Source organism: Pseudoalteromonas sp. K222D (assembly GCF_017653575.1).
GTDB classification, from domain to species: Bacteria; Pseudomonadota; Gammaproteobacteria; order Enterobacterales; family Alteromonadaceae; genus Pseudoalteromonas; species Pseudoalteromonas nigrifaciens.
In genome coordinates this window covers 1-57,671 of the sequence record NZ_JAGGDL010000010.1, presented here as the reverse complement: position 1 = coordinate 57,671, position 57,671 = coordinate 1, and the positions used below count along the sequence as shown (strand labels likewise).

The window sequence follows — 57,671 nt, the reverse complement described above, 5'->3', positions numbered from 1 at the left end:
TAGTGCATAATCTAAAATACCTGGTTTAGGAAGCCCTTCACGTGCTAGTAATGTTTTACGTACGATAACGATTGCAATGCCCGAAGGACCTATATTTTTTTGTGCGCCAGCGTAAATTAAATCAAATTGATTAACGTCAATTTCACGCGATAAAATAGTTGACGACATATCTGCAATAATTGGCGCTGTTGGATGACTCGGTACATCAAAAATCTCTAAGCCATCAACGGTTTCGTTAGGGCAATAGTGAATGTACGACGCATCTGCTGGCAACTGCCAGTCTGCCACTGCTTTAATCGAAAATTGACCATCGGTATCGTTACGAACATCGATAGCAGTAGTTTGGGTAAACTTATTTGCTTCATCCGTTGCACTTTTTGACCATACGCCGTTTTCGCAGTAAACCGCTGATTTATTTTCCTGATGTAAATTTAATGGCACAGCACTAAATTGACCGCGACCGCCACCATGCATAAACAGCACTTCAAATTCATCGCTAATATTCATTAAACGACGCAGGCTCGCTTCACATTTTTTAGTGAGCGCTAAAAACTCTTTACTACGGTGACTCATTTCCATCACCGATACACCCAAACCTTGCCAATCTATAAATTCTTGTTGTGCTTTTTTCATTACTGCTGGCGGTAACATGGCCGGCCCCGCACAAAAATTATACTTACTCATTACCTTTTCCTCATTCCAGTAATTAAAAAATTAAACACCCGATTACCATTCAATCAGGTTATACACATTAAATTAAAGCTGTGATCATTAAGTGGGCTATAGCCTCACTCATAGTATTAAAGCCTTCATTACCTATAAAGCTGCATTAATGCAGCAAACAGAGCAATATAAAACAATTACTGAGAACAACTATATATATAAATTAACGTCTTGCAATTGAGTCTTTTTGCTATTGTAAAAATTATTTTATTGCGCAGTATTATTAATATTAATTTTATTCAACACCATTAAAAAAAGCGGCCAAGGCCGCTTTTTTAATCTCAATTATTCTGAAGGAGGATTATCATCCGCTACTTCATCAATAACCGTATCAACTGTTTCGACGTCTTCGATATCAATTAAGTCACTTTCGGTAACTTCAATCTCTTCTATACGTTGTAAACCAACTACTTGCTCTTCGTCAATAGTTCTGATCAAAATAACACCTTGCGTGTTACGTCCAACCGTAGAAACTTCATTAACGCGAGTTCGTACTAAGGTACCACGATTTGAAATAATCATTATTTCATCGTTATCGTCAACTTGTACAGCACCTACAACCGCACCATTACGCTCACTTACTTTAATAGACACTACACCTTGAGTCGCACGACTCTTCGCTGGGTAGTCTTCAAGTAAAGTACGTTTACCGTAGCCGTTTTCAGTCACGGTTAAAATAGCACCATCTGTTTTAGGCACAATTAACGATACTACGCGTTGTCCTTCAGGCATTTTAATACCACGAACACCTGTAGCTGTACGGCCCATAGGACGAACACCTTTGAAGCGAATCTCAGGGTTACCTTCTTCGTCTAGTACTGGGTTACCGTTTTCATCAACAACCGTTGTTTCTTCTGCTTCTTTAAAGCGTACTACTTTACCTGCATCGGTAAACAACATAATTTCGTTGCTGCCATCGGTAACATCAACACCAATTAGGCTATCGCCTTCATTTAGGTTAACCGCAATAATACCGCTTGCACGTTGACGACTGTATGCCGTTAGTGGTGTTTTCTTCACTGTACCAAATGCGGTTGCCATAAAGATGTATTTATCTTCTGCATACTCGCGTACTGGTAATATAGCGGTAATACGTTCATCTGCCTCAAGTGGTAATAAGTTAACAATTGGTTTGCCGCGCGCTGCACGACTTGCAAGTGGTAACTGATACACTTTAAGCCAATATAAACGACCAGCCGTTGAGAAACACAATATAGTATCGTGCGTATTAGCAACTAATAAACGTTCAATGAAATCTTCATCTTTCATCTTCGTTGCCGATTTACCTTTACCACCACGACGCTGCGCTTCGTAATCAGACAGAGCCTGATACTTAACATAACCTTCGTGAGAAAGCGTTACTACTACGTTTTCTTCGGTAATTAAATCTTCAAGGCTGATATCGTGTGCTGCGGCATTTATTTCAGTACGACGCTCATCACCATATTGCGCTTTAATTTCAACTAACTCATCGCGAATAACTTCCATTAAACGCTCTGGTGTTGCCAAAATATGTAAAAGCTCAGCAATTAAATCTAATAACGATTGGTATTCAGTTAGAATCTTTTCGTGTTCTAAACCCGTTAGCTTATGTAAGCGTAAATCTAGGATTGCTTGAGCTTGTTGCTCAGAAATAAAGTATTGACCATCGCGAATACCTAACTCAGCAGCTAACCAATCTGGGCGGGCAACGTTGTCTTCGCCTGCTTTATCAAGCATGGCTTTTACGTTACCTAATTCCCACGAACGCGCTGTTAAAGCAACTTTTGCTTCAGCAGGTGTTGGTGAATTACGAATAAGCTCAATAATTGGGTCGATGTTTGCCAGTGCAATTGCTAAACCTTCTAGCATATGTGCACGGTCACGCGCTTTGCGTAAATCAAAAACAGTACGACGAGTTACTACTTCACGGCGGTGAATAATAAACTCTTCAAGCATTTCTTTTAAATTAAAGCACTTAGGCTGGTTGTTAATTAACGCAACCATATTCATACCAAACACAGTTTGTAACTGCGTTTGCGCATATAAATTATTTAAAATAACTTCGCCTACGTCACCACGTTTAATCTCAATAACGATACGCATACCGTCTTTATCTGATTCATCACGTAGTGCACTAATACCTTCAATTTTTTTATCTTTAACCAGCTCGGCAATTTTTTCAATTAGGCGCGCTTTGTTAACTTGATAAGGTATTTCATGAACAATGATAGTTTCACGATGCGTTTTTTCATCTACTTCTATTTCAGCGCGGGCACGCATGTACACTTTACCACGGCCAGTTAAATAGGCTTGCTCTATGCCTTTTTTACCGTTGATAATTGCAGCAGTTGGAAAATCTGGGCCCGGGATATAATCCATTAACTCTAAAATAGATAATTCAGGGTTTTGAATGAGTGCTAAACAGCCATTTACCACTTCAGTTAAGTTATGAGGTGGAATGTTTGTTGCCATACCTACCGCAATACCCGATGAACCGTTTACTAATAAGTTAGGAACTCTGGTTGGTAAAACGTCAGGGATTTGCTCAGTGCCGTCGTAGTTAGGAACGAAATCAACCGTTTCTTTTTCAAGATCGGCTAATAATTCATGCGACATTTTTGCCATACGTACTTCTGTATAACGCATTGCCGCTGCTGAATCACCATCAACCGAACCGAAGTTACCTTGACCATCTACTAGCATATAACGCAGTGAGAATGGCTGTGCCATACGTACTATAGTGTCGTAAACAGCACTATCGCCGTGTGGGTGGTATTTACCGATTACGTCACCGACAACACGTGCCGATTTTTTGTAAGGCTTGTTCCAATCATTACTAAGCTCGTTCATTGCAAACAAAACGCGGCGGTGAACAGGTTTTAAGCCATCACGCACGTCTGGTAATGCACGTCCTACAATTACGCTCATTGCGTAATCTAAGTAGGAGTTTTTTAACTCGTCTTCAATATTGACTGGCAGAATGCCATGGGCGAGATCAGTCATTGATATCACATTCCTTCAGTATCAGCTCTTAAACACCCACTATTAGGTATCAAGAGAATTTGTTATTATTGCTAAAGAAACATGCTACCACAATTTATTTAGATTTACAGGCGCAAAACTTTGCGATTTACCAATTTAGCCCTATATAATGCCCCCAGATTGACGAGGAAGTATTTTATGACCGAACATCAAAATGTAGATCACGCAGAAATTGCAAAATTTGAGGCCATCGCAGAGCGGTGGTGGGATTTAGACGGGGAATTTAAACCGCTTCACGAAATAAACCCCTTACGTTTAGACTTTATAGCCAATAAAACTGGCGGTCTATTTGACAAAGAAACACTAGATGTAGGTTGTGGCGGCGGTATTTTAAGCCAAAGCATGGCGCGCATGGGAGCAAGGGTAACTGGCATAGATATGGGCCAAGAGCCTTTAACTGTTGCCAAATTACACAGCCTAGAGACAGGCGTACATGTAGAGTATATTAAAGTACCTGCTGAACAATATGCATCCGAGCACCCTGCTCGCTTTGATGTAGTAACCTGTATGGAAATGCTGGAGCATGTACCCGATCCGGCTTCTATTATTCATGCTGTTGCAGAGCTTGCAAAACCCGGTGCTGATGTGTTTTTTTCAACACTTAATAAAACCCCTAAAGCCTATTTATACGCCATTATTGGTGCAGAAAAGCTATTAAAAATGGTGCCTGAAGGCACTCACGATCATAAAAAGTTTATTAAACCAGCACAGTTAATTGCCTGGGCTGAACAAGCGGGTTTAAAAGTGCGCGCCAGTGCTGGGTTATCTTATAATCCATTATCTAAGCAGTACTCGCTTAATACCGACGTAAGCGTAAATTATATTCTGCATTTTGAGAAGTTAGCGTAATGGCTAGCTCTCAATCAACGTCACCTACTATAGAGTACGATGCTTTTTTATTTGACTTAGATGGCACTTTACTCGATACCGCTGATGACTTAGGTGCAGCTTTAAATACCGTACTGCGTTCGCAGCAATTAGATACAGTAAGTAGTGAGATATATCGCGCTGCTGCATCTAATGGCGCAGCAGCCTTGTTAGAGGTCGGTTTTAAAGATAAATGGGGTGAGCAACCGCAAGCACAACTCGTTAAGCAATTAATTGATGCCTACGCGGCTAATATAGCCAAACACACCACGTGCTTTGCTGGTATTGAGCCACTACTTATCGAACTGGAGCGAAAAAACATCAAATGGGGGATCATGACTAACAAACCCGGATTTTTAACCGACCCTTTAGTGGCCGCGATCCCTGCTTTAAAAAATGCCTGCGTGGTTATCAGTGGCGATACTTTAGCTGAAGCTAAACCTTCGCCTTTACCTTTACTACATTGTGCCAAGCTAATGGGCGTTGCACCAAATCGTTGCTTGTACATTGGCGATGCTTTGCGTGACATTCAAGCAGGTAAAGCGGCAGGTATGCACACCGCAACCGCACTTTGGGGTTACGTGCCTAACTTAACCGAAGTTTTGAGCTGGCAGGCCGATTTTAATTGGCAAAGCCCTATTGAAGGTTTTAACCATATATAGTGCCATGTTAATTATTAAACACTATATATTGTGATTGTGTTAGTTTTCACACAAAGCCTGCTGATAAAAAAAGCAGTCAAAATATATTTTTAAAAAGCGTAAATTTAGTAGATCCTTAGTTGATTTTTGTAAATTTCAACTTAACCGAATGTTCGAAGGTTAATGCTTACTAACACAAATGTGTTATCCCGACGTTATCCACAATTAGGGGCAATTCTGTCCCTTGCAAAACAACGCGGACCACACTATCTTGTGATCTCTAATTTGAACAACACCAGATATTGTGGCTAAATGTTATTCAATAAAATCGCCTGAATTGGTGTAAACAATAATAAATGAATAGATACTCTGTTATTTTGGAGTATTAATCATTGGTCAAAATACTTAATTTCCAAGGAATACAGGCAAAACTATGAACCAACAGTTATCTGTAAGCAAACGTGACGGCCGTAAAGAGCCACTTGATCTTGACAAGATCCATCGCGTTATTGAATGGGCCGCCGAAGGGTTAAATAACGTTTCGGTTTCGCAAGTTGAATTAAAATCACACATTCAATTTTACGACGGTATTCGTACTAAAGATATTCACGAAACCATCATTAAAGCTGCAGCCGATCAGATTTCAAAAGAATCTCCTGATTATCAGTATTTGTCAGCACGTTTAGCTGTATTCCATTTACGTAAAAAAGCGTATGGCCAATTTGAGCCACCACGTTTATTTGATCATGTAACAAAAATGGTTGGCGACAAACGCTACGACGCTCACCTACTGGTAGATTACACCGAGCAAGAGCTTGACGAATTAGACGAATACCTAGATCACAGCCGTGACCTTAACTTTAGTTATGCTGCGGTTAAACAGCTTGAAGGTAAATACTTAGTTCAAAACCGTGTAACCGGTGAGATTTATGAAAGCGCGCAGTTTTTATATATTTTAGTCGCTGCTAGCTTATTTGCTGACTACCCTCGCGATACACGTATTGCGTATATAAAACGTTTTTACGATGCGATTTCATTGTTTAAAATTTCACTGCCTACGCCAATTATGGCAGGTGTTCGTACGCCAACACGCCAGTTTAGCTCGTGTGTATTAATAGAGTGTGGCGACAGCCTTGATTCAATTAACGCCACCTCGTCTGCAATTGTTAAATACGTATCGCAACGTGCTGGCATTGGTATTAACGCAGGTCGTATTCGTGCTTTAGGTAGCCATATTCGCAATGGCGAAGCGTACCATACGGGTTGTATTCCTTTTTATAAGCACTTTCAAACAGCGGTTAAAAGCTGTTCGCAAGGCGGTGTACGTGGCGGCGCAGCAACCTTGTTCTACCCGCTTTGGCATTTAGAAGTAGAAAACTTGTTAGTACTTAAAAATAACCGCGGGGTTGATGACAACCGCGTGCGTCATTTAGATTACGGCGTACAGTTTAATAAACTAATGTACTCGCGTTTAATTAAAGACGACTACATTACCTTGTTTAGCCCCTCTGATGTGCCAGGCCTTTACGATGCATTTTTTGAAGACCAAGACGAGTTTGACGCGCTTTATGTAAAATACGAACAAGACGAATCAATTCGTAAAAAACGCATTAAAGCTATTGAACTGTTCTCAATGTTTGCGCAAGAACGTGCAAGTACCGGTCGTATTTACTTACAAAACGTTGACCACTGTAATACGCACAGCCCGTTCATTGCTAAAGTGGCACCTATTCGCCAATCTAATTTATGTTTAGAAATTGCATTACCAACTAAGCCGTTGGATAACGTAAACGACGAAGAAGGCGAAATTGCGCTATGTACACTCTCTGCATTTAACTTAGGGGCTATTGAGTCACTAGATGAACTTGAAGAATTGGCTGAGCTTGCTGTACGCGCTTTAGATAACTTACTTGATTTTCAAGACTACCCAGTACCGGCTGCAAAAAATGCCACTATGGGTCGTCGTACTCTAGGAATAGGCGTAATTAACTACGCATACTACCTAGCTAAAAACGGTAAGCGTTATTCAGATGGCAGCGCAAATGCACTAACGCACAAAACATTTGAAGCGATTCAATACTACTTAATGAAAGCATCAAACGAGCTTGCTAAAGAGCGTGGTGCATGTCCTAAGTTTAACGAAACAACCTACTCTCAAGGTATAATGCCAACAGATACGTACAAGCGAGATCTTGACAAAATTTGTGATGAGCCACTACACCTTGATTGGGATGCATTACGTGCCAGCATTAAAGAGCACGGTATGCGTAACTCAACAGTAAGTGCGCTAATGCCATCAGAAACATCGTCGCAAATTTCTAACGCAACAAACGGTATTGAGCCACCACGTGGTCATATTAGCGTTAAAGCAAGTAAAGACGGTATTTTAAAGCAAGTTGTACCTGAATATGAACGTTTAAAAGATAACTACGAGTTACTGTGGGATATTCCTTCAAACGATGGTTACTTACAACTTGTGGGTATAATGCAAAAATTTATTGATCAGTCTATTTCGGCCAATACAAATTATGATCCTGGTAAGTTTGAAGGCGGTCGCGTACCGATGAAAGTCTTATTAAAAGATTTGCTTAGCGCCTACAAACTGGGTGTTAAAACCTTGTACTATCACAATACCCGCGATGGTGCATCTGATGCACAAGAAGATACACCGGATCTTGAAGATGATGATTGCGCAGGCGGCGCGTGTAAAATTTAATTTTTGAGTTTTTATTTTAAGCGGGCACTAAGCCCGCTTTATTCTGATAGTTTTTTGAGTGATAAACATGTCTTATACTACCTTTAGTCGTAAACATAATAACCAAATGGAAGAGCCAATGTTTTTTGGCCAAACCGTTAACGTATCTCGTTATGATCAACAAAAATACCCTATTTTTGAAAAACTAATTGAAAAGCAGCTTTCGTTTTTTTGGCGCCCAGAAGAAGTAGACGTAAGCAAAGACCGCTTAGACTTTCAAGCATTACCTGATCATGAAAAGCATATATTTTTAAGTAACTTAAAATATCAAACATTGCTTGATAGCGTACAAGGGCGTTCACCAAACGTGGCCCTACTACCTATTGTATCGCTACCAGAGTTAGAAACATGGATAGAAACGTGGGCGTTTAGTGAAACGATTCATAGCCGCTCGTACACGCATATTATTCGTAATGTTACCCAAGCACCTGAACTTATTTTTGATGACATAGTTAGCAATGATAAAATTAGTGAACGTGCCGATGCGGTAACAAAATACTACGATGATTTAATTAACTCAGTGTCGCTTTATAATTTATACGGTGAAGGCAAACACGAGATTAACGGTAAATCTGTTGTTGTTAATTTATTTGAGCTGAAAAAGAAACTTTACCTGGCAATGATGTCGGTAAATATTTTAGAAGCGATTCGTTTTTATGTCAGCTTTGCCTGCTCGTTTGCGTTTGCTGAGCGTGAATTGATGGAAGGTAACGCTAAAATAATCAAGCTTATTGCCCGCGATGAAGCGCTACATTTATCTGGCACTCAGCATATTTTAAATATTATGCAAGACGGTAAAGACGATCCAGAAATGGCGATTGTTGCCGCGCAGTGCCGCGACGAAGCAATTAAAATGTTTGTGGACGCTGCAGAGCAAGAAAAAGAATGGGCCGAGTACTTATTCAAAGATGGCTCAATGATTGGCTTAAATAAACACATTTTATGTCAGTACGTTGAATACATTACCAACGCTCGAATGACAGCCATTGGTTTTCCTGCACAGTTTAAAAACAACAGTAATCCCATCCCATGGATAAACTCTTGGTTGGTGTCAGATAACGTGCAAGTAGCACCACAAGAAGCTGAAATTAGCTCCTACCTTGTTGGTCAAATAGACTCGCAAGTTGATGCCTCTGAATTTGGTGACTTTGATTTATAATGACTGATCGACCTACTGCAAGCATTACGCTTGCAGATAACAGCCAGTGTATAGAATTTAGCACTGGCTGTCCTTCTGTTTTACACTGCCTAGAATCTCAACAGATAGAAGTGGCCTTTCAATGCCGCGAAGGCTATTGCGGTGCCTGCAGAGCGACTTTAGTGTCAGGTAAAGTTGATTATAATGAAGAGCCTCTAGCGTTTGTACGCGACGGCGAAATACTGTTGTGCTGCTGCAAACCTAATGGCGACATACATATTAAACTTTAACTTCAACTTCATTTAAACCAAACAGTCTAAAAATCACTCTCTAATCAGTTTTAAGTACTTTTAAACCACTTAGTTTAAAGTACTTTTTAGCCCTTTATAAAAAGCATATTCATAAACTAAATTAATTAACCTTTATAAATTGTTAACAATCAGAGCCTTGCAGATTTCCCTGCTAATTAATTACTAAAACCGATAAAGTTATACTATAACATCATTGAACCGTCGCTTTTGTAGTGTTATATTATATCACAACATAACAACCACGAACTCAAAGACTCATGACTAAGCTAACATTAATCTCCTCTGCAATTTTTTCTGTTTTATGCTCTCACTCTGCACTTGCTGCCACTGTTAATGGCAAAGTAACAGATGAAAAAAATCAACCTATTGAAAACGCTACTATTCATGTACACGGTAAATCTCAAAGCGTTAAAACTAACAAGCTTGGCGAGTTTGCCATTGAGCTTGATGCGAGCGGCCAGCTGCATATTAGCAAAGATAACTATAGCGATTCACGCATTACGGTAACCGAGTCATCAAACAATATTGCAATTGCTTTAAAGCCAACCTCTATTGAAACTGTAGTTGTGTTTGCATCGGCCTTGCACAAAAGTAGCTTAGAAATGATTTCTCCGGTAAATGTACTCTCTGGTGATGAGCTAAGAAACAAGTCAAAGCCAACGCTTGGCGAAACCCTAAAAGGCTTACCGGGAGTTAACGCGAGTTATTTTGGCCCTGTTTCATCAAGCCCAATTATTCGTGGCTTAGATGGCCCTCGGGTTAAAATTATGCAAAATGGCTTAGACAGCAGTGATGCATCGCGTATTGGCCCTGATCATGCTACCTCTAGCGACAGCTTAGCTGCTGAACAAATAGAAGTACTACGTGGCCCAAGTACCCTACTGTATGGCTCTGGTGCTATTGGTGGTGTGGTAAACGTAGTTGATAACCGCATTCCTACGAGTAATATAGATGAATTAACCGGTGCAGTAGAATACAGTCACGATTCGGTATCCAACGCGAATACCTACGCTGCAAAGTTAGAGACGGGTTATAATAATTTTAACTTTCATTTTGATGGCACTAAACGCAGCGGCGATGACTATCAAACACCACGATTTAACCAGCTTCACGAAGATGGTGATGTTGAAAGTAAAGATTCTGTAGAAAACACCTTTATCGACAGTGAAACCGTTAACTTTGGTACTAGCTACGTAGGTGAGCATTTAACGGTTGGGTTTTCTTACGGTAAAATAAAAACGGATTATGGTATTCCAGGTCATGAGCATGATCACGGACATGAACACGATCATGCAGCCGACGGCGATGCCCATAGTGATGAAGCACATGAAGAAACACCTGTTTTTGCCCAGTTAGAGCAAGATCGCTGGCAAGGTCTATTAAGCTATGCGCTACATAATAATTGGATTGAAACCATTAATTTGCGCTTAGGCTATACAGATTACTTACACAGTGAAATTGAAAATGGTGAAATAGGCACTACATTTAAAAACAAAACCACTGAAGCACGCTTAAACATAGAACATAAATTAGCTGATTGGCACGGCATGGTGGGTTATCACTACAGTGATTCTGATTATGATGCCAACGGCGAAGAAGCATTTACGCCAGCCAGTGTAACGACCACTAATGCTTTATATTTATTAGAAGAACGTGAGTTTGGTGATGTAACTATTGAGTTAGGTGCGCGAGTTGAAGACTATAAAATAAAAAGCCAAATAGCAACGCATCAGCATAGCCATGATGACACGCAAACAAGCAATGCTGAAGTACTTGACTACACTAAAAGCTTTACTAACCTTAGCGCTTCAATGGGTGCTATTTGGCAATATACCCCTGGATATAGTATGGCAATGAGTCTTTCACACTCAGAACGTGCCCCGCTCTCTGCAGAGCTATTATCTAATGGCTTACACATTGCAACTGGTACCTATGAGCTTGGCCTAGGCTATCATATTGAAGACGGTGAAGCGCATTTTGAACCCGAGAATATCAAACAAGAAACCTCAACCAATATTGATTTAGGTTTTAGACGCTTTAGCGGTGACTTTGGTTACTCTGTAAACTTTTTTTATAATGATATTAAAAACTTTTACTTTCAAGAAAATACTGGCTTAGTATTTGATGAAGAACATGGTTTAGAAGCGGCTGATAACGGCCACGACCATGGTGTGGCGGTGTATCAGTTTACCAGTAAAGACGCCGAGCTGTATGGCTTAGAGCTTGATGCGCATTATAAAGTTAACGCAAGCACCTTGGTTAAAGTATTTGGTGACTCTACGCGAGCAAAACTCAAGCAAGACGATGAAAACTTACCTCGTATCCCTGCTAATAAATTAGGCTCTGAGTTGCAATACAACTTAGGTAATTGGCAATTCGCATTAACCGGTACCCATTATTTTTCACAAAGCGATATTACCGCCTATGAGACTAAAACCGATGGTTATACTTTATTTGATGCACAAGCTAACTATCAGCTAGATTTAGGTAACCTTGATACACAACTATATATCAACGTTGATAATATTACTGATGAGCTTGGCTTTGTACATAGCTCATTTATTAAAGACACCGCCCCATTACCAGGTAGAAACTTACGTTTTGGTATTCGCGGCTACTTTTAACAATATACTTTAATTACCGCTAATCATTAATAAGCCCCTTGCTATGCTGGGGCGTATTTATTGCTTGCTAAAGTGCAATGTTTTTCATCCTCTTTATACATATTTTACTTTAAATACTTTTCACAAAAAGAAATAAATGAGCAATAGAAAAAGTTAAATATACCGGTAAGACACAAAAAAACCGCATTCAATTTAATGAATGCGGTTTTTTATTTATTGCTTAAGAATACTTAAGCAATAATTTCGTGTAACTCAACATCAAATACTAGTGTTGAGTAAGGTGCGATTGCAGCACCGGCACCACGTTCACCATAAGCAAGGTCATGAGGAACGTAAAGACGCCATTTAGTACCCGCTGGCATCATTTGTAATGCTTCAGTCCAGCCTTTGATCACGCCACCTACTGGGAATTCAGCAGGTTGACCGCGCTCGTATGAGCTATCAAAAACAGTACCGTTAATTAATGTACCGTGGTAATCAACACGTACTGTAGACTCAGCTGTTGGCTTGTCGCCTTCACCTGTAGTAATTACTTCGTATTGAAGACCTGATTCAGTTACTGTGATTTCAGGACGTTTTGCATTTTCTTCTAGAAATGCAATGCCTTCAGCAGCAAGTACTTGTGATTCTTGCTCGCGACGAGCTTGAATTTCTTCATTGATTTTTTCAAAAGCAGCTTGGATCTCAGGGATCTCAACTTGAAAAGCGCTACCTGCGTACGCATCTTTCATGCCTTCAAACACTGAATTTAGGTTTAAGCCTTCAAAAGGATTAGACTTAAGTTGCTCACCCATTTGTAAGCCAATACCGTAACTTGCTTTTTCAGCATCTGTAGTAAAATTATCTGACATAATGTGTTTTTCACGTTTTGTTAGTTAAAAGACGCGACTATGCTATCACAAAATAAACCCGCTTTGGGGCTAGTTTTTGCTGTGTTTTACTTTAATTAGGCCAACAATATAGGTACTCACTGGTAAACTGCATAAAATTCCAGCAAGTAGCGCTAAAGTGAGTAATCCACTAGCACCAAATAATAAAAATGGAATTACCACAAGCCCAACTAAACCTATAAATACTGAGCCAATAACTGGCCAAAATTTATCGTATTTAGTAATTAAATGAGCCACTAAAATATTAAAACCGAGGGCATAAACAAAGGCGGTAATAACAGGGTTATTTGGTTGCGCATCAAGTGCCATTTTGACTAATAAACTTATTGCACTTTGATAACAATAAGCAAACACAATCCATAATAAAACGTGTTTAATTAATTGCTGTGAGGTTGAAAGGTTAGTTGATTTTGACATACAAGTTCCACAAAGCAAAAAACCGCCAATAAGGCGGTTTTTTTAAATAATGGTGGAGAGATAGGGATTTGAACCCTAGATGGGCTATAAACCCATGCCGGTTTTCAAGACCGGTGCATTCGACCACTCTGCCATCTCTCCGCACAGCGCGAATAATAGGGGTAAATGACAAACTTGTAAAGGCCTAAAAGCATAAAATCGTTAAAAATAATTTTATGCTTAAAATTAAAGCAATCTATTAAAATACCAACGGTTATTAATTTAGCGACTGCTAAATTTAACAAAGGAGTTTATTTTAGTAATATTGCTTTGGTCTGCGTGCAATCCAAGAACAAAGCAAACACACAAATAAACTTAAAGTTAAAAATGTTGCACTTTGAAATATTAAATCAAATCGATTTAAATCATCACTAGGTACTACTACAACCAAAAATGCAGGCAATACGGTGAGTAATAACACATAACAACATATTTTAAATGCACGACCAAAGTCATAGCGTTTAGATTGTTGCATCCACCAGGTTAAAACAACTAACACACCCATTGATGAGGCAACAATAAAATGTGCTTTACTGGTACTCATTGCAACATAAAGGGTTATAAAAGCACCTATGGCGCCCCAAAAAGACCAGGCCAGCCAACTTTCTTTTTCACGTAAAAATAAATTTCCCATTAATTTCGTCTTCTTTATCTTTGTTTTTATTAAGACTTTCCATACTTTATCAAAAAACAATCGATTAAAAAACAAACTGCAGAAGGAGTTTTATAGATTACGCATCCTAGCACTTCTCACAGCTAAACTACTTAACCTGAACTCTGGTTAAGGCATTTACTAACACATTTAATAATAATGATATTTAAACTTATTTTCTCTAGCGTTGAAAATAGCTGCTAGAGATAGATTTATTATCAAGAGTTCTGGTTACTTACACATCCACTCTAACATACAAGCGTTAATGGTGTATGAGTATAAGTAGGGCAAAAAGTTCATCTTATTTTATAAGTAGCTGAAAAAATCAATAGCTTTATGACGAGGCGACTTTTTACAATCAACAGCCGGTGTGCCTAAATACAAATAGCCCACTATTTCGTCTTGCTCATTTAATTTTAATGCCTGTTTAACTGCAGGGCTTTGCGCAAAAAAACCAGTTCGCCAAATACCACTAAGCCCTTGTGCAAAAGCCGCTTGTTGCATAGCAAATACGCTACACCCTGCGCTTTGTATTTGCTCAATTCGCGGAACTTTTGGATGTTCTTGATACTTTGCTATAGCAATAATAATCATAGGCGCGCGCAACGGGTGCTCTTTTGTGCGCTCAATCATTTTTTCGGCTTGTTGCTCTGCAATTGCACTTTGCTGAAAAATGTCGCCTAATTTATGGCGCGCATCACCCTCTACAACAATAAATTGCCAAGGTGCAATACAACCATGGTCGGGAACACGTAGCGCAGCTTGCTGGATCACCGCGAGTTGTTCTTCATTTGGGCCTGGCTCTGTTAATTTGGCGTCAGATTGACGGGTCAATAATAATTCAATCGCGTTCATAACCATCTCTCAAAATAAAAGCTAGCATAGCATTGATTTAACATAGAAAAATAAAGGCTGTAATATCAGTGCTTATTTTAGCGAGAATAATAGATAAACAGCCTAAGCTGTATATTAACAGGCGGGATAAACTTATACCCCGCCTAAATAGCGGGGTATAGTATGCAGTAGCCAATTGGTTATAACAAGTTAGACTAGCCTATTGGCTAAGCCAAAATGTTATATTTCTCTGGCAATTTGCAGCGCTTCATAAATAGCACGTTTAGCATCAATTGCAGTGGCAAGCTTAGCGCCCCCAATAACATGCACTTTGGCGTTGTCGCTTTGCTTTGCCAATACTTCATTATTAGAAACCTGACCAATACAGGCAATCACAGTATCTACAGCTAATACTTGCTTATCTCCTGCTACTGTAATGGTTAAACCATTTTTATCAAAACTATGATACTGACAATCAGCAATTTGTTTAACGCTATGTTGTTTAGCTACTTGGCGATGGATCCAGCCTGTTGTTTTACCCAAATCACTACCAAAGCGACCTGCACTGCGTTTTAACATATACAGTTGGCGATCATCTTTATGGGGTTTAGGTTCGCACTCAATACCCCACTGGCTTTTAAAGTCACTAATACTTTGCGACTTTTGCTCGCTTAAAAAAGCCACCATATCAAACCCGATTCCACCGGCGCCTAATATAGCAATTGACTTACCTAACTCTACTTCACCACGAATAACTTCATCGTAGGCAAATACGCGTTTACCATCACTGCATTCAATACTTGCCTCACGCGGCCTTACCCCTGTGGCAAATACAATGTCATCATAGTGTGCAAGCATGCTGTCGTCGTATTCTTTACCTAACTCAACCGTTACGTTTAAACGTTCAAGCTCATTAGTGTAATACGCTAAGGTATGATTAAAGTCTTCTTTACCAGGTATTTGCATGGCTAAATTGAATTGCCCACCCATTTGCATTTTTTGATCTATCAGCGTTACCATATGGCCTTTTTCTGCCAAATAACAACTTGATGATAAACCCGCAGGCCCTGCACCAACTACTAATACCTTTTTAGCTTTAGTCGTTTTTTCTAGTGGGTAGTCGAGCTCAAAAGCCGCTTGTGGGTTAACTAAACAAGTAGCACGCTTGCCTTTAAATACGTGATCCAAACACCCTTGGTTACACCCTATACAAATATTAATATGCTTTGATAACTGATTATTATATTTATTAAAAAACTCCGGATCAGCCAGTAATGGCCGCGCCATCGAAATTAAGTCGGCATCGCCTGCGTTTAGTATTTCGTTAGCTATTTCTGGGGTGTTAATGCGGTTTACCGCGATAACAGGTACTTTAATTACATCTTTTAAGCGTTTTGATGCTTCTTTAAACGCCCCAGGCGGAACCATACTTGCAATTGTAGGAATGCGCGCTTCGTGCCACCCTATTCCTGTATTAAAAATATCAACACCCGCTTTTTCAAGTTCAAGCGCTTGAATAGTTACTTCGTCAGGGGTAGAACCATTAGGAATTAAATCCATTACCGACAGTCTAAAAATAATTAAAAACTGCTCCGATACCTTAGCCCTAACCGCTTTAACTATTTCAACGGCTAAACGCATTCTATTTTCTAAACTGCCACCAAACTCATCATTTCGTTTATTCGTATGCGGTGCCATAAACTCATTAATTAAATACCCTTCAGAGCCCATTACTTCTACGCCATCGTAGCCTGCTTTTTCAGCCATGTAGGCTGAATGTGCAAAGTCTTTAATAGTTTTTTTAATTGAGCTTAACGACATTGCCTTTGGCTTATAAGGACTTATAGGTGCTTTAATTGCGCTCGGAGCTTGATTAAAAGGGTGATACGCATAACGCCCGGCATGAAGTAGTTGCAAACATATTTTACCACCATGCTTGTGTACTGCATTGGTGTAAGCACGATGTTTAAAAACATCGTAATAGCTATTAAAGGATGACGAAATAGGCGTTAATTTACCGCGCAAATTTGGGCTATAGCCCCCGGTAATTAACATGGCAGTACCACCTTTAGCACGTGCTTCGTAAAAAGCACGTAGGCGTTTGCGGTTATGCCAACCTTCTTCAAGACCGGTGTGCATTGAGCCCATTACTAAGCGGTTACGTAATTGTGTGTGTTTTAATTGTAATTGTTGTTCTAACATCCTGTGCCCCATTAACTGGTCTAACCTGTGTGCATTAATCAATTCTGCTTTAATACCGACCAATAAGCAATATCTGAACTTAGTATTTTAATAAACTGTTGCACATTAGGCTAACAATACCCATTTTTCGGCTATTACAAGCCTACTTTTTTAATTTCAAAAAGTGCAACTGAAGTTTATATTGATAAAAATGTGAATAGCAACAGTGGCATAATTAGCTTTATAAATACTTCGTTACGATTTAGCAGTTAAATTTATTTATATTCTGAGCTAAGATGTTTGTAATGTATTAGTTGTACCAAATTAAGGATCTATTTTGATTGCAAAAGTATTTAAAGGTATTTGGACTGGGATAAATTTTTCTCGTCGTTTAATACTCAACATTTTATTTTTATTACTGGTTATTGTTTTTATTGTGTCTCTTTCAAGTGACGGCGATAAAATAATTGTAGAAAATGGCTCAGTACTTAGACTAAACCTTAACGGCCCTATTGTTGAAGAAAAAACCTATATAGATCCTATTGAAGCAGCAATTAGTGATGCTACTTCAAACGCTGAATCACCGGGTGAAATTTTACTCGATGATATAGTTGAGGTTATTAACGAAGCCGCAAAAGACGACCGTATCAGCGTAATACTGTTAGATTTACAAGAAATGCCAAAAGCGCATTTAAATAAATTAAAACAAATTACCAAGGCACTTGAAGCATTTAAACAAACGGGTAAAAAGGTTATTGCCTCTGGTTATTACTACACTCAAGCTCAATACTACATTGCAGCACATGCAGATGAAGTCGCTATGCACCCTTATGGCAGTGTAGCAATTGAAGGCTTTGGTATGTACCCACTGTACTTTAAAGAAGCACTTGAAAAGTTAAAAGTAACGCAGCATATATTCCGTGTTGGTACGTTTAAATCGGCAGTTGAGCCGTTTATTCGCAATGACATGTCGGATGCAGCTAAAGAAGCTAATCGCGTATGGTTAACTGCACTTTGGAATGAATACAAACAAGATGTTGCTGCAGTACGTCCTTTTGATGAATCAAATTTTGACGAAACCATGGATGTATTTTTAGCAAAAATGACAGCTGCAAATGGCGACGCGGGTCAATATGCGCTAGATAATCAATGGGTCGACACATTAAAAACCAATCAACAAGTTCGCCAACAGTTAATTGATTTAGTTGGCGCTGATGAAAAAGGCAAAACTTTTAAACAAGTTTCATTTCGTCAATATTTAAGCCTAGTTAAGCCCCCTGTTGTATTTGATAACCCAATGACAGAAAAAGTCGCGGTAGTTGTTGCTAGAGGTACAATTGTAGATGGTGAGCGCAAAGCCGGCGAAATTGGCGGCGACTCTACAGCTGCACTACTGCGTAATGCACGTTTAGATGACAAAGTTAAAGCCGTAGTACTGCGCATTGATTCGGGTGGCGGCAGTATGTTTGCCTCTGAAGTTATTCGCGCTGAGGTGTTAGCACTTAAAGCAGCAGGTAAACCTGTTATTGCTTCAATGAGCTCTGTTGCGGCTTCTGGCGGTTATTGGATTGCTTCAGCAGCGAATGAAATTTGGGCTGCGCCAAGCACAATTACCGGCTCTATTGGCGTATTTGGCACCTTTATGACCTTTGAAAACACCTTATCTAACCTTGGTGTTTACTCGGATGGCGTGGCAACAACCGACATGGCTGGGTTTTCTATTACTCGCCCGCTTGATGACAAAATGGCGCAAGTAATTCAAATGAGTGTTGAGGAGGCCTACGGACGCTTTTTAGATGTGGTTGCAGATGCACGTAACATGACACCTGAGCAAGTTGATAATATTGCCCAAGGCCGTGTATGGATCGCAGCAAAAGCACAAGAGCTAGGCTTAATCGATAAACTAGGTGATAAGCAAGACGCAATTAAAGCGGCAGCAGCACTTGCTAAACTAAATCATTACGATGTTAAAACGATTAAACAAAGCTTGAGCCCGCAACAAAAAATGATTCAAGATATTTTAGGTAATGCGTCGGTTAAATCTATGCTTGGCAGTAACAACGCAACAACCTCGGTGCTTGCAACGCAAGCTAACTTACAAAGTGTGGTTAAGCGTTTAAGTAGTGAAATAGATAACCTTAAAGATTATAACGATCCACAAGGTGTTTATGCGCGCTGTTTAGCTTGCTCTGTCGCACAATAAAAGTGCATCTGCCTTTATAAGCAGTTGTATTTAAAGTTATACTAAGCCCAGTTATTTTACTGGGCTTTTTTTATGAAACGTAAACGCATTTACATCGCTTACACTGGCGGTACAATTGGGATGAAAAAATCGAGTCGCGGCTATATTCCTGCAGAAGGGTTCTTAACTCAGACTGTGGTCAATAATGCAGAATTTAACCGTGAAGAAATGCCACTTTTTGATATTCACGAGTATTGCCCTTTAATTGATTCCTCTGATATGACGCCTGCTCACTGGCAGTTAATAGCAGATGATATAAAAAACAAATATCAAGACTATGATGGCTTTGTTGTCCTCCACGGCACCGACACTATGGCGTATACCGCCGCCGCCTTATCTTTTATGTTTGAAAACTTAACTAAGCCTGTAATCGTTACCGGCTCACAAATTCCCTTGTCGCAATTGCGCTCAGACGGGCAAGTGAATTTACTCAATGCTATGTACTTAGCAGCAAACTACCCTATTGCTGAAGTAAGCTTATTTTTTAATAATCAGTTGTTTCGTGGTAATCGAGCCACTAAAGCCCATGCCGATGGATTTGATGCATTTGCCTCACCAAACCTTGAGCCTTTAGCGCTTTCAGGTATTAATATTCAACTTATAAAAGGCCAATTAAGCCCCTATGTTGAAAACGATTTACAAGTAACCCCCATTACAACGCAGCCTATTGGTGTGCTGCATTTATATCCGGGTATTAGTACCGAGGTTGTGAAAAGCTTAGTAAACGGTAGCATTAAAGCATTGGTATTATTAAGTTTTGGCGTAGGCAATGCACCACAAGATCCTGAATTTTTAACTATTTTAGAGCAAGCCAGCAAGCGCGGCGTTATTATTATAAATTTAACCCAATGCATAAAAGGTCATGTAAATATGGGCGGCTATGCAACGGGTAACGCGCTCCTTAATATAGGTGTGATCAGTGGTTACGATATGACATTAGAGGCTTGCTTAACTAAGCTGCATTACTTATTAAGTCAAAACCTTGAAGTAGAGACAATTCGCCACTTAATGCAAGACAATTTACGCGGTGAGTTAACCCGTTAATTTAGCGGACTTAAAATTAAAAAAGCACGCTAAATTTAGCGTGCTTTTTTTGTCGTTTTAATAATTAACCTGAACTCTGGTTGATTAACGTACTTTCGCGTCAATCCCAACTAAGTCTGTTAAATGACACACTTCACCTGTATGGGTTTTAACCCCATGCTCACCAAAGTAATCACGCTGGGCTTGTACTAAATGCCCATTACTTGGAGTGGTTAATGTAGCAAAGTAAGTTTGCGATGAGCTAAGCACCGGAAACGCTAAGCCTGTCATCATTGCTTGGCCTGTTATTTTACGCAGTGCAAATACTTCTTTATCAAGGGTGTCAATAAATTCAACGCCTTGTGCAACACTATCTAAATAATCAGCACGAATAATACAACCCGCACGCCATGTTTGCAGTGTTTTAGACAAATCTACTTTCCACTGATGCGTACGCGACGCGCCTTTAATTAAAGCCAAACCTTGGCGATAAGCAAGTAAACTCGCTAAGGTAAATGCATCTTTAAGCTCAACTAAGTCAATTTCAACTTTAGTGGTTGCTCTATCGGCGTAAGTCATCTCTTGTGCAGCAGTTGTGTCATAAACATTCGTTAAATGACGTGCTTGCACTGCAGCTACTAAAGACGGTACTGCAATACCAAGCTCTAATGCATTTTGCGCAGTCCATAAACCTGTGCCTTTAGCGCCCACTTTATTATCAATTAAGTCCACAAGTGGTACATTATTTTGATTTTCAAGTGACAATATGTGGCTAGAAATAGACAATAAGTAGCTGTTTAAATGCTCTTGCGACCATTCGTCAAAAATTTCTGCTACTTCTTTAGGTGAACGCCCAGTGCCATGACGCAGCAATTGATACACTTCAGCAATAAGTTGCATTAGCGCATATTCAATGCCGTTATGAACCATTTTTACAAAGTGACCACTGGCTGATTGGCCCACACGAGCGAAACACGATTCACCCTTATAACTTGCAGCAACCTTTGTAAACCATGGCTCGACACGCTCCCAACCACCTTCAGATCCGCTTGCCATCATTGCAGGACCATGACGAGCACCTTCTGCGCCGCCTGAAATCCCCATAGTGGCAAACTCAAATTTATTTTGGTATTTAAGCTTGCGGTTAATACCGTCTTTATAATTACTGTTACCACAGTCAACTATAATATCGCTGCACTGTACGCCTGCTTCTATGAGTTCACTGCATACAGCATCAACCAACTCGCCCGCAGGAACAAGCAACAAAATAGAACGCGGTGCTTCTAAACGTCTAACCATGTCTCCTAAATCAGAAACAATGTGCAGCTTATCAGCTAAACCTTCTGACTTAGCGCAGCTCAATAACTCTTCACCCGCATGGGGGTTTTTGTCATAAGCGACCAGCGTTATGCCCTTTTCAATTAAGTTTAGGGCAAGGTTTTTCCCCATAACGCCTAACCCTACTAATGCAACTTGCATTTAGTGCCCTCCTCGGTAACAACTAATTGGTTAGTTAATTTAAATAAATACTTTGGCACGTGTATTATATCATGAGCAAAAAAATATACTTTTATCACAATGTAATTATATCAAACAACAGCGGACTCAGGGGGAGAAATAGTCGCTAGATTAAAAATTTATAGATCATTGACGCCCCCTGACACCGGTGTCATAATGATCGCACATTCATTTTGTATATAATAGTGGCAATACAATAAAAATTGCTCATAACTAAAACTTTACCTGCTAATGGTAACTGCTTTATAAAACAAAATAACCGTCAATCTGCTTAAAATTAAGCATACAGGAGAATTAAATGCTAAGACGCACAAAAATAGTCGCGACACTAGGGCCTGCTACTGATAGAGATAACAACTTAGAAAAAATTATTTGCGCAGGTGCAAATGTCGTACGTTTAAACTTCTCGCACGGTGTGGCACAAGATCACAAAGACCGCGCCCAAGCGGTACGCGAAATTGCTAAACGCTTAGGTAAACATATTGCTATTCTTGCTGACTTACAAGGCCCTAAAATTCGTGTTTCTACCTTTAAAGAAGGTAAAGTAACCCTTGCTGTTGGTGCCAAATTTACCCTTGATGCAAAAATGGAGTTAGGCGAAGGCGATATTAACGCTGTTGGTATAGATTACAAAGAACTACCTAACGATGTAAGCGCTAATGATTTACTGCTGTTAAACGATGGCCTTATTCAGCTACGCGTTAACGAAGTTGTTGGCCACTTAGTACATTGTACTGTAACTGTTGGCGGTGTTTTATCTAACAATAAAGGGATTAACCGTTTAGGCGGCGGCTTAACTGCGCCGGCATTTACAGAAAAAGACAAAGAAGACCTACTTACAGCTGCAGAAATTGACGTTGACTATATAGCCGTTTCATTCCCACGCAGTGGCGATGATATGCGCTACGTACGCTCACTGGCTGAAGCCGCAGGTTCAAAAGCGCAGTTATTGGCAAAAATTGAACGTGCAGAAGCCGTTGAAACACAAGAAGCCGTTGATGATATTATTCTTGCGTCTGATGCGGTCATGGTTGCCCGCGGTGATTTAGGTGTTGAAATTGGTGATGCCGCGCTAATGGGCAAGCAAAAACTCATTATTCGCCGTGCGCGCTCATTAAACCGTACCGTTATTACTGCGACGCAAATGATGGAGTCGATGATCGACAATCCAATGCCAACACGTGCTGAAGTAATGGATGTTGCCAACGCAGTGCTTGATGGTACTGATGCCGTAATGCTTTCGGCTGAAACAGCCGCGGGGGATTATCCTGAAGAAACAGTTGCAACTATGGCGCGAGTTTGTTTAGGTGCTGAGTCGCAAAAAGAAACGCATGTTTCTAAACATCGTTTAGACAGTCGTTTTTCAAGTAATGCAGAATCTATCGCCCTTTCGGCTATGTATGCAGCAAACCACTTAGATTCAGTAAAAGCAATTGTTACCTTAACTGAATCAGGTAGTACGGCTAAATTAATGTCGCGTATTAGCTCAGGTTTACCTATTTACTCGTTATCTCGCCATGCCAGTACACTAGGACAAACTGCGCTATACCGTGGTGTTTATCCAGTATTTTTTGATTCTACTAAAACTGAAAAAGACGGCATGGTTAAAGCGGCACTTGCAACACTTGTTGAACAAGGTGCTTTAGAGTCTGGCGATACAGTTATTATTACGCACGGTGACTCTATGGAAACTGTGGGCGCAACTAACACCATGAAAATTGTTACTGTAAGCTAATATTTAATACAGTAACTTAAATACAAAAAGCGAGCTTAGCTCGCTTTTTTTGTATCTACTCTACAATCACTAACTGAAATATTAACTCGCTAATGCTGCTTTTACTTTATCGCGGTAGCTACGGCTTACTTTAAGCTCTTGACCGTTTTCAAGTACTAATAAATATTCACCACTTACTTGAGTGACCAATTTACTGATTTGTTTAGTATTTACAATTGCACTGCGATGCACGCGTACAAACAACTGCGGATCAAGCTCTTGTTCAAGCTCTTTCATGGTTTTACGTAATATATGCGTTTGCCCATCTTGGCAATGTAGGCACATATAATCACCCGCAGCATCAACCCATTGAATAGTAACAACTGGCACACGAATTATTTCGCCCTGCTCTTTTACGGCAAGCGACTCTGGGTAACGTCTATCCGTTAATGTGTCGCCTGTGGCTAATTTTTTAAGTATTTCTTCGCAATTATTACCTGTGATCCCAGCGACAAAGCTTGCTAGTTTTTTCTTATGGGCGTTGTCTTGCTGCGTTTTTAAATAAGTATGCACTTTTTCTACCGCCTGCTTAAGTCTGTTGTCATCAACGGGTTTTAAAATGTAATCTAAAGCATGTATTTCAAATGCTTTAACTGCAAACTGATCAAAAGCAGTAACAAAAACAATAGCTGGTAATACTCGTGTACTTTCGCTTAACGCGCGTGCAACTTCAAAACCGTTCATACCAGGCATTTGAATATCTAAAAAAATGAGATCTATTTTTTGATTTTTACATATTTCAATCGCATCGGCACCGGAACTACATTGTTTGATCACTTCAATGTCAGCAAACTCTTCAAGCCTTACAGCTAAGCCTCTACGTGCTAATGGCTCATCATCAACTATAAGTGTTTTTATTTTTATCATTACTTTACTGCCTTCTCAAACGGTACTCGCAGATTAACTTTTAACCCACTTGGCGTATTATGCGATAATACAAACGAATAATTATTTTCGTAGAGCGTTTTTAATCTATCCTTGGTATTTGCAACGCCTACACCTTGAGCATTTACCAACTGACCATTAATTAGTTCTGTTCCTGGTCCATTATCACCTACTTCAAGTAATAATTCATTAGCAAACACTTGCGCCTTAATATCTATTACACCGCCCTCTACTAAGTGTGCAATTGCATACTTAATCGCATTTTCTATAATAGGTTGTAAAATCAAGCTCGGCACTAATGCCTGCTTTGCTTGCTCACTAATTTCTATATTTACTTTTAAGCGTTCATCAAACCGCACTCGCTCTATTTCTAAATAAAGCATTAAGGCATGTAACTCTTGCTCTAGCGGCACTTTTTTAATTGGATCTGTATTAAGTGTATAACGTAAAAAGTCGCTTAATTTTGACACCATTAAATTAGCATCTTTGTTCTCTTTTACCAAAATTAATGTAGAAATAGCATTGAGGGTATTAAATAAAAAGTGCGGATTTAACTGATACCTAAGCATTTTTAATTGAGCTTCGTGCGCCATGGTAGTGGCTTTTAGTGCTTTTTGACGCTCACTTTGTAATAGCTGGTAATACTTAACGCCAAAGTATAAACCACTCCAACATAAAATTATGTATACCGAATCTAAGCCTTGCTGCAGGTAGTAAAACCATTCTTCTGGCCGATAGCCATGGCGGTATATTTCCCATAAATTAAATTTTTGTACCACAGCCCATAAAGTGCCCGTAATATAGGACGCGCTAAATACAACCAGCATTAATACCCAAGGTGAGGCATGCCAAATTTTTCGGTAAATATAGCGCAGCGGCACTGTCATTAAACAGCCTGCGTAGGCATTTAATAAAATAACAAATACGTAAATATCGCGCATTTCAAATACTTTAGAGCCGATATAATTTACCAAGGCGTAACCAATCCAGCCTGCTACTTGCAAGAGCCAAAAAAAACGCTGTCTGTTATCAATCAAAGATTGCCAATTCAAAATAAATTATTACCCTATGTATTTGTCACTATTATATCGAGTTATGTAAACGCTTAGCACTACCAACCATCTTGCTTTTTAAGAGCCTTGCCGCAAACAGGTATTGATCGCATCTATTGTTACGCATAAAAAAGCGAAAGGAATAAACCTTTCGCTTTTAACGTATTTATTAAATTATTGCTTAATTTAAATTAAGCAAGCTTATCTGATACCACTTTATAGGTTGGATCTTCAATTACATTAACTTGAACTAAATCGCGTGCTTTATGCAGCAGTTGCGTACAGTCTTTACTTAAGTGTCGTAGGTGTAATTTTTTGCCTGCTTTTTTATATTTATCAGCTAAGCTGTCAATTGCCTCAATGGCACTGTGATCGGCCACACGACTATATTTAAATTCAATAATAATATCGTTAGGGTCGTTCTTTACATCAAATAATTCAACAAAGTTTTTAACCGAACCAAAAAACAGAGGTCCATGTAATTCATATACTTTAGCACCTTGTTCATCAATATAGTTGGTTGTGTATATATGCTTTGCATGCTGCCAAGCAAATACCAATGCCGATACAATCACACCCACACACACTGCAATGGCTAAGTCGGTAATAACGGTAACACCCGACACTAATACAATTACAAATGCATCAGACAGTGGTACACGCTTCATCATTTTAAAGCTTGCCCATTCAAAAGTACCCAACACCACCATAAACATTACACCAACCAAAGCAGCCAGTGGGATCATTTCAATTAAACCTGAGGCAAAAATAATAAACGCGAGTAATATTAGCGCAGCACTAATGCCCGATAAACGCGAACGCCCACCTGAGTTAATATTGATCATTGACTGACCTATCATGGCACAACCGCCCATAGCACCAAACATGCCACAGGTAATATTTGCAGCGCCTTGGCCTATACATTCTTTGTTACTATGCCCACGCGTTTCTGTTATTTCGTCAATTAGGCTCAGCGTTAATAAAGACTCAATTAAACCAATTGCCGCTAAAATAAGTGCATAAGGAAAAATAATAATAAAAGTATCTAGGGTAAATGGCACCATAGGAATATGAAATTCAGGTAAACCGCCAGCAATCGTTACCGCTTCATCGCCGGTCATCCCTTTTAGGAAATCAAGTACAGTGTGCGCTTCTAAATCAAAGCCAATAACCAAGGCTGTAACTGTTACAATAGCAACTAACGACGATGGGATTGCTGTAGTTAATTTAGGTAAAAAATGAATAATAGCCATGGTTAGTGCCACTAACCCCAACATAATATACAGAGGATTCCCTGTCATCCATTGCTGACCGCCCATGCCATCGGGAACTTTAAACTGCCCCAACTGAGCTAAGAATATAACGATGGCTAAGCCGTTCACAAAGCCAAGCATTACCGGATGCGGCACCATACGAATAAACTTTCCGAGCTTAAAAACTCCAGCCAGTATTTGCAGTATGCCCATTAGCAGCACAGTGGCAAATAAATATTCAACCCCATGATCAAATACTAAACTTACCATAACAACAGCTAAGGCTCCGGTTGCGCCAGAAATCATGCCAGGGCGACCACCGAAAATAGCCGTAATTAAACCAACGATAAACGCGGCATAGAGTCCAACTAAAGGTTCTACATTTGCAACAAAGGCAAACGCAACAGCTTCTGGGACCAAGGCTAATGCCACGGTTAATCCAGATAGGATATCGTTTTTAGCAGAGCTTGGCGCTTTGCTGAGTAAGTTAAACATTGAGTTCCTCAAGTGTTTTCATAGACGGGTAACAAAAAAAAGCGCTGAATTCTATCAAATTAGCGCCCAGTTAACAATTGTCAGTAGGGCATTAACGCTAAGTAATAAGTACTTAGCGTTAATAGATATTTGGTTACAGAGGTAGAGCGGTACTGCGTTTAACGCAAGTCATGGTCACATTAGAATGTACTTCTTGAACGTACTCTAAGCTAAGCAAGTTATCACGTACAAAGTGCTCATAGCCCTCAATACCTTGTGAAATAATACGCAGCATAAAGTCCATGGTGCCTGCCATAGTGTAACATTCCGTTACTTGATCGTAACTCAATATTAGTTTTTCAAATTCAGCAAGATTCTTTTTACCATGGTTCGATAAACGCACGTGAGCATAAACCAGCATATCAAAGCCCAGCTTTTTCTCATCTAAAAGTGCAACTTTACTTTTTATGTAACCATCTTGCTCTAGCTTAGCAATACGGCGCCAACAAGGAGATTGCGACAAACCTACTTTATCTGCTATTTCAGCGGTTGATAAACTAGCATCTTGCTGCAAAAGTGCCAAAATTTGGCGATCTACGTGATTTAGAGACATTTTATTTCTTATTTATCAGATAAACTGGCTAAATTATACATGTGTTTTAAAAAACAGTCTGCTTGTTTTTGGCAAAAAAATTATTTACTCAGCATTAACCAAACTGCCCACTTATAAAAGGATTGTTCTGTTTTTCGTAGCCTACGTTCGTATCGCTGCCATGCCCTGCAAGTATGCGGGTATTATCGGGGAGCGTCATTATTTGCGTTTTAATTGAGGTAATTAACTGCTGAGCATCTCCTTTTGGGAAATCCGTGCGCCCTACTGAGCCTTTAAATATTACATCACCCACAATAACACACTGCTGTTGTGGCTGATAAAACACCACATGACCAGGAGTATGCCCAGGGCAATGCCTTACGATAAAGCTCAACTCCCCAACGCGTATTATATCGTCGTGTGCTAGCCACTCATCTGGATAAAAAGCAGTAACCGCTGCAAAACCAAACATTTGTGCTTGCATTGGTAAATTTTCAAACCAAAAGTGCTCATCTTTATGTGGGCCAATTATTTTTACGCTATAGGTATTACGCAAGGCATCAGCCGCACCAACATGATCTAAATGGCCATGCGTTAACCAAATTGCTGTTAACGTTAAATCGTGCTGTTTTAATGCCGCCACAATTTTGTTGTAATCGCCACCTGGGTCTACTACCACAGCTTGTTTGCTTTGCGAGCATGCAATAATGCGACAGTTTTGTGCAAAAGCAGTAACGGGTATTGTAATTATATGCATCTTAAATTTCTTTATCTTTTTGCTCAGCAAGTACAATGTCTTCTTCAAAAGACATTAATATTGGATATTTTAAATAAGCTTGATCGTAAAATGGGCTCTGCTCATATAACCAATTTAAGCGCGCATCGGCATCTTTGGCAAATACCTTATCGTCATTAATCTTTTTATCGAACGCGAGCGCTAATTTAGGATTATTTTTGAGCATTTGGCGGGCATAAGGAATTAATGCATAGTTTTCCATGTACTCAGTACGCTGAAAAATAGTATTAAATTCGCCCCACGCAAAAAATGAGTCAGGCGCTTCGGGGTGTAATAAATGCACCGCCAACTCGCCTGCTTTTTGCTGCGTGTTCACTTGATACCAGCCATTTAAATCAACATTAATTGCAGCAACATAATCAAAGTTTGCGGAGACTCTAAATCGCCCTTCAAAGGGGGCTTTATCAAAAGTGTAATCTTTTACTTTCGCTACTTTTAATGGTTGAGTATTTACCCCCTCAAGCTGAGTAAACTCCACACCATGCAATTTAAGTTTTGCTACAAGGTCGCTATACACTGGCGGAATAAAGAATGCTTTAGGTACTTCAACTGTATGCAGCACCTCTTTTTGCCAATAAATAGGAAGATTAGTGTAGTCTTGCTTATTACCTAAATATTTAACTTCTACTTGTCCAGAAAGTGCATTTTGTTCTCGCGCGTAACTTATGCCTTTAAATTCTATTTCGTTTGCTTGCTCAGCATAGCCGCGCTTAACACTAAGTTGCTTAGGAATAAATGCTTGCTCTTTTTTTACCGCAGCTAATAATTCATTACTATGCTCAGCAAGCGCACTTATTGCGCCATCTAAAAACACATACGTCCCCAAAACTCGTTGTTTATAGGGTTTTAATGAATGGTTTTCAACGAGAATGGTCGGTAATGACTTTAAGTCTCCCCAGCCGTTAGAGTATCTTGGCGTAGCCACCCAACCCGCTAGGCCACTTTTAAACTCGCGCTTGTCCATAACAAATACCAGTGGTCCTGGTATATGTCCTTGCGATACCAGCTTTTCATCTATTAAAGGTTTAAAAAGTTGATTGAGTGTATCTGATACCGCCGGCGACTCGCTAGCAAACACCGGATTGTAGCCATAGGTTACATCGTATTGATAATCTGCACCGTCGGTTACATGTACATCAATATACAAATTAGGGTTGTAGTCGTTAATTACTTTTAAAACACTTTTAATTTCTGGTGTATCGAGTTTAGTAAAATCACGATTTAAATTTAGATTATTGCCATTGGTTCTAAAGCCCATTTTTACCGGACCGCGCTGATTAATACGGTTAAATGCACTACTGCGCTCGTGGCCATCTACGTTTAAAATAGGAATAAATAAAATATTAACGTTTTTTAATATATCGCGGCGCTTACCTGTTGCTATATCTCTGAGCAACATAAACATGGCATCTTTACCGTCAATTTCTCCGCCATGAATACCGGCTTGAACAAAAATGGTTGGTTTAGTATCGTTTGCTATTTGACTGGCTTGAAAATACCCTTGCTCGCTGGCAATCAACATTTTTATAGCCCGTTGGCTATTGCTGTAACCAATTGTTTGAGCTTTAAATTGCGTTGGGTTCGCAGCAACCAGTCTGTCTACAAAAGCCATCGTCTCGGCATAACTTGGTGATGCTTCACCAGAGGAAAGTTCAAAGTCAGTGGTCAGTGGACCTGCTTTTTGCATTAGGGATATGCTTTGCCCTTGCCATGGCAACAAAGGAGGTAAATGGCTGTCATACGCCACACTAGCTGATAAAACCAATAAACTTGCAAACATAAAATTCTCTAACAAACGCCTTAATTAAATAAATTATATCAATTAAACATTTTTATATGATGAAAGTGCGGTGATTCAACAAAAAAAAGCAGCCAATAACATTTAGCACTTTGTTTGTGTTTAGCGAATTATTAAGGGGAACAATAAATTTACTAAAATTCAATATACTATGCAGTTTATACTAATGATAAAAGCAAACTGCGGAATAATTACTATACGCCGAACACAAAAAAAGGAGCCATAGGCTCCTTTTTAATACTTATATAAAAAAGCTTAAGCGGCCGCTAGGCCTTCTTTTGCTTTTTCAACAAGCGCTGCGAATGCAACTTGGTCATAAACAGCGATATCTGCAAGGATCTTACGATCGATTTCTACAGATGTCTTTTTAAGACCACTGATAAAACGGCTGTAAGACAGACCATTTTGACGTGAAGCAGCATTGATACGTGCAATCCATAATTGACGGAAAGTACGTTTCTTCGCACGACGGTCACGGTAAGCGTATTGACCCGCTTTAGTAACAGCCTGGAAAGCTACACGGTAAACACGTGAACGTGCTCCGTAATAACCTTTTGCTTGTTTTAAAACTTTTTTGTGACGTGCACGTGCGACAACGCCGCGTTTAACTCTTGCCATTTCTAAAAACCCCTATTAAGCGAACGGTAACATACGTGAAACTAGACCATGGTCATTTTTATGAACCATCATCTTAGGACGTAGGTGTAACTTACGCTTAGAAGTTTTCTTAGTCAGAATATGACGAAGATGCGCTTGTTTACGCTTGAAACCGCCAGAAGCAGTCTTTTTGAAACGCTTAGCTGCGCCTCTGTGACTTTTTAGCTTATAAGCCATTGCAATAACTCCAAATTGTATTGCATTTAAATTAGTAAGCAGGCGTGAGATATATTGCTATAGCTCCACTTTCAGGCCTAACTTACTGCCATGTTCCGGTGAAAACCCAGCATAAATGCTGCAATCTTACTTTAAAACCGGTTAACTCAGGTGAATATTTACATATTACTTGCAGACCTGAGCTATTTTCGGTGCGTATTATCGCTTAAAAATTATTTTTTAGCAACAGGCGCCATCATCATAACCATTTGGCGACCTTCAACGCGATTAGGGAAAGACTCAACAACTGCAAGCTCCTCCAAATCGCCTTTGATACGGTTTAATAATTCTATACCAATTTCTTGGTGAGCCATTTCACGACCACGGAAGCGAATCGTAATTTTAGCTTTATCGCCAGCTTCTAAGAACTTACGTAAGTTGCGCAGCTTAACCTGATAATCACCTTCATCCGTACCAGGACGGAATTTGATTTCTTTTATCTGGATTTGCTTTTGCTTCTTCTTCTGCTCTTTTAGTTCTTTGCTTTTTTCAAAGATGAACTTACCGTAGTCCATGATTCTACAAACAGGCGGCTCAGCGTTCGGGCTAATCTCTACAAGATCAACACCCGCTGCATCAGCCATAGTTTGCGCGTCTTTTAATGACTGAATTCCAGCTTGCTCGCCGTCAATGTCAATTAAGCGAACTTCTTGAGCTGTAATTTCTTCGTTAATACGATTTTTTTGGGCTGTTTGTTGCCCTTTCTTGCCGCCTCTAATAGTACGTTCCTCCAAGAATATCAATAATAGTAAGCGTGTAATTGGCTGTTTGTAAATGCCTTACACGCTCGATTTTTTATTGTCGACTTTTTATCTCTTCGCTAATTTTAGCTACAAAGTCATCAACATTAAATTTGCCAAGGTCTTCACCTGTGCGGGTACGTACCGCTACTTCTTGTTGTTCAACTTCTTTATCGCCAACAACAAGTAAGTAAGGAATACGCTTAAGTGTATGCTCTCGGATTTTAAAGCCAATCTTCTCATTTCTCAAGTCAGCAGTGGCTCTAATTCCAAGTTTATTTAATTTTTGTACAACTTCTTTAACATAATCGGCTTGTTTATCGGTAATATTCATAATTACCACTTGCTTTGGCGCAAGCCACGTAGGGAATAAACCAGCGTATTCTTCAGTTAAAATACCAATAAAGCGTTCAATAGAACCTAAAATAGCACGATGTATCATAACTGGGGTGCGGCGTTCGTTATTTTCAGCAACATAAGTTGCGCCTAAACGACCCGGTAATGCAAAGTCTAGTTGCACTGTACCACATTGCCACGCTCTGTCTAAACAATCGTACAAAGTAAATTCAATTTTAGGGCCGTAAAATGCGCCTTCACCTGGTAGGTAATCAAATTCAATCTCGTTTAGTTTAAGTGCTTCGGCTAATGCCAGCTCTGCTTTATCCCACATATGGTCTTCACCAATACGTTGCTCTGGACGTGTTGAGAGCTTAACCACGATTTTTTCAAAACCGAATGTTTCATATGTATCATAAACCATCTTAATACACGCTGAAACTTCGTCCATTATCTGCTCTTCGGTACAGAAAATGTGCGCATCATCTTGGGTAAAGCCACGTACGCGCATTAAGCCATGTAATGCACCCGATGGCTCGTTACGATGACAACAACCAAACTCAGCCATACGTAGTGGTAAATCGCGGTACGATTTTAAACCTTGATTAAATATTTGTACGTGACCTGGGCAGTTCATTGGTTTAATCGCGTATTCACGCTTTTCAGACACTGTGGTAAACATAGCATCTGCATATTTTTCCCAATGACCTGATTTTTCCCATAACGAACGGTCCATCATCATTGGACCTTTTACTTCTTCGTAATCATATTCACGTAGCTTTTCACGCACAAAATCTTCAAGCTCACGGTAAATGCTCCAACCATCGTTGTGCCAAAATACCATACCTGGCGCTTCTTCTTGCCAATGCCATAAATCAAGTGCTTTACCAATACGGCGGTGATCACGCTTTTCAGCTTCTTCAAGGCGTTTTAAATACGCTTTTAGTTGCTTTTTATCGCCCCACGCTGTGCCGTAAATGCGTTGTAGCATTTTGTTTTCTGAATCACCACGCCAATATGCACCCGCTACTTTCATTATTTTGAAGTTTTGGCAAAATTTCATGTTAGGTACGTGAGGGCCACGACACATGTCTACATATTCTTCGTGATGATATAACCCTGGACGGTCATCTTTAGCGATATTCTCATCCAAAATTTCTATTTTGTATGTTTCACCACGCGCTGCAAATACATCGCGTGCTTCTTGCCAGCTTACGGTTTTTTTAACTACATCGTAGTTTGTTTTAGCAAGTTGCAACATACGCTTTTCAATCGCGTCAAGATCATCTTGAGATAACGACTGTTCCATATCAATATCGTAATAAAAGCCGTTATCAATAGTAGGACCAATTGCCATTTTTGCATCTGGGAAAAGCTGTTTAACCGCATGCCCAATTAAGTGTGCACACGAGTGACGAATAATTTCTAAGCCGTCGTCGTCTTTTGCGGTGATGATTTCAAGGCGCGAATCTTCACTTATTAGGTCACATGCATCAACACGCTCGCCATTAACACGGCCAGCAATGGTCGCTTTAGCGAGTCCTGGGCCAATATCGTTGGCAACATCTAGCGTACTTACTGGGTTTTCAAAACTACGTTGACTTCCGTCAGGGAGAGTAATAACTGGCATTATAAATCCTTGCTACAGTGGTGACACCTACAATGTATCACGTGTATTTTTTAAATTAATTAAATGAGAATGACTCGACAACGCTCTTACGAATAAGCATTGACTATTTTTCGCCAAATTTGGCTAATGTAGATGCTGAGTCTGCTCAACTACAAAAAAGATATTGTCGCGTGCAACGCTACTAATTACAAGTTTAAAGCGGCTAAAACACCTGCTATTTTGTTATAAAGGCTAAATTAATAATGTTTCGGCGCAGATTTTATTGCATCAATATAATAAATCTAATCGCCGTTAAATTTACAACTGACTTAAGTGCTTACTCTCGCAATTTAATGGATGTTGCGTATAATACTGGGTAATTAAGTTATATTAGAGAATAGTAATGAGAACATGTGGTGTAGATATTACCGGTAGTGATGTACTACTTTGTATTTTAAGTAAAGATAATGACGTATTTGATATTCGCGACGTGCGCCAAACACGCTTTACCTTAGGTAACGGTAACGACACAGAAGTAATGCGTAAGTTTCAGTTTGATTTTGCCAAGCTAATGCAAGATTACCAAATTGATTCTGTTGCAATACGTCAACGTGCTCCAAAAGGTAAATTTGCTGGTAGTGCTAATGGTTTTAAAATGGAAACCGCGATTCAGCTAATCGAAAACCTTGATGTAAAATTATTTACAACAACCGAAATTAAAGAGCAAGTTAAACGCAACCCTATCCCTATTGATTTTGAGGATACCGGTCTTAAAAAGTATCAAGAAAATGCTTTTGTAAACGCTTACGTTTATATTATGAAAAAAACTTACCGCAGCGACGAAATGTAACCTCATTTAGTAGTTGCTAAAAGCGCGTACTTACAGTGTAAGGCGCGTTTTTTTTGCTTTATTTTTGCTTATTTCATTTTCAGCAACAAACCTAAGACATTAGTCTACCCCCCTTCCCTTTGTCGACAATATATGTTTATTTATCATTCAAGCAATTCATATCTACTGATACGGAGAATGACATGAATGTAACAACAAAAGCGGTTAAAGAAATAGAAAAAATAAACCCTATGCCGCTATTGCAGAGTTATTTTAAAGGAATACAAAGTACCCCATTAACCAAACAAACCATAGGTGACTACTTCGACAGCATTGTCGACAATACCCCCGACGCATTAGCCGTGGTTGTGCACCATCAAAACATTCGCTTGAGCTATAAAGAATTTCAGCATCAAGTTAATCAATTAGCAATGGGTTTACTTGCACTGGGTATTAAGCCTGGAGAAAGAGTAGGTATTTGGTCACCAAATAACATCCAATGGTGTTTAACTCAGTTCGCCACCGCTAAAATTGGCGCAATTATGGTCTGTGTAAACCCAGCTTATCGCCCCAGCGAATTGCAGTACGCTTTAAACAGCGTTGAGTGCACCACCTTAATTACTGCTTCCGAATTTAAAGGCAGCAACTATCTGCAAATGCTACAAAGTTTGGCGCCAGAGCTAGCAGAGTGCGAAAAAGGTCAGCTTAATGCCGCTGCTCTTCCCACGCTTAAAAACGTAATTAGAATTGGTGATGAAGCAAGCCCTGGCATGTTTTCATTCGCTGAAGTAACCGCACTTGCAACTCAAGAACATAAACAGCAGTTAGATTCAGTCGCCGCAACTCTTAATTGCAATCAAGATATCAATATTCAATTTACGTCTGGCACCACTGGCAACCCCAAAGGGGCAACGCTTACCCACAAAAACATTTTAAATAATGCGTTATTTGTTGGTGAAGCCATGCACATTACCAATAAAGATAAAATATGCATACCTGTGCCACTTTATCATTGCTTTGGTATGGTACTTGGCAGTTTAGTGTCTATGAGCAAAGGGGCTACAGCAGTTTATCCTGGGGATGCATTTGATCCGAAAACAACTCTCGAAGTAGTACAAAATGAAGGCTGTACAGCACTGCATGGTGTACCGACCATGTTTATTAGTGAGCTTGAATTAAGTAACTTTAATGATTACGACTTAAGTACATTACGCACTGGTGTAATGGCCGGCTCTACCTGCCCAGAGCAAGTAATGCGCAAAGTACAAACTTTAATGAATATGCACGAAGTAGTTATTGCATATGGCCAAACTGAGTGTAGCCCTATTAATAATATTACTGAAACCGACTCATCAATTGAGCGCCAAGTAACCACAGTAGGCCGCGCATTAGCGCATACCGAAGTTAAAATAATTGACGAGCTAGGTAATATTCAACCCGTAGGGCAATCGGGTGAGGTATGTAGTCGCGGTGCAGGTATTATGCGCTGCTACTGGAACGATGAAGAAAAAACCAAAGCGACTATAGATCAAGATGGTTGGCTGCATTCTGGCGACTTAGGGGTAATGGACAGTGAGGGCTTTGTTAGTATTGTTGGCCGCATTAAAGACATGATAATTCGCGGCGGAGAAAATATTTATCCCCGCGAAATAGAAGAAGTGCTTTATACCTACCCAGGTGTTCAAGATGCCGCTATATTTGGTATTAGCGACGAAAAATACGGTGAAGAAGTATGCGCCTGGATCCAACCAAAAGAAGATGCGGTTTTAGATGAAGAGCAAATACGGTTATTTTTAAAAGACAAATTGGCTTACTTTAAAGTGCCTCGCCATATTCGTTTTGTTGAAAATTACCCTATGACGGTAACCGGTAAACTGCAAAAGTTTAAAATGCGCGAACAAATGCAAGAAGAGTTAGCAGAAAAAGCATTTTCATAATTATCAACTTTAACAATGCGCAGCCTAAAACAGGCTGCGCTATCATTATAGCAAACGTGCACTAACTAACCTGAGCTCCGGATAATAAACTTATCTCAAGCAGCTGTCTTCAGCGCTAACTGCGTTGAATTTACTTGCAATAGGCCAGCTATTGACGCGTAAATTCGCCTTGTTTTCACTGAAAACCTCTGGCTAGAGAAAATAAAATTAAATATAACGATGATTCAATATGTTAGTAAATCTCTTAACCAGAGTTCAGGTTAACTATAAATCAAGCATACGCTTTTTTAGCCTTTCTAAGTCAATCGCATTGGAGCGTACTGTGAGCTTAATATGGCTATATTCATATTCTTCTTTAATGACACTCATGGTCGAGCGAATTTCACCCACTATACCTTTGGCGGTGTAAGGAATAATAACCTCTTCTTCAATCATGTCTCTTTGTGCAGTATCAACAATGTACTTATGTAGTTTAGCTATATCAGCAGGGTTACGTGTTGATGTCATCATAGCATCAGGAAATTCAGCCATTAATGCTTGTTGTTGCTCATCGCTAAGTTGGTCTGATTTGTTCAGTACTAATAACTTTTTACTGCCTTGAACACCCACTTCTGCCAATACATTATGCACTACATCAAGTTGTGAGCGAAAAGACGCATCCGATGCATCAACTACATATAACAACAGCGACGCATCATGTGCTTCGGCTAAAGTTGAATGAAATGAAGCAACTAAATCATGCGGTAGTTTTTTAATAAAACCAACTGTATCTGATACTAATATGCGTGGTTGCGTTATTGGATACAAAGCACGAACTGTGGTGTCCAGAGTAGCAAAAAGTTTGTTTTCGCCCTCTACATCACTGCCCGTAATTGCGCGCATCATCGACGATTTACCCGCATTGGTATAACCAATTAAAGCCACTGAAAATAGCTCTGAGCGCTGTTCTCGTCTGTCCATCATTACATCTTGAACATTTACCAGTTCACGCTTTAACTCAGCTAATTGGTCGCGTACTTTACGACGGTTAAGCTCAAGCGTTGTCTCCCCTGCGCCCTTACCCATTTGGCGTTCTTTATCGCCGGTAGACGTTTCACGCAGACGCGGCGCTACATAGTTAAGGCGAGCAATTTCAACCTGTAATTTTGCTGTTTTAGTACGCGCATGGCGGCTAAATATTTCAATAATTATGCCGGTGCGGTCAAATACTTCCACACCTAACTGGTTTTCCACATTACGTAGTTGAGAAGGCGTTAAATCGCAGTCAAACACGACAACATCGGCACAAGCAAAATCTAAACCGTCTGATGGAATTTCTGATGGCATGTCGGATAATGGATCGTCATCAAGAAAATTCTCACCCTCTTTCTCATCTGCAGCAGAACCTTTATTACCAGTAAGGTGCGCTATTTCAGCCAGTTTACCTGAACCCAGTACATTTACTTTTTGGGTAGAACTTTGCTTTTGTGATTGTGTACCAACTACTTTAAAGCCAAGAGTGGTAACTAGGCGTGCCAATTCTGCAAGCGACTCAATTGCTTCATCGCCTTTAAAGTGAGGTGTACTAATAGAGATAAGTAATGCGTTAGGAAGTGATGCTTTTGCAGTTAGTTGCATAATTTTTTATGTTAATGCACCGCGAAGTGCAAACCTATTTTCATTCGAAAGTAGCCTGATCCTACGCTGTTATAGCTTGGCTTTATAGCGTTATAACTAACTTAAGCGGTTATTTAAATAAAACACCCCATAAATAGCTAAATTTATGGGGTGTTTTTAAGTACAGGCTCTCACAGCAATGAGCTGCAATTGCTTTAAACTAAAAAAGTTAAACTACGCCTTGCTCTATCATTGCATCGGCAACACGGCGAAAACCAGCAATATTAGCGCCAAGTAACAGATTAGTAGGTTGGCCAAATTCTGCCGCTGTTTCGTTAGCAATATTAAAAATGTTTTTCATTATGTGCTGTAATTTTGCATCCACTTCTTCAAAAGTCCAGCTTTGCATACTGGCATTTTGCGCCATTTCTAATTGGCTGGTTGCAACGCCGCCCGCATTAGCAGCTTTACCTGGGCCGTAAGCTATTTTGGCTTTAATAAAGCAGTCAATCGCGTCTTTGGTCGAAGGCATGTTTGCACCTTCACTCACCAAAATACAGCCATTGCTTAGTAGCGCTTTTGCATCGCCTTGAGTTAACTCATTTTGAGTGGCACACGGGAACGCAGCATCGGCTTTAAAACGCCACACTGCATGCCCATCTTCTGGGTAATCTGCGCGAGCAATATAAGTAGCTTCTGGGTAGCTTTCTTTATATTTGCTTAAACAGCCACGTTGCTGCTCTTTTAATTCTTTAATAAGCGTTAAGTCTATACCCGCGTCATGAAATAGTGTACCGCGAGAGTCACTACAGGTAATTGGTTTTGCATTTAATTGATACAGCTTTTCCATCGCATAAATAGCAACATTACCCGAGCCCGAAATTAAACAACGTTTTCCTGCTAGGCTATCATCGCGGTTTTGTAGCATGTAGTTTGCAAAGTACACTGCGCCGTAGCCAGTTGCTTCTTTACGAACTAACGAGCCACCCCACATTAGGCTTTTACCGGTTAACACACCATCGTAACGCCCTGTTAAACGCTTGTACTGGCCAAACAAATAACCAATTTCGCGTGCGCCAACACCAATATCCCCTGCAGGTACGTCGGTAGTTGGGCCAATGTGGCGGTATAACTCGTTCATAAATGATTGGCAAAAACGCATTATTTCACCGTCTGAGCGCCCTTTTGGATCAAAGTTAGCACCGCCTTTACCACCACCAATAGGTAGGCCGGTTAATGAGTTTTTAAACACTTGCTCAAAACCCAAAAACTTAATAATACTGGCATTAACACTCGGATGAAAACGCAAGCCCCCCTTATATGGGCCCAAGGTAGAGCTAAATTCAATGCGATAGCCTTTATTTACTTGAATATTACCTTCGTCGTCAACCCAAGGTACACGAAACATTAGTTGACGCTCTGGCTCTACCATTCTTTCTATAATGGCTTCTTTTTGATAATTTGTAGTTTTTGCAAAAAGAGGTTCTAAAGATTCTAGTACTTCTTCAACAGCTTGATAAAACTCACTTTGCGCGGGGCTAGTTTGCTTTAATTGAGCTATCGTACTATGTATATAATTCATAATTATTCTTCCGTGTAAGCTATTTTTAAAATTTGAGAATTCGGGTAAGTATGATTGAGTTTGTTTTTTGAATATAAATCTATTTTAAAATCATAATTTTCATACACCTTACCATTAGAAAGAGTGGTGTTGCACGTCATTCAAGTTGAATTATTTTACTGTTGTGTAAAAATAAAACAGCGACTAGCCGAATTTTTATTCACTTTAACGATATAAAAATACAGTGCGCGGTTACTAAAACCAAACATACAGCTAACAAAGGAGGTAATTACTTGATATTTAAATGATCTCATTCAATTGCTAGTTTATTAAGCGGTATTGAACAATTTTAAAGTAGGCGTGCAACAAGTTGAAATATATTTAACTTAAAAACAACAAAACGCTAAAACAAGGGCTGTTTTAGCGTTTTGAAAGAGTAATGGCTTTACCTTGCTTACTCAGCAGTGCTTTGTGGACGAACCTGCTGTTGTACACCCGTTAAAAATAAACGAAGTACCTGGTTGTTACATACGCGGTAGTGCTTGTTATCTACTTTACGAGAAAACGCGCTTAGCTCATGCTTACTCAAATTAAAGTCAACGAGTGCCAGCGTCGCAATCACATCTTCCGCTTTCATATTTAAAGCAATACGCAGCTTCATAAAAATAATATTGTTATTTAACTTGCTCTCAGGAGCAGGTTGCTCGCCTTCGCGCTTACCACGTTGCGTATTAATAAAACCATTTAAAAAAGTTGCAAACTCTGTATCACTTATTTCAGTGTAAGCTTCTTCGCCTTCTTTAGTTAACCAAGCAATTACTTGCTCTGTAGTAACCGTATGCTCAGCTGCAGCAAAAACATTTACCATAGCGGTGTCGGTTAAATTAAAAGTGTAGCGAATGCGGCGTAAAATATCGTTATTTGTCAAAGTAAATCCCAGAGTAGTAAATGCTAACCCAATGGTTAGTTATTGTTAGCTTGTAAATAAGCGCCCTAGTTTAACAGACTTGCCAATACTGCCCTATTAATTTTTATTTAGCAGCGCACACGCTACCAATGCAGCTAATTACCCAGCACTTTTGCAGGGTCAACTCTTGTTGCTTGCCACGCCGGATAAATAGTAGCTAACGCCGCTAAAATAAAAGTAACAACAACTGTTACCACAATATCTTGCCACACTAACTTACTGGGTAAAAACTCTATAAAATAAACTCCTTGAAGTGGGTTTGCGCCAAAGAGTTGGCTGAGCCAAGTAAATAATTCGCTAATATTTATTGCCAGTACCACACCAATTAAGCTGCCTAATACCACACCTACAAAAGCTTGCGTTAACCCCTGCATTACAAAGGTAGCTAAAATGGTACTGTCTTTTGCGCCCATGGTTTTTAAAATAGCAATATTGCCTTGTTTTTCGCGTACTTCCATTACCAATGAGGACACAATATTAAAACTTGCCACAGCTATAATTAAAAACACCACAATATAAACTATGGTACGCACCATTTGTATATCTTGGTATAAGCTGCCTTGCGTTCTAAACCAACTAGAAATGTATACATAGTCGTCTATGGTTTGCCCTACCCGTAGCGCAATTTGATGCGCGGTAAATACGTCATCAACGCTTAGGCGAAGCCCGGTTACTTGGCTTTCATCGTAACCTAATGTTTGCTGCGCTTTATTAAGGTGGATAAATGCAGCTGTGCTGTCTATTGGCCCACCCATTTCAACAATACCTGCAAGTAACAGTGTTACTCGCTTAGGGGCTAATAATGACTGCCCTTGCTGAGCTATTTGAGGAATAAGTAAGGTAATACTATCGCCCACGCTGGCATTGAGCTGGTTAACTATTTGCTTGCCTAAAATAACTTCATCAATGCCAAGCTGGCTCACCAATTTGCCTTTGGTAAATTGATTAATAGCCGACACGCTCCCCTCCAATGAAGGCTCAACCCCGCGTATTTCTACTGCTTTTAATTGGCTTTTAAATTGCGCCATGCCGTTAACTGCAATAAATGGCGCGGCGCCGGTTACATGATCTTGCTGCTGAAGCTGCTCAACTTTTTGTGGCCAATTAGCAATTGGCCTATTAGGCGCTACATATTCAACCTGCGGCACTACGCTTAATAAGCGATGCACTAATTGCTGCTCAAAGCCATTAATTACCGACAGCGCAACTATTAAAACCGCAACGCCCAATAAAATACCCACAGTAGATGCTTTAGCTATAAAGCTTACAAAGCCATTTTTTTCATCTTTATGACCAGAATACGCTCTAAAGCGTTTACTTATAAACGCACTAAGCAACATGTTGCGACTCTTTAATAGTAAGTTTTCCATCATCTAAATAGGCTATTTTACCGAGTTTGTCGGCCAGCTCTAAGTCGTGTGTTACCACCACAAAGCTGGTATTTAAACTTTTATTAAGCTCATTTATTAAGTCGTATATTTTAATCGCGTTTTGTTTATCTAAATTACCGGTTGGCTCATCGGCAAGCACTAATGCCGGTTTAGTAACGAGCGCGCGCGCAATTGCCACTCGTTGGCGCTCACCACCAGACAGTGCCGACGGCTTATGAGAGCTACGATGTGCTAGGCCCACTTTTTCAAGCATTTCTAATGCAGCTACTTTCGCAGCTTTAGCACTTAGTCCTTTAATTAAAAGCGGCATAGCTACATTTTCTACCGCGCTAAATTCCATCAGTAAATGATGAAATTGATAAATAAAGCCTAAGTTTTTATTTCTAAATGCCGCTTGCTCTGTACGGGAGAGCTTAGCCACTTCTTGATTTTTAATTTTAGCACTGCCAGATGTTGCAGTATCGAGCGTACCGAGTATATGCAATAAGGTACTTTTACCCGAACCAGAGCTGCCCACAATAGCCAGCATTTCACCTTGTTGCAGGGCTAAATCAACCCCTTTTAATACTGCAACTTGGTTACTACCATCTTGATAAACTTTATTTAAATTTTCACAACTAATAACTAAATCATTCATAACGCAATACCTCGGCTGGTTTTACTTTTGCGGCTTTGCGCGCTGGGTAAACAGTGGCTAAAAAGCTCATAGCAATACTCGAACAAGCGATAACAAATAGGCTTGGCACATCAAATTTTACCGGCAACTCTATACCTGCCATCAAATTTAACCCTACTAATGCTAATAACTCATTAATATATAAACTAAGTAATACACCTAAAAATGCCCCTACTGCGGTGCCAATCACGCCATTATAAAGTCCTTGCACCATAAACACTTTTTGTACTTGCGATGGTGTTAAACCCAAGGTTTGTAAAATAGCGACTTCGCCTTGTTTTTCACTTACCATCATCGTTAGCGCAGAGACAATATTAAATACCGCAACCAGCACAATAAGCCCTAATAACATCGACATAATCCGTTTTTCCATTGCTACAGCAGCAAATAATGTGCCTTGGCTGCTGCGCCAATCTGTATAGGTATGATCTTTTAATATTAGTTTGCTGGCCTGTATAAATTCATCCAATGCAAAGGGTTCATACAAAGAAATACTTAAATTAGGTGCAGTGTTTTGATCCAGCTTTAATACGCGTTGCAACGACGCACCACTGGTAAAAGCCAGCCCCATGTCAATTTCAGAGCCGGTTTCGTAAATGGCTGCTATTTTAAACAAGCGTTGGCTAGGCATACGCCCAAGCGGTGTATAGGTAGAAGCATTTGGCATAATAACCCGCAGCTTATCTCCCAAACCAACACCTAATTTACGGCTCAGGTAGCGACTAATGGCAATGCTATAGTTTTTATTAAGTACTGTTTGCCAATTTCCTTGTACTATTTTATCGGTAATTTTATAGAGCGAGCCGTCATCGCCATATAAGCCTTGCAGCAACACACCGTGTAAATCTTTATTGGTTTGTAATATAGCTTCACCATGCTGATAAAGGCTTACAGTACTTACATAAGGAGATTGTTCAAGATCTGCTTTTAAACTACTCATTTGCGCTGCAGTACGCTTATTAGCTTGCACTTCAACGTGCGGAATAAGCCCAAGCATATTGGTTTTTAAGCTGCTTTCAAAGCCATTCATTACTGAGCTGACAGTAAATAATGCCATTAAGCCAATCGCAATACCGGCAATAGAAAAAAACGAGATAAATGAAATAAACGCATTCCCTTTTGAGGAGCGACTATATCTAAGCCCAATAAACAAACTAACCGGTTGAAACATATTGTTTTTAAACACTTATCCTAAAAATAGTAACTTATAATAACACGAATAATCCGTACTTGGGTATGCCACTAAATGTAATAAATATTTAAAAATCTGATACTTGGCTAGAATAAAAATTAAATGATTAACCCGCTATTAAGCTTTTAGTGCTGCGACTAAATAATCAAGTAGCACCCTTACATTAGTTGCCACAAACTGTCGAGGCGGATACACACCCCATACCCCTTCTTGCAGCGGCTGATAGGATGTTAAAATAGGCACTAACTGCCCTGTTTTTAACTCGTTTTCAATGTAGTAATTAGGGAGCTGAATAATCCCTAAACCTTTTTTAGCGCCATCTACCAACGCCCAGCCACTATTACATTGCAGTCGCCCAGCTATTTTAATATGCTTTTCGCGCCCTCCTTCGTTTACCCGCCAATAACGGCTATTCCCCACTAAACATTGATGATTTATTAGCTCACCTAATGTGTGTGGCTCGCCAAATCGGGTTAAATAATCAGGGGCACAACACATAATAAAACGCCGTGCACTTAAGCGCCGTGCTTTTAAGCTCGAGTCTTTTAAATGCCCCAGTCTAATAGCCAGATCAAAACCACCTTCTAATAAGTTTTCTTGCTCATTACTGAGCGTAGCAACGACTTCTACATCGGGGTGGTCGTGCATAAAATTATGCACTATTGGCATAATAAAGCTCTCGCCATACATTACCGGGGCTGTTAGATTAATTTTACCTTTTGGCGTACTTTGCTGTTGCGCTAAACTTTGCGTGGCATCATCCATTGCATGTTGTAAATGCTTTATTTGGTGTAAAAACACCTCACCTTCTTTGGTCAAAACCACTTTACGCGTTGTGCGCGTTAGCAACTGTGTATTTAAGCGTTGTTCAAGCGCACTAACATGGCGGCTAATATGCGCAACCGACAGCCCAATTGCTTTGCCTGCAGCGGTAAAACTACCTTCTTCACCTACCGCAATAAATTCGTCTATTCCATCCCATCGTGCCATTGTTACAGTTCTGAAAAAGTGTTTTAATAAAATTGAGATTATCATTATTTGAGAAACAAATACAATAGCTACATCACCCAAGAAAATTGGGTCTACAATTATTATCTACCCACTACAAAGGATAAGCACATGTCAGAATTTATTAAATCAAAAGCAGCTATTGCTTGGGGTCCTAATCAACCACTTAGTGTTGAAGAAGTTGATGTGATGATGCCTAAAAAAGGCGAAGTAATGGTAAAAATTACCGCTACTGGTGTATGTCATACCGATGCATTTACATTATCGGGTGAAGATCCTGAAGGTATATTCCCTGCAATTTTAGGCCACGAAGGCGCTGGTGTTGTATATGCAATCGGAGAAGGCGTAACCAGCGTAGAAATTGGCGATCATGTTATTCCTTTATACACCGCAGAATGTGGTGAATGTAAAATGTGTACCTCGGGCAAAACTAACCTGTGTTCTGCTGTGCGCGAAACCCAAGGTAAAGGCTTAATGCCAGACGGTACAACACGTTTTTATAAAGACGGTCAGCCAATTTACCACTACATGGGTTGCTCAACTTTCTCTGAGTACACAGTACTGCCAGAAATCTCTTTAGCTAAAGTAAACAAAGAAGCGTCTTTAGAAGAAATATGCTTACTAGGCTGTGGCGTAACAACAGGTATGGGCGCAGTAACAAACACAGCTAAAGTAAAAGCGGGCGACACTGTAGCTATTTTCGGTTTAGGTGGCATAGGTTTATCAGCTATTATTGGCGCAAAAATGGCCGGTGCGAGTCGTATTATCGGTATCGATATAAACAACTCTAAATACGAGTTAGCAACCAAGCTTGGCGCAACCGATTTAATTAATCCAAAAGACTTCGACAAGCCAATTCAAGACGTAATTGTTGAAATGACCGATGGCGGCGTTGACTACTCGTTTGAATGTATTGGTAATGTTGATGTTATGCGCTCAGCACTTGAGTGTTGTCATAAAGGTTGGGGTGAGTCGGTAATTATTGGTGTAGCAGGCGCTGGCCAAGAAATTGCTACTCGTCCATTCCAATTAGTTACTGGGCGTGTATGGCGTGGTAGCGCATTTGGTGGTGTTAAAGGCCGCTCACAACTACCTGAAATTGTAGAACGTTACATGGCTGGCGAGTTTGCACTAAATGACTTTATTACCCACACAATGGGCCTTGAAGACATTAATGATGCATTTGATTTAATGCACGAAGGCAAAAGCATTCGTACCGTTATTCATTACTAAGCAATAAACCAATCGCTTGTATTCACGGTGTGGATATAAGCGGCTTTTGAGGATTATCATGTTAGAAAATATCTCAAGTGTAAAAGTATCCGGTGGCTGGCATAAACAATATACGCACAGCGCTGTAAGCACTCATTGTACTATGCGTTTTGCCGTTTTTTTGCCGCCCGGCGCTAGTGAAAGTAATAAAGTACCGGTACTTTATTGGCTTTCAGGTTTAACCTGCACCGACGAAAACTTTATGCAAAAAGCAGGCGCATTCAAAAAAGCAGCTGAGCTAGGTATTGCTATTGTGGCACCCGACACTAGCCCTCGTGGGGATAATGTTCCTAACGAAGACAGCTACGATTTTGCTCAAGGCGCTGGGTTTTATGTTAACGCGACACAAGCCCCTTACAACACTCATTTTAATATGTACGACTACGTAGTGAATGAATTACCCGCGCTTATAGAGCAGCACTTTCCAGTGACTAGCACAAAAGCAATTAGTGGTCATTCAATGGGCGGCCACGGTGCGTTGATGATCGCCCTTAAAAACCCACAGGATTATGTTAGTGCCTCGGCGTTTAGCCCTATAGTAAACCCTATTAATTGCCCATGGGGCGTTAAAGCGTTTACGGGTTATTTAGGAGCCGATAAAACAACATGGGCACAATACGACAGCTGCAAATTAATGGCTAAAGCTGAGCAAAGTAACTACTTGCCAATGTTAGTGAGCCAAGGCGATGCCGATAACTTTTTAGACGAGCAATTAAAACCACAAAATTTAGTGGCTGTTGCAAAACAAAAAGACTACCCACTGACCCTAGAAATGCAAACCGGGTACGATCATAGTTACTTTTTTATCAGTAGCTTTATTGATCAGCACTTGGTATTTCATCATCAGTATTTGTCTGCATAACAATATTATTGTTTGTAGTAATAATGTGTAGAGAACCCTCTACACATTATTTTAAACTATTAAAAAAACGTCCTTACTTGCATCAGTATTCACTCGCCTTTTATTACCCTACTTGCTGTGGCTCTACCCATAAGCTTATTTAGAGCATGCTGACCTTGTAAAATAAAATCAAATTTTAAATTTTAACGGTGTTAAACAAAGCACATTACTCATCCACTTCCTTTTTTATAAACTCCTTAACAAAACCAATTAATTGCAGTAAATATATAATCAAAAAAGGGAATGCACCTACAATCGCAACGCTGTGATTTAAAGGCTCGTTATTTTGAACTAATAATACGCAAGCATACAATCCCAACGCAAACGACCAGGCGTATAAACTCCAAGTATATGTTTTATTTGCGCCGCTTAATTGGCGTATAACCAAAACGGCAGAATCATCAGAGGTTGCTAACGCGCAGTAATAACGCGTTTTTTCAAGTTCAGTGGCTGTATTTATTGTTTTTTTTAAAAGGCAAGTGATGTACATAATTACCTTTAATATAAGTAAAAGAATATGGATATTCAAAAGCGATATCAAACTAACTCTTAGTAAATAGTAGTGTAACTATTACCAAGCCAGGCAAAATAAAAATAAAGGCAAACCTAAATTACTGAATTTAAATATTAAATAAATGGCTTACAGATTGCTAGCTAGTTATTAAGATTAACTAAAAAGGCAAGATCATGGAAATTGATTTACAGTGGCACGAAATCGTTGATAATCTGATTCACTTAGGCATAGCTTATTTACTCGCTTTGCCAATGGCCTACGACAGAGAGCGCAGCCAAGATGGTGCGGGGCTGCGTACCTTTCCGTTAGTAGCGGTTGCATCATGTGGTTATGCGTTAATTGCGTTGTCTGTACTTGACTCCTCTGAAGCACAATCAAAAATGTTACAGGGGATCATTACCGGTATCGGCTTTATTGGCGGTGGCGCAATTTTAAAAAATAACCAATCTACCTCAGGTACTGCCACCGCGGCGAGCATTTGGAATATGGGTTTAATTGGTATTGCTGTGGTCTACAGTCGCTACGAAATAGCTATTTTACTGGCCATTATTAACTTTATAACATTACGCTATATTAAAAAGTTTAAGTAACCTCTTAATTTTATATCTTAGTGAAAACAAAAAAGGCGCTATAAAAGCGCCTTACCAAACAAGAATGTGTGCTTAAAACATGTCTTGATAGGGATTTTTTGTATTAAAAGCAATCGCTTTTTCAAAGCCAGGAAGGTGTATGCTTTGCTCATCTATAACAATGTCATTGTCGTCAATTAAGCCATCACCAAAACGATAAATTAGTTGGTATTGGCCTAAATCAGCTTGTGATTGATAGCTTTGTTGCGCTGCTTTTACAGCCACATTTTTATTAGCATAATCATTCATAACGCTTTTTCCATGGCGCTTGGCAAGCATTTGCAGTGTTATTTTTGCAGACAATACTGTAGCGGTAGCATTGTTACCACCAAAGCCTTTTGAGTTAATAAATGCAATATCCATATCACCGCAATCATAGTGGCTGTTTCTAATATCTAGATGATCAGCGTAAACATCGTCGGCTATTTTATCTATAGTCGTAATACCAGGCATAATATTGTGGCTAAATACACCTAATGCTATAGCTAACTGATCGCCACTTGCAGGAGCAATAGTATGGCCAACATATGCTTTTGGCGCAGTTACTTTCCAGTTATCAATAGCAAAGGTTTGTGCCACTTTATGATAAATTAATGACTCGGTTACACGGTTTAACGGCGTACTTGAACCATGGGCTAATATAAAGCTGCGCTGTTGCAGGGCTTCTTTACCTAATAAGCTACTTGCCAGTGCCGCCGATTTTGCCATAGTAATGTAGTTACCCGGCCCTGGTGAAGTAATTGACTTTTTAATCCCGTCGGCATTTACAAATACATCTGGCACACACCCCATAATGTCAGCGCCTAACTCTAGTGCTAGAGCATCATCCATTAAAATAGCCACTTGCGCGCCTTCACCTAGCGTAAAGCCACAGTTTTCGCCAAACGGACGGCTACTTTTACGATAGTCGGGCTCATCTGTATTACTTAAGTTATCTAAACGGCGCAAACCTTCAACGTTTGCCAGTGCGCTCATGTTACCAAAGCCTTCTATAACCTCTGGCGTAATAGCACATTCAACACTGGCTACCACAGCAACGCGAGTACGCCCTGCTTGTATATCGTTAACCGCTGCACGTAAGTTATATAAAAACGTAGCACATGCGCCCGAAGTTGAAAACGTAGTACCTACGTTGCCCGTTACATACGCATTAATAAAGTCGGTCGACATAGTATTTAAACCCAGCGCTAATTGCTTAGTGCTTACGCGGTCGCCTTGCTGGCGAGCTTTAACTAAGCCACCTAAACCTGTGTCATCCATTTGGCCAATAACAGACGCCGAATAAGTACCAATTTTGTCTGGCTCTACGCTATTCATTATATGTTGCCAATCAAGTCCGGTTGATTTAATAGCATCGGTAGCAGCAAAAATAGTCGCTTGCAAACCACGTGGCTGATAGCGGCTGTTATACATTACAGACGGATCAAACCCTGTAGGAAACTGCCCTGCCGATTTAATCGGGTTGTCGCGAGTTGAAGCGTGTTTAACATCTATATCTGCGGCAATAGTAACTTTAACTTTTTTACCTTCGAGCTGCTCTACCTGCCAACTTGCAGGTACCGGTTGTGGTAAATCGCGAGCACGGGTTTCAAACACAATAGCATTCTCATCCGAGTTGCTTAGCGTCATTTTTTGCTGCCATGGGGTAGCGTCTGGATCAAAATGTTCGTTTTCGATTTTACGAATAAGCGTACCGGCAATTATTTGTTCACCAAAACGTGCTTCTATGTCGCTTTGCTCAACATTGTTACCTTGAGTGTCTTGTAGTTGATTATCAACAACACTAACTAAATTCATCAAGGTGGCGAGGCCTAAAAACGTTTCTTGACGATCTTGTGCACTTAAACTGTCTAACACAATACGGCGGTAACCTTGGTGAAAAGAAGTACGGCCAGCGGCATTAATGCCTCCCATGCCTACAATTACGGGTAATGCGGTCATAATTTACCTTTAAAAAACGTGTTATAAGAATATGACACTAGTTTAAATGGATTGCGCACCACGCTTTGTGCTTTAATAGCCAAATATTAAGCATAAAAGGCCAACCCTAACTGATCGGAGCACCTATATGACTGATAAACAGAGTAACCCCCCATTAAATATAGCTATTGCTGTTTACCAACACTTATTAATAACGAGTTTAACCCTCCCTATAGAAATGTTGAGAGCGGGCGAAGCCTTTGCAAAAGGCCATATTAATAAACAAAACTTTAGGCCACTCGCTATTCATTTAGTTGCTAAAAACCTTGAACCAATAAGTAATCGTACCGGCTTGGCAATCCTTCCCGATTGCGCCACCAGCAATACCCCCAATTGCGATTTAGTAATAGTGCCCGGTATTTGGCGAAACCCGCGCCCAGTTGTACGCACTAATCAAAATATAGTTACTTGGCTGGGGCAAAGTTTTACAAATGGCAGCCATATTATAGGTGTAGGCACTGGCAACTGTTTACTAGCAGAGGCCGGGTTACTAGACGGGCACCCAGCAACCACCCATTGGCATTACGCTAAACAATTTAGTCACGACTACCCCAAGGTACTGTTAAAGCCTGACTTTTTTATTACTCAATCCGAGCGACTCTATACCGTAGCCAGCCTAAACGCCCTAGCCGATGTAATAGTGCATATTATTAGCCAATATTATGGCAAAGCTGCAGCGCAACATGTTGAGCGCAATTTTTCCCACGAAATACGCAAACCCTACGAAGATCAGCGCTATCTTGAAGGCGCGGTTGACCGCCATCCCGATGAGTTAATTGCCCAAATTCAATTTTGGTTAAAAACCAACTTAGCAACAGAGCTTAATTTACAGGATGTAGCCGCACAGTTTAATTTAAGCTATCGCTCTTTTACGCGGCGCTTTAAAGCAGCTACCAACCAAAGCCCTATTGAGTATTGGCAACAGTTACGAGTAGAAGGTGCTAAAGAGTTGCTCGCTTCGTCAAATTTATCAATTCAAGAAGTGGCATTAGAAGTTGGCTATAACGATCAAGGTCATTTAACGCGAATATTTAGAAAAATACTGAACCAAACACCCAGTGAGTATCGTAAAGTAGTGAGAAAAAAATTGTTTGGCTAATACTTTAAAAACAAGCCAGGCTACTGTATTAATATGAACCATTAACTAAAACACAAGGAAGTTGGAAATATGCATGTAAATTTTAGTGAAAATTTACTATTAGATATTGAAGCAGAGACTGATCTTAATACTAGACTAACTCGGTTGCTAGCACTTATTCGTAAACACCTTAATATGGACGTTGCTTTTATTTCTGAGTTTAAAGACTCTAAACGTATATTTAAATTAGTTGATACCAAACGCCCTAACGAGATTGTGAAAGTAGGTAATTTTGATCCCATAAACGAAACCTACTGTAATAAATTAGCCAATAATGAACTAGATAATATAATACCTGACACCAGTAAAAATAGTATAACCCGCGATATGCCGGTTACTAAAAAGCTTAATATTGGCGCTTATATTGGGGTGCCAATTACCTTATCTAACGGCGATATTTATGGCACATTTTGCTGCTATAACAAGCAAAAAGACGACACATTAAACAAGCGTGATCTGGCGTTTTTAAATTTAATTTCAGATCTGGCTTCGCAGCTTATTGATACGCAAATACAAAATAATGAAGCAAAGCAACATATTAAATCTAACGTACTTAATATTATAAACACAAACAAGATTGAAATTTACTACCAGCCTATATATAGCTTAAACACAAATAAAATTTCGGGTTACGAATCCTTGTCTCGCTTTTTTGTTGAGCCCTATAGAACACCTAACATTTGGTTTGATGAAGCAGCACAGTTTGGTTTAGGTGAAGCCCTAGAAATGTTGGCAATAAACAATGTTTTAGGCAATATGAGTCATTTTAATAAAGAGGTGTATGTGTCAATTAACACCTCTCCAGAGCATATACTAAGTGGTGCCGTTGCCAATGCATTAGCTGCTATTTCTGATTGCAGCAATATAGTATTGGAGGTAACCGAACACTCTCCTATTGCCAACTACCATGAAATGTTAACAGCACTCGCGCCACTGCGTAAAAAAGGCATACGCCTAGCTATAGACGATGTTGGTGCAGGGTATTCTTCTTTTCAGCATATTTTGGAGCTACAAGCAGATATTATTAAGCTTGATATTAGCCTTACCCGAAACATTAATAGCGATCGTCGTAAATATTTATTAGCTAAAGCGTTATGCGGATTTGCTAAAGACATTGGCTGTAATATTATTGCCGAAGGCATAGAAACACTAGAAGAAATAAACACCCTCCGCAAACTAAATGTCGATAAGGTTCAGGGCTATTATTTAGGCCGCCCACAAGCACTTTGCGATGCTTTAGTGCATCAAAAATTAGTATTAAGTTAGTTATAAACTTAATTATAAAAACGCCACTTTATAAGTGGCGCTCTGTTTCATTTTCGCTCTTGCGATAATAGCGCTTTGAATAAATTTTAACTTTAGTGTGCACGCCTTTACTTAAGCTTTTAAACTTAGCTTCAAGCACATCAACACCGTATAAAATACCGACCACCAGCACAGAGAGCTTAATAGCTGCGCCCAAGTTTTCGGTGGCTATCATTACACCAATAGACGCTAACACCCATATGGTTGCTGCCGACGTTACTCCTACCACAGCGCCGTCTTTAGCTAGCATTACGCCTGCGCCCAAAAAGCCAATACCAGTAATTATTTGCCCCACTACGCGAGAGTGGTCAATTACATCGCCTTGTAAATTAAACGCAGTCGATAAAAACAAATAGGTACCTAAAGTAATTAACGCAGAAGTACGAATACCAACAGGTTTGCCACGTAATTGGCGCTCAATACCAATAATAGCGCCACAAAATGCCGCCGTACCAATTGCAGCCCATGAGTAAGGAGCTACATCAAATAAATCAGGTAAAAACACGTAATTTCCTCGTTATTCATATATGAATAATTTAATTTTATATTAACAATTTTTTGATTTAGCAATAGCCACTGCTGTTCTTAAGCGTTGGCTACCAAACGCCGACATTTTACTAAAGTCGCTGCGGGCAATAGGCACATATTGGCAATCTATAGCCAATTGACTATCACTTCCTGGCTCACAAAACGGATCATGAACATACACACAGTGCTCATCTAAATGCGTAACACACACCCAATGCGGTGATTTTTTACCATCAAACCGATAAGTACTGATTAAGAGCAACACGCTAAAATTTTGCTTCAGCCAACGCTCAATGTCTTCAAGCTCAACATCTTTATTACTAAGCGGTATTTTGGCAGCGGTTATGCCATCTACAAACTGCTGATGTACCGTTGCTAATACTACTTTTTTATTTTCACTGCGCACGCCATCTAAAAACAACGGCTCTAGGGTATTAACAATTACCTCGCTGTTAAAACCACGTTTATGTGCCGCCAGTGCTAAACCAAACGGATGGCAGCCGCCATGCCCAGAGGTCATAAAAATAGTAGTGCCTTCTCGCCATAACGACAACTCATGCGATTGAGTCAGTTCAGTGCTAGCATCTAAGCTCCCCATAGCCATTAACAACGCCGCAGGACCACAGGTAAACTCAGTAGTTTGCTGATACCACGGAGTTAACCGTGCTAACTTAAGCTCACTGGTTTTACGAATGTTTTTTTGCATGCGTAGCGCATCGCTGTGATCGTCGTAATAATCGCTATATTGACCAAACACCCGATAACCTAAGCTTTTATACAAACCAATTGCGCTGTCGTTATTTACAGCCACTTCTAAACGCAGATAAATTCGCCCACGCTCTGCGGTGGCTTTTTCAAGTGCAATAAGTAGCATTTTTGCAATGCCTCTGCCTTGCATGGTAGGTAATACAGCAAGCGAATAAAGACGCGCTAGACGAGTGCCTTTATGGCACCAAATTAGCCCATAACCGCATAACGCATTATTTTGCTCGGCAACTAATAAAATACCGTGCTTAGCACTTAGCCAGCGCTTTAAACTGCGCGGGCTAAGCTTATCGTTACTAAAGCAAGCATTTTCAAGTGCTGTAAGCGCGGTTAAATCACTGATAAGCGCTTGGCGAATAACCACTTGCTCAGTCTGTTCATTAACCACACTCTCAACCATGGCTTTTGCCATTAACCACGCCCCCTCGCTTCAAGGCGTTGTTTAAACTCATCCATAATGATCATATAAAGCTCATCGCCTAAATAGCCGTCTTCTACTTTATGATCAATACTTGGGTTATCGTTTACTTCAAGTACATAAGCACGCCCTTGATGTTCTTTTACATCAACGCCATATAAACCCTTACCCACTGTTTTACACGCTTTTAATGCTGCATCTAATACCGCTTTTGGTAATTCAAAAGTAGGCAATGTTTCAAAGCCACCCGAAAAAAACCGCTTTGCATCGTGGTTATAAATTTGCCAATGGTTACGCGCCATTAAGTAACGACACGCGTAAATTGCACGGCCATTTAGTACCCCTACTCGCCAATCGTATTCGGTGTACATGTATTCTTGTGCAAGCACTAAAGCACTAAATTCAAATAGCTCAGTTAACTTAGCTTCCAGCTCAGCACGGTTCGTTACTTTATATACCCCTTTTGAAAACGAGCCTTCTGGCATTTTCAATACTAACGGGTAGGTAAACGCCGCTTCTAACTGCTCAAGAGTCTCGCTTGACTGATCAGCCACAACCACTGTTTTTAAACTAGGTACTTTTTGATAGTTAAACGCATCGTGTAAATACACTTTATTACAACAACGTAAAATAGACTCCGCATCGTCAATAACCACTAAACCTAAGCTTTGTGCCTTGCTAGCAAGGCGATATGTTGGGTGGTCAATTGCTGTAGTTTGACGAATAAATAACGCATCAAACTGGGCTATATTGTCTATTTCGTCAAAGCTTAATGCTTGGGCATTAATACCATGTTTAGCCGCTGCTTTAATAAACTTTGCTATTGCGTCTTTATCGCTCGGTGGCACCTTTTCATTGTGATCAACAAGTATTGCCATATCCCAGCGAAAACGACGTCGCTCCGCAGTAATACGCCATTGCGTTTGGGTAAAGTTATTCAACTTAGCTACAAAATCGCTGTACTGTTGCTCATCTAATGACGATAACGACCCTTGTTGTAATAAGCCTTGGTTATCAACAAATAAAATAGGCGCCGGGTATTGTTTAAATACCGATTTAGCCGCTTTTGTTTGCTCATCGTTAGTGGCATTACCAAAGTATAGAGCGCCATCTATTTGGCCAACATTGTGCATAGGTGCTTGGCCGCTACGTAACGCATTTATTGTTTTTACACTTGGTAATACTTGGTGCTTACGCGCTTCAGCGAGTAGCGAGCAATAGTAACCTTTGCTCAAGTATTGGCTTGAATCACATAAGTTAATAATGCGAGTTTTAGGTTCATCACGTTTTGGATAGTCACGTAGGTAAGTATTAAACGTAATAACATTTTCGAATGATTGAGCAAGAGTTTGCTCGTTGTTATCAACCACAATTAAGGTTTTAAACACGACTTTTCCTAGTTAAGTCTAATTATAAAAGCATGCTTAATTTTTTATAATTAAGCATTAAAAATAGAAACACCCATCGTACTAAGTGGTGCATTGCGCGTGTCACTTAATAAGATGGGTGCTTTAGTTTAGGTAATCCTAAACCACATCTGCTTTATAAGGCCTTTTTGATAAACTAACAAACGAGATATTTTTAGCGTGAAGATGAAAATTATTGATTAACTATATTTTCCACCTAATGCAGATTAAAATACGCAAAACAGTACTTTATAAGAGTTAAAAATGTCGCTGCCAGCTTGCCCAAAATGCCAATGTGAATACGTTTACGAAGACCAACAACTGCTTGTTTGCCCCGAGTGCGCCCATGAGTGGAACCCAAATAATATAAACGATGAAGCCGCTATTTTAGTTAAAGATGCCAACGGCACTGTGCTAAGTGATGGCGATAAAGTGACAGTAGCCAAAGATTTAAAGATTAAAGACAGCTCGCAAGTAATTAAAATTGGCACCAAAGCGGTAATTAGAAGAGTGCTTGATAAAAAAGATCACGAACTTGATTCTAAAGTAGAAGGCATTGGCGAAATTATGGTAACGGCGAAGTTTGTGAAAAAGGCTAACTAGTTTGAGTAGGTCGGATAAATGGCGAAGCCATGCCATCCGACAATTAATTTATGAGCAAAATAGGTTGATTATTAGGCTAAACATCATCCAAATTAAACCTCGCGGATTCAAATCTGCAATTAATACCTAAATTTTTACTAGTTGCCCATGAGCCTGTAACGGATTCTGTGTAACTGCCATCTTAAGGCGTGTTGTTATACGCCTTTATTGGCTTATTATGTAACTGCTTTTTTCGTTCTTTCTATTGCGCTTAAAAAACCATCGACACCTTCATGCATAGGAGATTTATCTCCATGTTTTTTATCCAATGTATCTGATGCATTTTTCGATACTGCATCAATAGCTGAGCTAAGTAGTTTTTTCATTAAGTCAGGGTCTGACTGACCCAATGCTTCAATTTGCATTTTGAAATTTTGATATGATTTAGCTAATGCCTCTTTATGAGCATACTCTTGTTGTAATCGCTGACTTTCACTTCTTCTCTTAGACGCAAATAAAGTAAGCCATAAAACAGGTAACACAATAGGTAACTTATACAAAATGCTTGAAGCTAGCTTACTTAGGTCTGTAATTTCAACAAACTTAATAAAGAAAAATCCAACTTCTTGAGTGATAGATAAAAAAGCAACTAAAACTAGTACGGATATTGAGCTATAAAATAGCTTTGAATAATTTTCAATTGGTGTATTAAAAGACTCTTTAAGATCATGGTAGGCTGTGGCTAATCCTGCACTTGTTGCCCCAGGTAATAAGCTTTCAATTTCATCATTTAGAGTTTTATATTTTAATTCTTGTTGCTTTTTAAATTCTTCTAAATGTTTTTCTCTAGTAATAATTTCGGCCTTTAGACCTCCTTCGAAATTCCCTTCGTCATTCTTAATTCCAAATACATCTGAATGATATTCTCTAAAATCTTTGTAACTATTCACCAAGACAAATTATTTTCTAAGGATCTTTTTTAGCTATTGACTGATCCTGCCAGTATGCCAAGCTA

General features: G+C 39.7%; 48 protein-coding genes and 1 tRNA gene (1 of these 49 running past the window's edge). 17 read left to right on the top strand and 32 right to left on the bottom strand.

Annotated features, from left to right (window positions below; translation table 11 throughout):
• Together serC and gyrA are read right to left on the bottom strand one after the other, a co-directional pair.
• On the bottom strand, positions 1-684 hold the 5' portion of the coding sequence (gene serC / locus J5X91_RS07380) for a 3-phosphoserine/phosphohydroxythreonine transaminase (RefSeq protein WP_011328102.1). 399 nt of this gene lie to the left of the window's left edge; the window shows 684 of its 1,083 coding nt (coding positions 1-684); it begins with the start codon at positions 682-684; the stop codon falls past the left edge of the window.
• A gap of 324 nt (positions 685-1,008) precedes the next feature.
• Positions 1,009-3,708 carry a DNA topoisomerase (ATP-hydrolyzing) subunit A gene (gene gyrA / locus J5X91_RS07375; RefSeq protein ID WP_011328101.1) on the bottom strand — a complete coding sequence of 900 codons (2,700 nt, stop codon included), beginning with the start codon at positions 3,706-3,708 and terminating at the stop codon, positions 1,009-1,011.
• A 177-nt stretch (positions 3,709-3,885) separates the two neighbouring features.
• Between gyrA and ubiG the strand changes: the two genes are divergently transcribed.
• From ubiG to J5X91_RS07345, 6 genes are all read left to right on the top strand, one after another.
• Positions 3,886-4,596 (top strand): bifunctional 2-polyprenyl-6-hydroxyphenol methylase/3-demethylubiquinol 3-O-methyltransferase UbiG, encoded by a 711-nt coding sequence (gene ubiG / locus J5X91_RS07370; protein ID WP_208834332.1) that lies wholly within the window; start codon positions 3,886-3,888, stop codon positions 4,594-4,596.
• Positions 4,596-5,276, top strand: coding sequence for an HAD-IA family hydrolase (locus tag J5X91_RS07365; RefSeq protein ID WP_208834331.1), 681 nt, complete (start codon positions 4,596-4,598; stop codon positions 5,274-5,276). The genes ubiG and J5X91_RS07365 overlap by 1 nt, the downstream gene beginning before the upstream one ends.
• A 412-nt stretch (positions 5,277-5,688) precedes the next feature.
• A complete protein-coding gene (nrdA, locus tag J5X91_RS07360) occupies positions 5,689-7,971 on the top strand; it encodes a class 1a ribonucleoside-diphosphate reductase subunit alpha (RefSeq protein ID WP_011328098.1) in 2,283 nt (760 codons plus the stop codon).
• Positions 7,972-8,038: 67 nt separating this feature from the next.
• A complete protein-coding gene (gene nrdB, locus J5X91_RS07355; RefSeq protein WP_011328097.1) occupies positions 8,039-9,169 on the top strand; it encodes a class Ia ribonucleoside-diphosphate reductase subunit beta in 1,131 nt (376 codons plus the stop codon).
• A complete protein-coding gene (gene yfaE, locus J5X91_RS07350) occupies positions 9,169-9,438 on the top strand; it encodes a class I ribonucleotide reductase maintenance protein YfaE (RefSeq protein WP_011328096.1) in 270 nt (89 codons plus the stop codon). Before nrdB ends, yfaE begins: the two co-directional genes overlap by 1 nt.
• 278 nt (positions 9,439-9,716) lie before the next feature.
• The gene (locus J5X91_RS07345; RefSeq protein WP_208834330.1) at positions 9,717-12,083 is read left to right on the top strand and encodes a TonB-dependent receptor; all 2,367 of its coding nucleotides are present in this window, start codon (positions 9,717-9,719) and stop codon (positions 12,081-12,083) included.
• A gap of 230 nt (positions 12,084-12,313) precedes the next feature.
• On the opposite strand, the gene J5X91_RS07340 is transcribed toward J5X91_RS07345, so the two are convergent.
• From J5X91_RS07340 to J5X91_RS07315, 6 genes are all read right to left on the bottom strand, one after another.
• Positions 12,314-12,934: an FKBP-type peptidyl-prolyl cis-trans isomerase gene (locus J5X91_RS07340; RefSeq protein ID WP_011328094.1), complete on the bottom strand. Its 621-nt coding sequence runs from the start codon at positions 12,932-12,934 to the stop codon at positions 12,314-12,316.
• A 69-nt stretch (positions 12,935-13,003) separates the two neighbouring features.
• Positions 13,004-13,390, bottom strand: coding sequence for a hypothetical protein (locus J5X91_RS07335; RefSeq protein WP_011328093.1), 387 nt, complete (start codon positions 13,388-13,390; stop codon positions 13,004-13,006).
• A 50-nt stretch (positions 13,391-13,440) separates the two neighbouring features.
• Positions 13,441-13,531 (bottom strand) — tRNA-Ser (locus tag J5X91_RS07330).
• A gap of 154 nt (positions 13,532-13,685) precedes the next feature.
• Positions 13,686-14,063: a hypothetical protein gene (locus J5X91_RS07325; protein WP_011328092.1), complete on the bottom strand. Its 378-nt coding sequence runs from the start codon at positions 14,061-14,063 to the stop codon at positions 13,686-13,688.
• A gap of 324 nt (positions 14,064-14,387) precedes the next feature.
• Complete coding sequence (locus J5X91_RS07320) at positions 14,388-14,936, bottom strand: NAD(P)H nitroreductase (protein ID WP_208834329.1); 549 nt, start codon at positions 14,934-14,936, stop codon at positions 14,388-14,390.
• A gap of 219 nt (positions 14,937-15,155) precedes the next feature.
• Positions 15,156-17,117, bottom strand: a complete 1,962-nt coding sequence (locus J5X91_RS07315; RefSeq protein ID WP_208834328.1) for an NADPH-dependent 2,4-dienoyl-CoA reductase — start codon at positions 17,115-17,117, stop codon at positions 15,156-15,158.
• 316 nt (positions 17,118-17,433) lie between these two features.
• On the opposite strand from J5X91_RS07315, the gene sppA reads away from it, so the two are divergent.
• Positions 17,434-19,299, top strand: coding sequence for a signal peptide peptidase SppA (sppA, locus tag J5X91_RS07310; protein WP_011328089.1), 1,866 nt, complete (start codon positions 17,434-17,436; stop codon positions 19,297-19,299).
• Positions 19,300-19,371: 72 nt separating this feature from the next.
• The gene (gene ansA, locus J5X91_RS07305; protein WP_011328088.1) at positions 19,372-20,382 is read left to right on the top strand and encodes an asparaginase; all 1,011 of its coding nucleotides are present in this window, start codon (positions 19,372-19,374) and stop codon (positions 20,380-20,382) included.
• 84 nt (positions 20,383-20,466) lie between these two features.
• On the opposite strand, the gene gndA is transcribed toward ansA, so the two are convergent.
• Positions 20,467-21,840 carry an NADP-dependent phosphogluconate dehydrogenase gene (gndA, locus tag J5X91_RS07300; RefSeq protein ID WP_182677646.1) on the bottom strand — a complete coding sequence of 458 codons (1,374 nt, stop codon included), beginning with the start codon at positions 21,838-21,840 and terminating at the stop codon, positions 20,467-20,469.
• Between the two features lie 337 nt (positions 21,841-22,177).
• Here gndA and pyk point away from each other — a divergent pair, with 337 nt between their 5' ends.
• Entirely contained in the window at positions 22,178-23,614 is a 1,437-nt protein-coding gene (gene pyk / locus J5X91_RS07295) for a pyruvate kinase (protein WP_011328086.1), read from the top strand.
• An 81-nt stretch (positions 23,615-23,695) separates the two neighbouring features.
• On the opposite strand, the gene J5X91_RS07290 is transcribed toward pyk, so the two are convergent.
• The 10 genes from J5X91_RS07290 to thrS form a co-directional block, all read right to left on the bottom strand.
• Complete coding sequence (locus tag J5X91_RS07290) at positions 23,696-24,520, bottom strand: LytTR family DNA-binding domain-containing protein (RefSeq protein WP_089368227.1); 825 nt, start codon at positions 24,518-24,520, stop codon at positions 23,696-23,698.
• A complete protein-coding gene (locus tag J5X91_RS07285; RefSeq protein ID WP_011328084.1) occupies positions 24,520-25,590 on the bottom strand; it encodes a histidine kinase in 1,071 nt (356 codons plus the stop codon). The genes J5X91_RS07290 and J5X91_RS07285 overlap by 1 nt, the downstream gene beginning before the upstream one ends.
• Positions 25,591-25,781: 191 nt before the next feature.
• Entirely contained in the window at positions 25,782-27,338 is a 1,557-nt protein-coding gene (locus tag J5X91_RS07280) for a SulP family inorganic anion transporter (RefSeq protein ID WP_011328083.1), read from the bottom strand.
• 133 nt (positions 27,339-27,471) lie between these two features.
• Positions 27,472-27,930, bottom strand: coding sequence for an Lrp/AsnC family transcriptional regulator (locus J5X91_RS07275; protein ID WP_011328082.1), 459 nt, complete (start codon positions 27,928-27,930; stop codon positions 27,472-27,474).
• Positions 27,931-28,024: 94 nt separating this feature from the next.
• The gene (locus J5X91_RS07270; protein ID WP_011328081.1) at positions 28,025-28,666 is read right to left on the bottom strand and encodes an MBL fold metallo-hydrolase; all 642 of its coding nucleotides are present in this window, start codon (positions 28,664-28,666) and stop codon (positions 28,025-28,027) included.
• Position 28,667: 1 nt separating this feature from the next.
• Positions 28,668-30,485, bottom strand: coding sequence for a M14 family metallopeptidase (locus tag J5X91_RS07265; RefSeq protein WP_011328080.1), 1,818 nt, complete (start codon positions 30,483-30,485; stop codon positions 28,668-28,670).
• A gap of 273 nt (positions 30,486-30,758) precedes the next feature.
• Complete coding sequence (gene rplT, locus J5X91_RS07260) at positions 30,759-31,121, bottom strand: 50S ribosomal protein L20 (RefSeq protein ID WP_011328079.1); 363 nt, start codon at positions 31,119-31,121, stop codon at positions 30,759-30,761.
• A gap of 15 nt (positions 31,122-31,136) precedes the next feature.
• Positions 31,137-31,337 (bottom strand): 50S ribosomal protein L35, encoded by a 201-nt coding sequence (rpmI, locus tag J5X91_RS07255; RefSeq protein WP_004587840.1) that lies wholly within the window; start codon positions 31,335-31,337, stop codon positions 31,137-31,139.
• Positions 31,338-31,549: 212 nt separating this feature from the next.
• A complete protein-coding gene (infC, locus tag J5X91_RS07250) occupies positions 31,550-32,110 on the bottom strand; it encodes a translation initiation factor IF-3 (protein ID WP_080516827.1) in 561 nt (186 codons plus the stop codon).
• Positions 32,111-32,171: 61 nt separating this feature from the next.
• Positions 32,172-34,082, bottom strand: coding sequence for a threonine--tRNA ligase (gene thrS, locus J5X91_RS07245; protein WP_011328077.1), 1,911 nt, complete (start codon positions 34,080-34,082; stop codon positions 32,172-32,174).
• A 382-nt stretch (positions 34,083-34,464) separates the two neighbouring features.
• Between thrS and J5X91_RS07240 the strand changes: the two genes are divergently transcribed.
• Both J5X91_RS07240 and J5X91_RS07235 read left to right on the top strand, forming a co-directional pair.
• Positions 34,465-34,911, top strand: a complete 447-nt coding sequence (locus J5X91_RS07240) for a DUF3010 family protein (protein ID WP_011328076.1) — start codon at positions 34,465-34,467, stop codon at positions 34,909-34,911.
• A gap of 182 nt (positions 34,912-35,093) precedes the next feature.
• Complete coding sequence (locus J5X91_RS07235; protein WP_179806595.1) at positions 35,094-36,827, top strand: AMP-binding protein; 1,734 nt, start codon at positions 35,094-35,096, stop codon at positions 36,825-36,827.
• A 264-nt stretch (positions 36,828-37,091) separates the two neighbouring features.
• Here J5X91_RS07235 and hflX read toward each other — a convergent pair whose 3' ends face one another.
• The 7 genes from hflX to J5X91_RS07200 form a co-directional block, all read right to left on the bottom strand.
• Complete coding sequence (hflX, locus tag J5X91_RS07230) at positions 37,092-38,444, bottom strand: GTPase HflX (RefSeq protein ID WP_208834327.1); 1,353 nt, start codon at positions 38,442-38,444, stop codon at positions 37,092-37,094.
• Between the two features lie 208 nt (positions 38,445-38,652).
• Positions 38,653-40,005 (bottom strand): NADP-specific glutamate dehydrogenase, encoded by a 1,353-nt coding sequence (gdhA, locus tag J5X91_RS07225; RefSeq protein ID WP_011328073.1) that lies wholly within the window; start codon positions 40,003-40,005, stop codon positions 38,653-38,655.
• 433 nt (positions 40,006-40,438) lie between these two features.
• Positions 40,439-40,912 carry a DUF1456 family protein gene (locus tag J5X91_RS07220; protein WP_089368223.1) on the bottom strand — a complete coding sequence of 158 codons (474 nt, stop codon included), beginning with the start codon at positions 40,910-40,912 and terminating at the stop codon, positions 40,439-40,441.
• Between the two features lie 134 nt (positions 40,913-41,046).
• Entirely contained in the window at positions 41,047-42,291 is a 1,245-nt protein-coding gene (locus J5X91_RS07215) for a lipoprotein-releasing ABC transporter permease subunit (RefSeq protein WP_179806597.1), read from the bottom strand.
• Positions 42,281-42,979, bottom strand: a complete 699-nt coding sequence (gene lolD, locus J5X91_RS07210; RefSeq protein WP_011328070.1) for a lipoprotein-releasing ABC transporter ATP-binding protein LolD — start codon at positions 42,977-42,979, stop codon at positions 42,281-42,283. The genes J5X91_RS07215 and lolD overlap by 11 nt, the downstream gene beginning before the upstream one ends.
• On the bottom strand, positions 42,972-44,189 hold the full coding sequence (locus J5X91_RS07205) for a lipoprotein-releasing ABC transporter permease subunit (protein ID WP_182677947.1): 1,218 nt from the start codon (positions 44,187-44,189) through the stop codon (positions 42,972-42,974). Before J5X91_RS07205 ends, lolD begins: the two co-directional genes overlap by 8 nt.
• A 138-nt stretch (positions 44,190-44,327) precedes the next feature.
• Entirely contained in the window at positions 44,328-45,200 is an 873-nt protein-coding gene (locus J5X91_RS07200; protein WP_208834326.1) for a LysR family transcriptional regulator, read from the bottom strand.
• 129 nt (positions 45,201-45,329) lie between these two features.
• On the opposite strand from J5X91_RS07200, the gene J5X91_RS07195 reads away from it, so the two are divergent.
• Complete coding sequence (locus tag J5X91_RS07195) at positions 45,330-46,451, top strand: S-(hydroxymethyl)glutathione dehydrogenase/class III alcohol dehydrogenase (RefSeq protein ID WP_011328067.1); 1,122 nt, start codon at positions 45,330-45,332, stop codon at positions 46,449-46,451.
• Positions 46,452-46,509: 58 nt separating this feature from the next.
• Complete coding sequence (gene fghA / locus J5X91_RS07190) at positions 46,510-47,352, top strand: S-formylglutathione hydrolase (protein WP_011328066.1); 843 nt, start codon at positions 46,510-46,512, stop codon at positions 47,350-47,352.
• A 205-nt stretch (positions 47,353-47,557) separates the two neighbouring features.
• On the opposite strand, the gene J5X91_RS07185 is transcribed toward fghA, so the two are convergent.
• On the bottom strand, positions 47,558-47,920 hold the full coding sequence (locus J5X91_RS07185) for a BCCT family transporter (RefSeq protein WP_244363782.1): 363 nt from the start codon (positions 47,918-47,920) through the stop codon (positions 47,558-47,560).
• 158 nt (positions 47,921-48,078) lie between these two features.
• Between J5X91_RS07185 and J5X91_RS07180 the strand changes: the two genes are divergently transcribed.
• The gene (locus J5X91_RS07180; protein WP_208834325.1) at positions 48,079-48,495 is read left to right on the top strand and encodes an MgtC/SapB family protein; all 417 of its coding nucleotides are present in this window, start codon (positions 48,079-48,081) and stop codon (positions 48,493-48,495) included.
• A 72-nt stretch (positions 48,496-48,567) separates the two neighbouring features.
• On the opposite strand, the gene J5X91_RS07175 is transcribed toward J5X91_RS07180, so the two are convergent.
• Positions 48,568-50,475, bottom strand: a complete 1,908-nt coding sequence (locus J5X91_RS07175) for a beta-ketoacyl synthase (protein ID WP_011328063.1) — start codon at positions 50,473-50,475, stop codon at positions 48,568-48,570.
• A gap of 127 nt (positions 50,476-50,602) precedes the next feature.
• Here J5X91_RS07175 and J5X91_RS07170 point away from each other — a divergent pair, with 127 nt between their 5' ends.
• Both J5X91_RS07170 and J5X91_RS07165 read left to right on the top strand, forming a co-directional pair.
• The gene (locus J5X91_RS07170) at positions 50,603-51,613 is read left to right on the top strand and encodes a helix-turn-helix domain-containing protein (protein ID WP_011328062.1); all 1,011 of its coding nucleotides are present in this window, start codon (positions 50,603-50,605) and stop codon (positions 51,611-51,613) included.
• A gap of 69 nt (positions 51,614-51,682) precedes the next feature.
• Positions 51,683-52,918, top strand: coding sequence for an EAL domain-containing protein (locus J5X91_RS07165; RefSeq protein ID WP_208834324.1), 1,236 nt, complete (start codon positions 51,683-51,685; stop codon positions 52,916-52,918).
• A 28-nt stretch (positions 52,919-52,946) separates the two neighbouring features.
• Here the strand turns inward: J5X91_RS07165 and J5X91_RS07160 are convergent, their stop codons facing one another.
• From J5X91_RS07160 to J5X91_RS07150, 3 genes are read right to left on the bottom strand one after another with little or no spacing between them, the layout of a single operon-like run.
• Positions 52,947-53,462, bottom strand: a complete 516-nt coding sequence (locus J5X91_RS07160; RefSeq protein WP_011328060.1) for an MgtC/SapB family protein — start codon at positions 53,460-53,462, stop codon at positions 52,947-52,949.
• 42 nt (positions 53,463-53,504) lie between these two features.
• Complete coding sequence (locus tag J5X91_RS07155; protein ID WP_208834323.1) at positions 53,505-54,662, bottom strand: GNAT family N-acetyltransferase/peptidase C39 family protein; 1,158 nt, start codon at positions 54,660-54,662, stop codon at positions 53,505-53,507.
• On the bottom strand, positions 54,662-56,056 hold the full coding sequence (locus J5X91_RS07150; protein WP_086996005.1) for a RimK family protein: 1,395 nt from the start codon (positions 56,054-56,056) through the stop codon (positions 54,662-54,664). The genes J5X91_RS07155 and J5X91_RS07150 overlap by 1 nt, the downstream gene beginning before the upstream one ends.
• Positions 56,057-56,338: 282 nt before the next feature.
• On the opposite strand from J5X91_RS07150, the gene J5X91_RS07145 reads away from it, so the two are divergent.
• On the top strand, positions 56,339-56,677 hold the full coding sequence (locus J5X91_RS07145) for a zinc ribbon domain-containing protein YjdM (RefSeq protein ID WP_208834322.1): 339 nt from the start codon (positions 56,339-56,341) through the stop codon (positions 56,675-56,677).
• A 215-nt stretch (positions 56,678-56,892) separates the two neighbouring features.
• Here the strand turns inward: J5X91_RS07145 and J5X91_RS07140 are convergent, their stop codons facing one another.
• Positions 56,893-57,606: a hypothetical protein gene (locus tag J5X91_RS07140; protein ID WP_208834321.1), complete on the bottom strand. Its 714-nt coding sequence runs from the start codon at positions 57,604-57,606 to the stop codon at positions 56,893-56,895.
• Positions 57,607-57,671 lie beyond the last annotated feature (65 nt).

What these genes read in the sequence shown, in the direction of transcription:
- J5X91_RS07240 (WP_011328076.1), top strand. Translation starts at nt 34,465, where the DNA reads ATGAGAACATGTGGTGTAGATATTACCGGTAGTGATGTACTACTTTGT.
- J5X91_RS07290 (WP_089368227.1), bottom strand. Translation starts at nt 24,520, where the DNA reads ATGATAAAAATAAAAACACTTATAGTTGATGATGAGCCATTAGCACGT.
- J5X91_RS07155 (WP_208834323.1), bottom strand. Translation starts at nt 54,662, where the DNA reads ATGGCAAAAGCCATGGTTGAGAGTGTGGTTAATGAACAGACTGAGCAA.
- J5X91_RS07280 (WP_011328083.1), bottom strand. Translation starts at nt 27,338, where the DNA reads ATGTTTAACTTACTCAGCAAAGCGCCAAGCTCTGCTAAAAACGATATC.
- J5X91_RS07340 (WP_011328094.1), bottom strand. Translation starts at nt 12,934, where the DNA reads ATGTCAGATAATTTTACTACAGATGCTGAAAAAGCAAGTTACGGTATT.
- nrdB (WP_011328097.1), top strand. Translation starts at nt 8,039, where the DNA reads ATGTCTTATACTACCTTTAGTCGTAAACATAATAACCAAATGGAAGAG.
- gdhA (WP_011328073.1), bottom strand. Translation starts at nt 40,005, where the DNA reads ATGAATTATATACATAGTACGATAGCTCAATTAAAGCAAACTAGCCCC.
- J5X91_RS07170 (WP_011328062.1), top strand. Translation starts at nt 50,603, where the DNA reads ATGACTGATAAACAGAGTAACCCCCCATTAAATATAGCTATTGCTGTT.
- rpmI (WP_004587840.1), bottom strand. Translation starts at nt 31,337, where the DNA reads ATGGCTTATAAGCTAAAAAGTCACAGAGGCGCAGCTAAGCGTTTCAAA.
- J5X91_RS07275 (WP_011328082.1), bottom strand. Translation starts at nt 27,930, where the DNA reads ATGTCTCTAAATCACGTAGATCGCCAAATTTTGGCACTTTTGCAGCAA.
- J5X91_RS07320 (WP_208834329.1), bottom strand. Translation starts at nt 14,936, where the DNA reads ATGAACGCGATTGAATTATTATTGACCCGTCAATCTGACGCCAAATTA.
- gyrA (WP_011328101.1), bottom strand. Translation starts at nt 3,708, where the DNA reads ATGACTGATCTCGCCCATGGCATTCTGCCAGTCAATATTGAAGACGAG.
- ansA (WP_011328088.1), top strand. Translation starts at nt 19,372, where the DNA reads ATGAAACGTAAACGCATTTACATCGCTTACACTGGCGGTACAATTGGG.
- fghA (WP_011328066.1), top strand. Translation starts at nt 46,510, where the DNA reads ATGTTAGAAAATATCTCAAGTGTAAAAGTATCCGGTGGCTGGCATAAA.
- J5X91_RS07270 (WP_011328081.1), bottom strand. Translation starts at nt 28,666, where the DNA reads ATGCATATAATTACAATACCCGTTACTGCTTTTGCACAAAACTGTCGC.
- J5X91_RS07215 (WP_179806597.1), bottom strand. Translation starts at nt 42,291, where the DNA reads ATGTTGCTTAGTGCGTTTATAAGTAAACGCTTTAGAGCGTATTCTGGT.
- J5X91_RS07235 (WP_179806595.1), top strand. Translation starts at nt 35,094, where the DNA reads ATGAATGTAACAACAAAAGCGGTTAAAGAAATAGAAAAAATAAACCCT.
- J5X91_RS07335 (WP_011328093.1), bottom strand. Translation starts at nt 13,390, where the DNA reads ATGTCAAAATCAACTAACCTTTCAACCTCACAGCAATTAATTAAACAC.
- J5X91_RS07205 (WP_182677947.1), bottom strand. Translation starts at nt 44,189, where the DNA reads ATGTTTCAACCGGTTAGTTTGTTTATTGGGCTTAGATATAGTCGCTCC.
- J5X91_RS07180 (WP_208834325.1), top strand. Translation starts at nt 48,079, where the DNA reads ATGGAAATTGATTTACAGTGGCACGAAATCGTTGATAATCTGATTCAC.
- J5X91_RS07200 (WP_208834326.1), bottom strand. Translation starts at nt 45,200, where the DNA reads ATGGCACGATGGGATGGAATAGACGAATTTATTGCGGTAGGTGAAGAA.
- ubiG (WP_208834332.1), top strand. Translation starts at nt 3,886, where the DNA reads ATGACCGAACATCAAAATGTAGATCACGCAGAAATTGCAAAATTTGAG.
- lolD (WP_011328070.1), bottom strand. Translation starts at nt 42,979, where the DNA reads ATGAATGATTTAGTTATTAGTTGTGAAAATTTAAATAAAGTTTATCAA.
- J5X91_RS07165 (WP_208834324.1), top strand. Translation starts at nt 51,683, where the DNA reads ATGCATGTAAATTTTAGTGAAAATTTACTATTAGATATTGAAGCAGAG.
- hflX (WP_208834327.1), bottom strand. Translation starts at nt 38,444, where the DNA reads ATGCAACTAACTGCAAAAGCATCACTTCCTAACGCATTACTTATCTCT.
- gndA (WP_182677646.1), bottom strand. Translation starts at nt 21,840, where the DNA reads ATGCAAGTTGCATTAGTAGGGTTAGGCGTTATGGGGAAAAACCTTGCC.
- J5X91_RS07315 (WP_208834328.1), bottom strand. Translation starts at nt 17,117, where the DNA reads ATGTTAGAACAACAATTACAATTAAAACACACACAATTACGTAACCGC.
- J5X91_RS07175 (WP_011328063.1), bottom strand. Translation starts at nt 50,475, where the DNA reads ATGACCGCATTACCCGTAATTGTAGGCATGGGAGGCATTAATGCCGCT.
- yfaE (WP_011328096.1), top strand. Translation starts at nt 9,169, where the DNA reads ATGACTGATCGACCTACTGCAAGCATTACGCTTGCAGATAACAGCCAG.
- thrS (WP_011328077.1), bottom strand. Translation starts at nt 34,082, where the DNA reads ATGCCAGTTATTACTCTCCCTGACGGAAGTCAACGTAGTTTTGAAAAC.
- J5X91_RS07265 (WP_011328080.1), bottom strand. Translation starts at nt 30,485, where the DNA reads ATGTTTGCAAGTTTATTGGTTTTATCAGCTAGTGTGGCGTATGACAGC.
- J5X91_RS07365 (WP_208834331.1), top strand. Translation starts at nt 4,596, where the DNA reads ATGGCTAGCTCTCAATCAACGTCACCTACTATAGAGTACGATGCTTTT.
- J5X91_RS07195 (WP_011328067.1), top strand. Translation starts at nt 45,330, where the DNA reads ATGTCAGAATTTATTAAATCAAAAGCAGCTATTGCTTGGGGTCCTAAT.
- pyk (WP_011328086.1), top strand. Translation starts at nt 22,178, where the DNA reads ATGCTAAGACGCACAAAAATAGTCGCGACACTAGGGCCTGCTACTGAT.
- J5X91_RS07345 (WP_208834330.1), top strand. Translation starts at nt 9,717, where the DNA reads ATGACTAAGCTAACATTAATCTCCTCTGCAATTTTTTCTGTTTTATGC.
- J5X91_RS07145 (WP_208834322.1), top strand. Translation starts at nt 56,339, where the DNA reads ATGTCGCTGCCAGCTTGCCCAAAATGCCAATGTGAATACGTTTACGAA.
- rplT (WP_011328079.1), bottom strand. Translation starts at nt 31,121, where the DNA reads ATGGCAAGAGTTAAACGCGGCGTTGTCGCACGTGCACGTCACAAAAAA.
- J5X91_RS07325 (WP_011328092.1), bottom strand. Translation starts at nt 14,063, where the DNA reads ATGGGAAATTTATTTTTACGTGAAAAAGAAAGTTGGCTGGCCTGGTCT.
- nrdA (WP_011328098.1), top strand. Translation starts at nt 5,689, where the DNA reads ATGAACCAACAGTTATCTGTAAGCAAACGTGACGGCCGTAAAGAGCCA.